This window comes from Methylococcus capsulatus str. Texas = ATCC 19069 (genome assembly GCF_000424685.1).
Taxonomy (GTDB): Bacteria; Pseudomonadota; Gammaproteobacteria; order Methylococcales; family Methylococcaceae; genus Methylococcus; species Methylococcus capsulatus.
In genome coordinates this window covers 119,398-177,068 of sequence record NZ_AUKJ01000017.1, presented here as the reverse complement: position 1 = coordinate 177,068, position 57,671 = coordinate 119,398, and the positions used below count along the sequence as shown (strand labels likewise).

47 protein-coding genes and 2 pseudogenes (2 of these 49 only partly in view) are annotated in these 57,671 nt (G+C 61.9%); 20 read left to right on the top strand and 29 right to left on the bottom strand.

Features of this window, described 5'->3' with window-relative positions; translation table 11 throughout:
- The 3 genes in view from hda to H156_RS0105325 are tightly spaced (each overlapping or abutting the next) and all read left to right on the top strand, a layout consistent with a single transcriptional unit that may run on beyond the window.
- Positions 1-666, top strand: the 3' portion of a protein-coding gene (hda, locus tag H156_RS0105335; protein WP_017366188.1) for a DnaA regulatory inactivator Hda. The gene continues 33 nt to the left of window position 1, outside the view; only the last 666 of its 699 coding nucleotides appear in the window; its start codon lies off the left edge, out of view; the stop codon is at positions 664-666.
- Positions 663-1,601, top strand: coding sequence for a ketopantoate reductase family protein (locus tag H156_RS0105330; protein ID WP_017366189.1), 939 nt, complete (start codon positions 663-665; stop codon positions 1,599-1,601). Before hda ends, H156_RS0105330 begins: the two co-directional genes overlap by 4 nt.
- Positions 1,598-1,825, top strand: coding sequence for a hypothetical protein (locus H156_RS0105325; RefSeq protein ID WP_017366190.1), 228 nt, complete (start codon positions 1,598-1,600; stop codon positions 1,823-1,825). Before H156_RS0105330 ends, H156_RS0105325 begins: the two co-directional genes overlap by 4 nt.
- 305 nt (positions 1,826-2,130) lie before the next feature.
- Here H156_RS0105325 and H156_RS0105320 read toward each other — a convergent pair whose 3' ends face one another.
- A complete protein-coding gene (locus H156_RS0105320) occupies positions 2,131-2,919 on the bottom strand; it encodes an RMD1 family protein (RefSeq protein ID WP_010961746.1) in 789 nt (262 codons plus the stop codon).
- A gap of 11 nt (positions 2,920-2,930) precedes the next feature.
- On the bottom strand, positions 2,931-3,947 hold the full coding sequence (locus H156_RS0105315) for a tryptophan--tRNA ligase (RefSeq protein WP_017366191.1): 1,017 nt from the start codon (positions 3,945-3,947) through the stop codon (positions 2,931-2,933).
- A gap of 154 nt (positions 3,948-4,101) precedes the next feature.
- On the opposite strand from H156_RS0105315, the gene H156_RS17155 reads away from it, so the two are divergent.
- The 3 genes from H156_RS17155 to H156_RS0105300 are packed head-to-tail and all read left to right on the top strand — an operon-like array spanning position 4,102 to position 5,294.
- Entirely contained in the window at positions 4,102-4,404 is a 303-nt protein-coding gene (locus H156_RS17155; RefSeq protein ID WP_017366192.1) for a PilZ domain-containing protein, read from the top strand.
- A gap of 6 nt (positions 4,405-4,410) precedes the next feature.
- On the top strand, positions 4,411-4,824 hold the full coding sequence (locus tag H156_RS0105305; RefSeq protein WP_010961748.1) for a 6-pyruvoyl trahydropterin synthase family protein: 414 nt from the start codon (positions 4,411-4,413) through the stop codon (positions 4,822-4,824).
- Complete coding sequence (locus H156_RS0105300) at positions 4,821-5,294, top strand: DUF1249 domain-containing protein (RefSeq protein ID WP_010961749.1); 474 nt, start codon at positions 4,821-4,823, stop codon at positions 5,292-5,294. The genes H156_RS0105305 and H156_RS0105300 overlap by 4 nt, the downstream gene beginning before the upstream one ends.
- A gap of 2 nt (positions 5,295-5,296) precedes the next feature.
- On the opposite strand, the gene H156_RS0105295 is transcribed toward H156_RS0105300, so the two are convergent.
- Both H156_RS0105295 and purE read right to left on the bottom strand, forming a co-directional pair.
- Positions 5,297-6,427 carry a 5-(carboxyamino)imidazole ribonucleotide synthase gene (locus H156_RS0105295; protein ID WP_017366193.1) on the bottom strand — a complete coding sequence of 377 codons (1,131 nt, stop codon included), beginning with the start codon at positions 6,425-6,427 and terminating at the stop codon, positions 5,297-5,299.
- On the bottom strand, positions 6,427-6,915 hold the full coding sequence (gene purE / locus H156_RS0105290) for a 5-(carboxyamino)imidazole ribonucleotide mutase (RefSeq protein ID WP_017366194.1): 489 nt from the start codon (positions 6,913-6,915) through the stop codon (positions 6,427-6,429). The genes H156_RS0105295 and purE overlap by 1 nt, the downstream gene beginning before the upstream one ends.
- Before the next feature lie 183 nt (positions 6,916-7,098).
- Here purE and rapA point away from each other — a divergent pair, with 183 nt between their 5' ends.
- Positions 7,099-9,948, top strand: a complete 2,850-nt coding sequence (rapA, locus tag H156_RS0105285) for an RNA polymerase-associated protein RapA (protein ID WP_026046056.1) — start codon at positions 7,099-7,101, stop codon at positions 9,946-9,948.
- Between the two features lie 52 nt (positions 9,949-10,000).
- On the opposite strand, the gene H156_RS0105280 is transcribed toward rapA, so the two are convergent.
- From H156_RS0105280 to H156_RS0105270, 3 genes are all read right to left on the bottom strand, one after another.
- The gene (locus tag H156_RS0105280; protein ID WP_010961753.1) at positions 10,001-10,435 is read right to left on the bottom strand and encodes an Hsp20/alpha crystallin family protein; all 435 of its coding nucleotides are present in this window, start codon (positions 10,433-10,435) and stop codon (positions 10,001-10,003) included.
- 100 nt (positions 10,436-10,535) lie between these two features.
- Complete coding sequence (locus H156_RS0105275; protein WP_036246146.1) at positions 10,536-11,861, bottom strand: S41 family peptidase; 1,326 nt, start codon at positions 11,859-11,861, stop codon at positions 10,536-10,538.
- A gap of 51 nt (positions 11,862-11,912) precedes the next feature.
- Entirely contained in the window at positions 11,913-13,058 is a 1,146-nt protein-coding gene (locus H156_RS0105270; RefSeq protein WP_036246115.1) for a murein hydrolase activator EnvC family protein, read from the bottom strand.
- Positions 13,059-13,373: 315 nt separating this feature from the next.
- Here H156_RS0105270 and H156_RS0105265 point away from each other — a divergent pair, with 315 nt between their 5' ends.
- The 4 genes from H156_RS0105265 to H156_RS0105250 all read left to right on the top strand — a co-directional run bounded on the left by H156_RS0105265 (position 13,374) and on the right by H156_RS0105250 (position 15,716).
- Positions 13,374-13,676: an ArsR/SmtB family transcription factor gene (locus H156_RS0105265; RefSeq protein ID WP_010961756.1), complete on the top strand. Its 303-nt coding sequence runs from the start codon at positions 13,374-13,376 to the stop codon at positions 13,674-13,676.
- A 72-nt stretch (positions 13,677-13,748) separates the two neighbouring features.
- Positions 13,749-14,186, top strand: coding sequence for a rhodanese-like domain-containing protein (locus H156_RS0105260; protein WP_010961757.1), 438 nt, complete (start codon positions 13,749-13,751; stop codon positions 14,184-14,186).
- 37 nt (positions 14,187-14,223) lie between these two features.
- Positions 14,224-14,691: a protein-export chaperone SecB gene (gene secB, locus H156_RS0105255; RefSeq protein WP_010961758.1), complete on the top strand. Its 468-nt coding sequence runs from the start codon at positions 14,224-14,226 to the stop codon at positions 14,689-14,691.
- A gap of 17 nt (positions 14,692-14,708) precedes the next feature.
- On the top strand, positions 14,709-15,716 hold the full coding sequence (locus H156_RS0105250) for an NAD(P)H-dependent glycerol-3-phosphate dehydrogenase (protein WP_081504069.1): 1,008 nt from the start codon (positions 14,709-14,711) through the stop codon (positions 15,714-15,716).
- Here the strand turns inward: H156_RS0105250 and trmL are convergent.
- The 4 genes from trmL to glnL form a co-directional block, all read right to left on the bottom strand.
- Positions 15,713-16,192 carry a tRNA (uridine(34)/cytosine(34)/5-carboxymethylaminomethyluridine(34)-2'-O)-methyltransferase TrmL gene (gene trmL / locus H156_RS0105245; RefSeq protein ID WP_017366199.1) on the bottom strand — a complete coding sequence of 160 codons (480 nt, stop codon included), beginning with the start codon at positions 16,190-16,192 and terminating at the stop codon, positions 15,713-15,715. The two genes, H156_RS0105250 and trmL, sit on opposite strands and share 4 nt — an antisense overlap.
- A 7-nt stretch (positions 16,193-16,199) precedes the next feature.
- Positions 16,200-18,710, bottom strand: a complete 2,511-nt coding sequence (locus tag H156_RS0105240; RefSeq protein ID WP_010961761.1) for a glycogen/starch/alpha-glucan phosphorylase — start codon at positions 18,708-18,710, stop codon at positions 16,200-16,202.
- A gap of 111 nt (positions 18,711-18,821) precedes the next feature.
- A complete protein-coding gene (gene ntrC, locus H156_RS0105235; RefSeq protein ID WP_017366200.1) occupies positions 18,822-20,234 on the bottom strand; it encodes a nitrogen regulation protein NR(I) in 1,413 nt (470 codons plus the stop codon).
- Complete coding sequence (glnL, locus tag H156_RS0105230) at positions 20,200-21,294, bottom strand: nitrogen regulation protein NR(II) (RefSeq protein WP_010961763.1); 1,095 nt, start codon at positions 21,292-21,294, stop codon at positions 20,200-20,202. Before glnL ends, ntrC begins: the two co-directional genes overlap by 35 nt.
- 255 nt (positions 21,295-21,549) lie before the next feature.
- Here glnL and H156_RS15840 point away from each other — a divergent pair, with 255 nt between their 5' ends.
- Together H156_RS15840 and H156_RS0105215 are read left to right on the top strand one after the other, a co-directional pair.
- Positions 21,550-25,503, top strand: coding sequence for an intein-containing adenosylcobalamin-dependent ribonucleoside-diphosphate reductase (locus H156_RS15840; protein ID WP_017366201.1), 3,954 nt, complete (start codon positions 21,550-21,552; stop codon positions 25,501-25,503).
- A gap of 114 nt (positions 25,504-25,617) precedes the next feature.
- A complete protein-coding gene (locus H156_RS0105215; RefSeq protein WP_017366202.1) occupies positions 25,618-27,087 on the top strand; it encodes a glycosyltransferase family 39 protein in 1,470 nt (489 codons plus the stop codon).
- Between the two features lie 48 nt (positions 27,088-27,135).
- Here the strand turns inward: H156_RS0105215 and H156_RS0105210 are convergent, their stop codons facing one another.
- The 11 genes and pseudogenes from H156_RS0105210 to H156_RS0105165 form a co-directional block, all read right to left on the bottom strand.
- Entirely contained in the window at positions 27,136-28,011 is an 876-nt protein-coding gene (locus tag H156_RS0105210; RefSeq protein ID WP_154656667.1) for a hypothetical protein, read from the bottom strand.
- 5 nt (positions 28,012-28,016) lie between these two features.
- On the bottom strand, positions 28,017-28,835 hold the full coding sequence (locus H156_RS0105205) for a class I SAM-dependent methyltransferase (RefSeq protein ID WP_017366204.1): 819 nt from the start codon (positions 28,833-28,835) through the stop codon (positions 28,017-28,019).
- The gene (locus H156_RS0105200; protein WP_010961768.1) at positions 28,828-30,018 is read right to left on the bottom strand and encodes a glycosyltransferase; all 1,191 of its coding nucleotides are present in this window, start codon (positions 30,016-30,018) and stop codon (positions 28,828-28,830) included. Before H156_RS0105200 ends, H156_RS0105205 begins: the two co-directional genes overlap by 8 nt.
- Positions 30,015-31,124, bottom strand: coding sequence for a GNAT family N-acetyltransferase (locus H156_RS0105195; RefSeq protein ID WP_017366205.1), 1,110 nt, complete (start codon positions 31,122-31,124; stop codon positions 30,015-30,017). Before H156_RS0105195 ends, H156_RS0105200 begins: the two co-directional genes overlap by 4 nt.
- A 306-nt stretch (positions 31,125-31,430) precedes the next feature.
- Positions 31,431-31,898, bottom strand: a pseudogene (locus H156_RS17775) (Wzt carbohydrate-binding domain-containing protein); the annotation flags it as partial.
- 279 nt (positions 31,899-32,177) lie between these two features.
- Positions 32,178-32,678: pseudogene (locus H156_RS17770) on the bottom strand (ABC transporter ATP-binding protein); the annotation flags it as partial.
- Positions 32,675-33,502 carry an ABC transporter permease gene (locus tag H156_RS0105185; protein ID WP_238536904.1) on the bottom strand — a complete coding sequence of 276 codons (828 nt, stop codon included), beginning with the start codon at positions 33,500-33,502 and terminating at the stop codon, positions 32,675-32,677. The pseudogene H156_RS17770 and the gene H156_RS0105185, both read right to left, overlap by 4 nt.
- Before the next feature lie 47 nt (positions 33,503-33,549).
- The gene (locus tag H156_RS0105180) at positions 33,550-33,990 is read right to left on the bottom strand and encodes a hypothetical protein (RefSeq protein ID WP_154656666.1); all 441 of its coding nucleotides are present in this window, start codon (positions 33,988-33,990) and stop codon (positions 33,550-33,552) included.
- A gap of 374 nt (positions 33,991-34,364) precedes the next feature.
- Positions 34,365-35,303, bottom strand: a complete 939-nt coding sequence (locus tag H156_RS0105175; protein WP_036246109.1) for a peptidylprolyl isomerase — start codon at positions 35,301-35,303, stop codon at positions 34,365-34,367.
- An 18-nt stretch (positions 35,304-35,321) separates the two neighbouring features.
- The gene (locus tag H156_RS0105170) at positions 35,322-36,524 is read right to left on the bottom strand and encodes an FG-GAP repeat domain-containing protein (RefSeq protein WP_017366209.1); all 1,203 of its coding nucleotides are present in this window, start codon (positions 36,522-36,524) and stop codon (positions 35,322-35,324) included.
- A gap of 320 nt (positions 36,525-36,844) precedes the next feature.
- Positions 36,845-38,224: a hypothetical protein gene (locus H156_RS0105165; RefSeq protein ID WP_017366210.1), complete on the bottom strand. Its 1,380-nt coding sequence runs from the start codon at positions 38,222-38,224 to the stop codon at positions 36,845-36,847.
- Between the two features lie 627 nt (positions 38,225-38,851).
- Here H156_RS0105165 and H156_RS0105160 point away from each other — a divergent pair.
- From H156_RS0105160 to H156_RS0105150, 3 genes are all read left to right on the top strand, one after another.
- Complete coding sequence (locus tag H156_RS0105160) at positions 38,852-40,450, top strand: PIG-L family deacetylase (RefSeq protein ID WP_017366211.1); 1,599 nt, start codon at positions 38,852-38,854, stop codon at positions 40,448-40,450.
- 619 nt (positions 40,451-41,069) lie between these two features.
- Positions 41,070-45,902 (top strand): glycoside hydrolase family 99-like domain-containing protein, encoded by a 4,833-nt coding sequence (locus tag H156_RS16405; RefSeq protein WP_081504064.1) that lies wholly within the window; start codon positions 41,070-41,072, stop codon positions 45,900-45,902.
- A gap of 169 nt (positions 45,903-46,071) precedes the next feature.
- A complete protein-coding gene (locus tag H156_RS0105150; protein WP_238536905.1) occupies positions 46,072-46,866 on the top strand; it encodes a class I SAM-dependent methyltransferase in 795 nt (264 codons plus the stop codon).
- Positions 46,867-47,180: 314 nt separating this feature from the next.
- On the opposite strand, the gene H156_RS15830 is transcribed toward H156_RS0105150, so the two are convergent.
- On the bottom strand, positions 47,181-47,357 hold the full coding sequence (locus tag H156_RS15830) for a divergent PAP2 family protein (protein WP_017366215.1): 177 nt from the start codon (positions 47,355-47,357) through the stop codon (positions 47,181-47,183).
- 4 nt (positions 47,358-47,361) lie between these two features.
- Positions 47,362-48,252, bottom strand: a complete 891-nt coding sequence (locus H156_RS0105140) for a decaprenyl-phosphate phosphoribosyltransferase (protein WP_017366216.1) — start codon at positions 48,250-48,252, stop codon at positions 47,362-47,364.
- A gap of 278 nt (positions 48,253-48,530) precedes the next feature.
- Here H156_RS0105140 and H156_RS0105135 point away from each other — a divergent pair, with 278 nt between their 5' ends.
- The 3 genes from H156_RS0105135 to H156_RS0105125 are packed head-to-tail and all read left to right on the top strand — an operon-like array spanning position 48,531 to position 50,974.
- A complete protein-coding gene (locus H156_RS0105135; RefSeq protein WP_017366217.1) occupies positions 48,531-48,932 on the top strand; it encodes a GtrA family protein in 402 nt (133 codons plus the stop codon).
- Complete coding sequence (locus H156_RS0105130; RefSeq protein WP_017366218.1) at positions 48,933-50,234, top strand: FAD-binding oxidoreductase; 1,302 nt, start codon at positions 48,933-48,935, stop codon at positions 50,232-50,234.
- Between the two features lie 2 nt (positions 50,235-50,236).
- Positions 50,237-50,974 carry an SDR family oxidoreductase gene (locus tag H156_RS0105125; protein WP_017366219.1) on the top strand — a complete coding sequence of 246 codons (738 nt, stop codon included), beginning with the start codon at positions 50,237-50,239 and terminating at the stop codon, positions 50,972-50,974.
- A gap of 499 nt (positions 50,975-51,473) precedes the next feature.
- Here H156_RS0105125 and H156_RS0105115 read toward each other — a convergent pair whose 3' ends face one another.
- The 5 genes from H156_RS0105115 to polA all read right to left on the bottom strand — a co-directional run bounded on the left by H156_RS0105115 (position 51,474) and on the right by polA (position 57,407).
- Positions 51,474-51,806, bottom strand: a complete 333-nt coding sequence (locus H156_RS0105115) for an MliC family protein (protein WP_017366221.1) — start codon at positions 51,804-51,806, stop codon at positions 51,474-51,476.
- Positions 51,807-51,871: 65 nt separating this feature from the next.
- Complete coding sequence (locus H156_RS0105110; RefSeq protein ID WP_017366222.1) at positions 51,872-53,173, bottom strand: DUF3422 family protein; 1,302 nt, start codon at positions 53,171-53,173, stop codon at positions 51,872-51,874.
- Between the two features lie 48 nt (positions 53,174-53,221).
- On the bottom strand, positions 53,222-54,082 hold the full coding sequence (locus tag H156_RS0105105) for a radical SAM protein (protein WP_050998226.1): 861 nt from the start codon (positions 54,080-54,082) through the stop codon (positions 53,222-53,224).
- A gap of 237 nt (positions 54,083-54,319) precedes the next feature.
- Entirely contained in the window at positions 54,320-54,700 is a 381-nt protein-coding gene (locus H156_RS0105095; RefSeq protein WP_010961788.1) for a GIY-YIG nuclease family protein, read from the bottom strand.
- Positions 54,687-57,407, bottom strand: coding sequence for a DNA polymerase I (polA, locus tag H156_RS0105090; RefSeq protein WP_017366223.1), 2,721 nt, complete (start codon positions 57,405-57,407; stop codon positions 54,687-54,689). Before polA ends, H156_RS0105095 begins: the two co-directional genes overlap by 14 nt.
- Positions 57,408-57,578: 171 nt before the next feature.
- Here polA and H156_RS0105085 point away from each other — a divergent pair, with 171 nt between their 5' ends.
- Positions 57,579-57,671, top strand: the 5' portion of a protein-coding gene (locus tag H156_RS0105085; protein WP_010961790.1) for a hypothetical protein. The gene runs 348 nt beyond the window's last position; the window shows 93 of its 441 coding nt (coding positions 1-93); the start codon lies at positions 57,579-57,581; its stop codon lies off the right edge, out of view.

The window sequence follows — 57,671 nt, the reverse complement described above, 5'->3', positions numbered from 1 at the left end:
GACCCGCTGCAGACCTTCGAAACGTACTGGGCGGGACCCAACGCCGAAGCGGCGGAGGCTGCGCGGCGCAGCGCCCGGGGCGAAGGCGATACGCTGCTCTATCTGTGGGGAGACACCGGCCTGGGCAAGACCCATCTCGTCAACGCCGCCTGCCGCGAGGCTTTCCACAACGGTCGCAGCGCCGCCTGCCTGCCGCTGGCGCTGATCGGCGAGTGTGGTCCGGCCGTGCTCGAGGGCATGGAAAACCAGAACCTGGTCTGTCTGGACGACATCGACACGATCGCCGGTCGCGACGACTGGGAACGGCAGTTGTTCGGCCTGTTCAACGCCATGCGCGATGCCGGAAACACCCTGCTGATCACCGCCACGGCGCCGCCTGCGGAATTACCCGTCGCCCTGCCCGATCTCAAGACCCGCCTGGCCTGGGGGCTCGTCCTTCGGCTCCATCCGCTGACGGACGAACACAAGCTGGCCGCACTGGAACGGCGGGCCGGCATGCTGGGGCTCGACCTGAGCCCCCGGGTCGGACGGTTCCTGCTGTCCCACTGCCGCCGCGACATGGCTTCGCTGCAGGCACTGCTGGAAGAGCTGGACCATGCCTCCCTGGCCGCCAAGCGCCGGCTCACCGTCCCTTTCATCAAAGGCTACCTGGAAGACATCGCATGAATATACTCGTGATCGGCACCGGCGCCATCGGCAGCTTCTACGGTGCCCTGCTCGCCAAGACCGGCCACTGCGTGTCGGTGGTCGCCCGCTCCGACTACGAGACCGTGAAGGCCAAGGGCATCCGCATCCGCAGCGCGACACTGGGGGACTACACCTTCCGGCCGGCGGCGGTCGTCCGCTCCGCCGCCGAACTCGAAACCAAGCCCGATTGCACGCTGCTGTGCATCAAGGTGGTGGAAGGTGCCGACCGGGTCGGATTACTGCGCGATGCCGTGGCCCCCGACACCGGCATCGTCCTGATTTCCAACGGCATCGACATCGAGCCGGAAGTCGCCGCCGCCTTCCCCGACAACGAAGTCATCAGCGGCCTGGCTTTCATCGGCGTCACCCGTACCGCGCCCGGCGAAATCTGGCACCAGGCCTACGGACGGCTGATGCTGGGCAACTATCCCGGCGGAGTCTCGGAACGCGTCAAGACCCTGGCCGCCGCTTTCGAAGAAGCCGGCATCGACGGCATCGCCACTGAAAACATCACCACCGCACGCTGGCAGAAATGCGTCTGGAACGCCGCCTTCAATCCACTGTCGGTGCTCTCCGGCGGCCTCGATACCCTGGACATCCTGTCGACCCAGGAAGGTTTCGTCCGGGCGATCATGCAGGAGATCCGCGCAGTAGCCGCGGCCAACGGCCATCCCCTGCCGGAAGACATCGTCGAGAAGAACGTCGCCAGCACCTACAAGATGCCGCCGTACAAGACCAGCATGCTGGTCGACTTCGAAGCCGGCCAGCCGATGGAAACGGAGGTCATCCTCGGCAACGCGGTACGCGCCGGTCGGCGGACCCGTGTGGCGATTCCGCATCTGGAGTCGGTCTATGCCCTAATGAAGCTCCTGGAGCTACGAACCTCGAAAAGCCTTTGGGGAAACCCGCCGTGACCTCGACCGCACACCGCGAAGCCGCCGAAATCTTCATCGACACCTGGTCACTCCATGGCCGTGTCGTCTCCCATAACTACATGTATCACCGTGAAATCTTCGCCGACGTGGGCAAACATCTCGCGGCACGTTTCGGCGGTACGGGCATCTCGGTCTGCGACCTCGGCTGCGGCGATGCATGCCATTTCTCGAACGCCTTGCGGGATTCGCCCTGCATCACCTGACCACAGAAGAAAAGGGCGAAGTCTTCCGCCAGGTTTCCCGGAGCCTGCGGCCCGGCGGCGTGTTCCTGCTGGTGGATGTGGTCCGCCATGAGGACGAATCGCACGACGCCCATCTGCAGGCGGCCTGCGACTGGATGCGGAAGGAGTGGCACGATTTCTCGCCGGAAGAGATGGCAACGATCTGCCGGAAACCGTCATCACCCTGGCGCGGCGGGCCACGGCCGCCGGGCTGTCCGCACCCGAACCGGTCAACCGGACCGTTGGCTCCACATTCTGGCGTTCGGGAAAACGCCCGGCCGAGACGCTCAGCTCAGCTTGTCGTACAGACTCAGCACGATCTCCACGACGATCAGGAGGACGATGTACCACTCGACCCGCAGCGCTTGGCGGTGGTTCACCAGATCGAGATAGGTCTCGGCGGTGCGCGAGATAAGTTCGAGCTTGCGTGACAGCGCCCGGTCCCGGTCGCGCAGCTCGTACTCGGTCGCCAGGCGTTCGTAAAGCTGGTCGAGCTGAGGATCGTCCCAGACGATCTCCGGCTTCTCCGCGACCTCGACCCGTCCCACCATGCGCCCCATGATGGACAGCGCCTTGCCGATCTCGTTGAGGATTTCCCGCTTGCCCCGCGGCGGGCCGGCGGCGCGGGTCAGACGCTGGGCGATCTGTTCGATGCGGTCGAACTCCTCTGCCACGTTGCGTTCGTAGTAGGACAGGACACAGCTCTTGGCCAGCACATGGGCGACGACCTGCAGGCGGGCGACCGATGCCTCCCGCAATACCAGCCGGCCTGCGCTGTCCAGCCGCTCCGGCAGCTCCGGGTGGATCAGGAGGTCGACCTCCTCCAGTTCCGGTTCCGCCAACGGGTTGTGGACGACCGGACGCAGCCCCTGAAGGACTTCCGCTTCCTGCTCGGCACTGAGGCCGACCAGGACGACGACGCCGAACCGGAATGTGATCCGGTAGCCTTCGCGACCGACCGCCAGGGTCAGGGGCCCCAGTGCGACCGCGCCGCCCCGTTCGATCTCGCGGTAGTCGATGCGGCTGCCGAGAAACCAGGCACGGGCGCAGATCACCCGTTCGGTGGCGGCGGCCATGACGGGAGGAGTCAGGGAGCCAGCGGCCGGATGCCCACTGCCTCCCGGATCCGTTGCATGAACGGGACGGCGTGAGCCCGCGCCCGGGCGGCGCCCGCCCGCAGCTCCTGTTCGATCCTCTCCGGGTCCAGGATCAACGCTTCGTAGCGTTCGCGGGCCGTTGCGAGGTGATCGTTCAAGTACTCGTACAGCCTGTTCTTCATCTCGCCCCAGCCAATGCCTTCGGCATACCAGCGCCGGGCCTCCTCGACCTCGTGTTTGCTGGCGAAGGCCTGGTAGATCGAGAACAGCGTGCAACCGGCAGGATCCTTGGGTTCGCCCGGAAGCTGGGAATTGGTCTTGATCTTCATGATGAGCTTGCGCAACTGCCTATCCGGCGCGAACAGAGGAATGGTGTTGTCATAGCTCTTGCTCATCTTGCGGCCGTCCAGTCCCTGGAGCACGGCGGTTTCCTCGTTGACCACGGCCTCCGGCAGCACGAAATGCTCGCCGAAGATATGATTGAACCGCTGGCCGATGTCTCGGGCCATCTCGATGTGCTGCACCTGGTCGCGTCCGACCGGCACCTTGTGGGCGTTGAACAAAAGGATGTCCGCTGCCATGAGCACCGGATAGTTGAAAAGCCCCATGGTGATGCCCTTGTCGGGATCGGCCTCGTCCGCCTCTTGGTTGGCCTGCACCGCCGCCTTGTAGGCATGGGCACGATTCATCAGCCCCTTGGCGGTCACACAGGTCAGCATCCAGGTCAGTTCGACGATCTCCGGCACGTCCGACTGGCGGTAGAATATGGCATTCTGGGTATCCAGCCCCAGAGCCAGCCAGCTCGCGGCGATCTCCAGCGTCGACTGCCGCACCCGCTCCGGATCATGGCATTTGATCAGGGCATGATAATCGGCAAGGAAATAGTACGGCTGTACAGTATGGTCATGGCTCGCCTCGATCGCCGGGCGGATGGCGCCCACGTAATTGCCGAGATGGGGGGTTCCGGTGGTGGTGATGCCGGTCAGGACGACTGATTTGGTGCTCATGCAGATGAAGGAGTGCAAAAACGGCAAGAAACGGCGCGGGCGGCACTATGACACAAAACCCCCGGTGCCGCCACCCGCAGCCGAGGCTCAAAACCACCATACCACGCACCATTCGTTTAGAATACGCCCCGAGGACAATCATGGGGGCGAGCCTATGCCGCATTTCATCGAGAGACGCCGCTCTCGACGCATACCAGTCAGCTATCCGATCAAGTACCGGATCGCAGGAGAGAACGAGGAACGCGCCGGCGTCTGCGTCAACATCAGCGGCTCCGGCATCCTGTTCAGGACCGATGAAATCATCGAGCCGGGCCGCGCCCTGGAAATCCGCATCGAGCCGGACAACCGACTCACCCCCCCCCTGACGGCCAGCATCGAAGTGGTACGCTGCATTCCGGCGCCGGAGCCCGGTTTCCACCATGTGGCCGGCGCCATCAAGGGGATCAAGAGCAAATAAGACCCCATGTACAGCGTCACCAAAGAGATTTTTTTCTGTTACGGCCACCGCTTGATGCACCATTCCGGCAAGTGCCGGCATCTGCATGGCCACAGCGTTCGGGCGGCCATCACCGTATCCGCCAGTGACCTGAACTTCCAGGGCATGGTTTGCGACTTCGCCGACATCTCGGCCGCCGCCCGTGATTTCATCGACACTCACCTCGACCACAACCTGTTGCTGCACCGGGACGATCCTTTGCTGCCCCTGCTGCAGCAGGCCGGCGAGCGGGTCCTCGCGCTCGAACAGCATCCGACGGCGGAAGCCCTGGCAGAAATGATTTATCGGGACCTGCGGCGGAAGGGATTCGCGGTCCAGAACGTCACCCTGTGGGAAACCTCGAGCGCCTGCGCCAGCTATCGCGAGGGAAGCCCGCCGTGAGCCGGTTTCTGCCCCGCAACCGCTCCTACTGGCTGGCCAAGCTGTGCGAGGCGAATTACCAGCGGCTGTTGGCGTTGGTACCGGATCTGGAGCGGATCCAGCCGGCACTGAAAGCATCGGTGCACGGCAAACCCGCTCTGCATATCCGCGTGCTGGAACGATCCCCCTACACTTTGACGCTGGAACTGACGCACGCCTTCAGCCGCGCCATGGAAGAACTGCGCGAGCCCGCCGTCCGGATTCGGGTCTATCTCGACGCCCATTCCGTCGAAGTGCTCAGCGACCACTGCCGCCCCGAGGTGCGTGACGCCCTGGGGGACCAAGCGACGCCGCAGCGGGTGCTGGACTACAAGTGGTCACTGAACTATTTCCTGGCGCGCTGGCTGGATTACTGCGTCGACAGCCGCTACCGGCTGTCATCCGGCCCGGCCGACCTGTCCCCCTGGAGGGACCGCTCGGCGCCGGCCTGACTTCAGCGCCGCAGGGCACGCTTGAGGGCTTCCGCCTTCTCCAGGGCCGCATCGACGGTTTCGGCCAGCACGTTGAAATGGCCCATCTTCCTCCCCGCCCTGGCGCTGGCCTTACCATAAAGATGCAGGACCGCGGCGGGCTCGCTCAGGACCAGATCCCAGGCCGGCTCGTCGTCCCGCCAGATGTCCCCGAGGAGGTTCACCATGACCACGGGACTGAGCAGGCGCGTGTCCGCGGGAGGGAGCCCGCACAGCGTGCGGACCTGCTGCCCGAACTGGCTCACGCCGCAGGCATCGAGGGTGTAATGACCGCTGTTGTGGGGGCGTGGCGCGATTTCGTTGATGACCAGTCCGCCCTCCTCCAGCACGAAAAACTCCACCGCCAGCACACCGATATAGTCCATGGCCTCCGCCAGGGCACAGGCCATCTCGCAGGCCCGCGCGGCGATGTCCGGCGTCACCCGCGCTGGCACGATGCTGACATCAAGGATGCCCGCCTCGTGCCTGTTTTCGGCGACCGGGAAGGTTCTGACGAGTTCCGCCGAAGTCCGCGCCACGATCACCGAGATTTCGGTCTCGAGGTCCAGCCGCTTCTCCAGCACACAGGGACGGCAGCCCAAAGCTTCGAAGGCGCCATGGACGTCCTCGGGGGTGGCGACCCGCACCTGCCCTTTACCGTCGTAGCCGAAACGCGCCGTCTTGAGAATCCCCGGCAGCAGGGGCGCGAGGTCGCCGGCCAGATCCTGCGGGGCATCCACCGCCAGGAACGGCGCCACGGCCAGACCGGCACCGGCGATATAGCGTTTTTCGAGGATACGGTCCTGGGCAATGGCCACACAAGCCGAGGAAGGCGACACCCGCGTCCGAGATTCCAGGAAGCGCAGGCTGTCGGCGGGGACGTTCTCGAATTCGGTGGTCACCGCGGCACAGCCCGACGCCAGATCTTCGAGCGCCCCCTCGTCATCATAGGCGGCGCGGATGTGGCGGTCCGCCACGCTCCCGGCCGGGCTCTGGATATCGGGATCCAGCACGGTCACCCGATAGCCCATGGACCGGGCCGCCATCGCAAACATGCGGCCCAACTGGCCGCCGCCGAGAATGCCGAGCATCGCGGGAGGCAGAATGTGCGCCATCAGGGCACCTCCGGCAATCGTGCCGCCAATACGGAGTCGGCCTGATGCCGGCGGAACTCGTCGAGACGAAGCTGCAGGGCCGGATCGCCGTTCGCCAGCAGGGCCACCGCGAACAGCGCGGCGTTGACCGCCCCCGCCTCGCCGATGGCAAACGTCGCCACGGGCACGCCCTTGGGCATCTGCACGATCGAATACAGTGAATCCTGCCCGCCGAGATGTCTGCCGGGCACCGGTACGCCCAAAACCGGCACAGTGGTCTTGGCCGCCATCATTCCGGGCAGATGGGCCGCGCCGCCTGCACCGGCGATGATGCACTTGAGGCCGCGGGACCGGGCCCGTTCCGCATAGTCGAACAACAGGTCCGGCGTACGATGGGCGGACACCACCTTGGCCTCGCAGGGGATACCGAACTCCTCGAGCTTGCGGACAGCGTGCTGCATGACCTCCCAGTCGCTGGTACTCCCCATCACGATACCGACCTGAACCATTAGGGTACTCGTTGCCGTTGAAAAAAGTTCTTATGATACCCCACTGCCTCATGCATCCCAACTCCATCGGATCGCCCGGCGGGCGATCCCCCCTCGGGCGGTGCCGTCCGGTCAAGACGCGGACGATCTGGTAGAATTCCAAGATTTTTTCCAACCCTTCTGCACAACAATCCCCTTGATCATATGGCTGGCCCCCTTCCCACATTGCGTTCCGGACAACGCTGGATCAGCGACACAGAGCCGGAATTGGGGCTCGGCACCGTGGTCGGCGTCGAGCACGACAGGGTCACCGTATCGTTCATCGCCAGCGGTGAACGGCGCATCTACGCGGTCGGCAATGCTCCGCTGAGCCGGGTCCGGTTTGCCGCCGGCGACCGGGTGGAAAGCGTGGACGGCTGGTCGATGCAGGTCGAGGAGGTCGAAGAGCAAGACGGTCTGCTGGTCTATCTCGGCAAGGACGCGGATGGAAAGCCACGCACCCTGGAAGAAATCGAGCTCAATCCGTTTCTGCAGTTCAACAGACCGCAGGACCGGCTGCTCTCCGGCCAGATCGACCCCGGCGACGTGTTCCGCCTGCGCATCGAAACCGGCGAAAAACTCGCTCGTCTCGAACAATCCCCCGTGCTGGGTCTCGTCGGCCCACGTACCGCACTCATTCCCCATCAGCTGTATATCGCCCACGAAGTCGCGTCCCGACATGCGCCCCGGGTACTGCTGGCGGACGAAGTCGGCCTGGGCAAGACCATCGAAGCCGGCCTGATCATCCACCACCGGGTCCTCACCGGACGGACCGAAAAAGTGCTGATCCTGGTGCCGAACATGCTGCTCCATCAATGGCTGGTGGAAATGCTGCGGCGGTTCAACCTGCGTTTCAGCCTGATCGGCGAGGACGCCTACGAGGACGCCGCCGAAGAAGGCAGCCCGTTCAAAAACGTGAACCTGGCCCTGAGCAGCCTCGATTTCATCCTCAAGGATCCCGAGCGCCGCCGCTACGTGCTGGACGTCGCCTGGGATATGGTGGTCATCGACGAGGCCCATCACCTGGAATGGACGCCGGAAAAGCCGAGCCCGGCCTATGCCTTCGTCGAAATGCTGGCCCGGCGCACGCCTGGCCTGCTGCTTCTGACCGCGACCCCCGAGCAGCTCGGCAAGCTCGGCCACTTCGCGCGTCTGCGGCTGCTCGATCCGGACCGATTCTTCGATTTCGAGCAATTCCGGCAGGAGGAGCAGGAATACACGGCGCTGGCCGGAGTCATCGACAAGCTGCTCGACAGCCCCCGGCTCGATGCCGATACCCTCGGCCAGCTACAACGTTTCCTGCGCCACGACCGCGCCGATGCGCTGGTGGGTGACCTGAACGACCCGGAGCACGCGGCAGCGGCCCGCAATGCGCTGATCCAGCTCCTGCTGGACCGCCACGGGACCGGCCGCGTACTGTTCCGCAACACCCGTAACACCGTCCATGGCTTCCCCTCCCGCCTGCTGCACGGACGCCCCCTTCCGCTACCGGAGCATTACCGGACCCAAGAGGCTTCGCTCGAAGCCCGGTTGTGGCCGGAATCGTCCAGACCCGACCCGGACTGGTGGCGTCACGATCCGCGCGTGCACTGGCTGCTCGACATCGCCCAGCGCCTCAAACCGTCACGCTCGAAGCTGCTGGTCATCTGCCACCGGCAGCAGACGGCCGTGGACCTGGAAAACGCGCTGAGAACGCTGGGCGGCGTCCGCGCCGCGGTGTTCCACGAAGGAATGTCGATCATCGCCCGCGACCGCGCCGCAGCCTGGTTCGCCGAGGAAGAGGAAGGCGCCCAGGTGCTCGTCTGCTCGGAGATAGGCAGCGAAGGGCGCAATTTCCAGTTCGCCCACCATCTCGTGCTGTTCGATCTACCCCTGGATCCGAACCTGCTGGAGCAGCGCATCGGCCGCCTGGACCGTATCGGCCAACACCACAGCATCGACATCCATGTACCCTACTTCGAGGATTCGGCCCAGGAGATCCTGTTCCGCTGGTATCACGAAGGACTGGACGCGTTCCACCGTCCCGCCGCGGCAGGGGCCGCGGTGTTCGCCCGGCTCGGCGACGAGCTTCGGCGTGTCCTGCTGGCACCTGATACCCATGCCGGCATCACCCTGATTCAGGACACCCGAACCCTCGCCGAAACCATCGAAGCCGAACTCCATGCCGGCCGTGACCGGCTGCTGGAACTCAACTCCTGCCGGCCGGAGCCGGCCAACCGCCTGGTTGAGGCCGTCGCCGCCTGGGACCGGGACACCGCCTTGTGGCCCTGGCTGGAAGCGGTGTGCGATGCCTACGGCGTCGTCGTCGAGGAGCATTCCACCGACTGTTACATCCTCCGTCCCGGGGAACACCTGCGGGTCCCGAAGTTCCCGGAGCTGCCGGAAGACGGCGTGACCGTCACCCTCAACCGGGACGTTGCCTTGGCGCGCGAAGACATGGTGTTCCTGAGCTGGGAACACCCACTGGTGCGAGGCGCCATCGACCTGGTGCTGAACGGCGAGCACGGCAACGCTTCACTCGGCTTCGTATCGCACCCGGCCCTCGCCTCCGGCCAGATGCTGCTGGAAACCTTCCACCGCATCGAATGTCCGGCGCCGCGCCGACTGCAACTCTTCCGGTTCCTTCCGACCACGCAGCTGCGTACGCTGCTCGACCACCGCGGACAGGACCTCGGCCGGATCGCGATGGCGGAGTTCGACGAGCGTCCCCAGACTTTCGAACCCGCGAACGTCCGGGCGTTCGTGCGGAGCCAGAAACCGAATCTGGAAAAGCTGCTGGCCTTGGCGGAAACCCGGGCCGGAACCCGATTGGCCGAAATCGTGGCCGACAGCAGTCGGCGCATGCTCGATGAAATGACGAACGAACTCAAACGGCTGGCCGCACTCCGGAGCGTCAACCCCAGCGTCCGCCAGGAAGAACTGGACAGACTCAAGGACGATGCCGTCGAGATGCACGGATACCTTCAAGCCGCCCGGCTGCGGCTCGATGCCGTGCGACTCCTCATCACCGTGTAGCGCCCATGAAAAAAGGGAGCCTCCGCTCCCTTTTTTTACCCGCCACCTGGCGTCAGTCGGCGCTGACGACGATTCGCCGCGGCTGAATCGCGGCTTTCTTGGGAATCACGATTTCCAACACGCCGTTGTTATAGCGCGCGGATATGCCGTCGGCGTCGGCGGTATCCGGCAGCGAAAACCGACGGTAGAAGCTGCCGTAGACGCGCTCGATGCGCTTGTAGCCGGAACGCTCCGTACGGGCTTCGGTGTTCCGCTCGCCACGCAGCGTCAAAACGCCCTGCTCCATCGAGACGTCGATGTTGTCCGTACTGACGCCCGGGAGATCGGCGAGGAGGACGTACCGGTCGGCTTCCTCCTTGATGTCGACGGCCGGCGTCCATTCGGCCGTCGCTGCGGAGTCCGAACCCTGACGTCCCTCGAAGGAACGCTCCAGTTCACGCTGCAGTTGATTCAATAAACTCCACGGCTCATTGCGGCCGATTGTCATGACGCATCTCCTGTCTTGATGGGGTCTGTCTGCGTTATGGCGCACCCACTGCCCGATTTCAATGGAAGTCTCGCCCGCATTTTCCGGCAACGCCGTCTGATCAGTTCTTGACGCCGTTTTTGTGCACGATGTTGATGCCCTTGAGCAGGTTGAGCGCTTCATTCAGCGGATAGTCCTGCAGGGCGAGCGTGTCGTCGACCTTGTCCGACTCCTTGTCCTTCGCATCCTTCGCCTCGCCGCCTTTCTTGGCCTTGTCGTTGCTCAGATGGCCGGTGAGATCAGCCTCCTTGATGGGGGCGAACTCCGACTTCGCCGCCATTTCCAGCTTGACCCGGGAGATCGGCACATCCGGCGTGATGCCCTCGGCCTGGATCGAACGCCCCGACGGCGTGTAGTAGCGCGCCGTGGTGAGCTTGACCGCGCCGCCGTTGCTGGTCGGGAGGATAGTCTGCACCGAGCCTTTGCCGAAGGTCTTCTCGCCCATGATGACCGCCCGTTTGTGGTCCTGCAGCGCACCCGCCACGATCTCCGAGGCCGAAGCCGAACCACCGTTGATCAGCACCACCATGGGGGCACCGCCGATGACGTCGTTGGGCGTCGCCGAGAAGCGCATCTTGGCATCCTCCACCCGGCCATCGGTGTAAACGATCAGACCGCTTTCGAGGAAAGCGTCGCTGACCGCCACCGCGGCATTGAGCACTCCGCCGGGATTGTTGCGCAGGTCGAGAACGAGTCCTTTCAGTGCCCCCTTCTTCTTCATCTCGTCGATGGCCTCGATCACATTGTCCCCGGTCTTGGACTGGAAACTGGTGATGCGCAGATAGCCGTAGCCATCCTCGAGAATCCGGCTCTTGACGCTCTTGATCTTGATGATGTCGCGGGTGATGGTGATCTTGAGCGGCTGCTCGACGCCTTCACGGACCACGGTCAGCACGATCGGGCTGCCCGGTTCGCCCCGCATCATCTTGACCGCATCGTTGAGGGACATGCCTTTCACCGGCTTGTCGTCGAGGCGGATGATCAGGTCGCCCGCCTTGATGCCTGCATGGAATGCCGGCGTGTCGTCGATGGGTGCGATCACTTTGACGAAGCCGTTCTCCATTCCGACCTCGATGCCCAGCCCGCCGAACTGGCCGGTGGTCCCGACCTTCAATTCGTTGTACTGCTCCTGGTCCAGATAGGTGGAGTGCGGATCGAGGCCCGACAACATCCCGCGGATGGCGTCCTCCAGCAGCTTGTCGTCCGGTACCGGCTCGACATAGTCCTGCTGGATGCGGCCGTAGACCTCGGAAAAGGTCTTCAACCCCTCGAACGGGATATTGACCGCCCCCGCGGGCGTGGGCTTGTCTTCCGCCCAACTCGCCGCCGACACCACACCGACCAACAAACCGATCTTGAGTGCACGCATGCCCGTCACTTTCACCATGTTCAAATATTCCGCAACAAATTCCGCCACAAACTCTATCTCCGGCGCCACTCAATCCTTGCACCACTGTGATGGATCGAGGGCCTGGCCCTTTTCCCGGATACCGAAATACAGGCCCGGCTCCACCTGTCCGCCACTGGAACCGACGCTGGCGATGACCTCTCCGGCCTCCACCCAGTCGCCGACGTTCTTGTAAACGCTTTGATTGAACGCGTATAGGCTCATATAGCCATCGCCGTGATCGACGATGGTAAGCAAACCGTAACCGCGAAGCCAATCGGAAAAGACCACCCGCCCTTCCGATACCGCCTTGACCGGTGCGCCCTCCGGCGCCCGGATCACCACACCGTCCCAGCGACCCGACATCCGCTGGCCGCCGAACTGCGCCACCCGCTCCCCCGCCGCCGGCCAGCTCAACTGGCCCTTGCGCCGCGCGAAGGACCTTGGCGCGGCGAGCGAAGCCGTGAAATCCATGACGATTTCGCGCAGGGAGGATACCAGAGCCTCCAGCCGGTGCTCGCTTTCCTTGAGCCGGACCAGTTCGGCGTCCTTTCCCCGGCGCTCCTCGCGGAGCCTGGCCAGCACCTCCAGCCGCTCCCGCCGGGTTTCATCCAGTTCGACCTTTTCGTGCTCGATGCGTTCCCGCAGCGCCTCGAGACGCCCGGCATCGGCCGCCGCCTCGTCCTGCAGCGCCCGGACCTGGGCGACGTCCTTTTGCAGCGCCTCCAGGCGGGCGTAATGGTCGCGGTTCAGGTAACCGTGGTAGGCCATCATGCGGGCCAACCGCCCCGGCTCATCGATGTTCAGCGCCAGCTTGAGCCATTGCCGGCCGCCCAACGCGTAGGCGGACCGGGCCAGCGAGGCCAAGGCCTTATGCTGTCTGAGCACTGCCTGCTGCAGTTCGGTGAGCCGCCGGTTCGACTCCGCCGCACGCCTGGCCTGAACGGCCGTTTTGTCTTCCAGCAGCCGGAGCGTGTGCACCAGGTCGCCATAGCGCTCCTCCACCCGCCGCAACTCGGCGGACACGCTGCCCTGACGGGTTTCGATCGTCTCCAACTCTTTCTCCGCGGATGCGATCCGGTCGCGAACCGCCTTCAGCCGCGCGGCGGCATCGCCCTCATCCGCGGAAATCGCCTGCCCGGCCACCCAGGACATCAGGAAACCGGCGAACACCGCCAGTTTCATGGGCTGCGGCATCCCGGACGATCCTGCCCGGCCCCTCCCCGAGTCCACGGCAAAGGCACCCGACTGGGAGAGAAAACGGGAACATCGCGAGGCGGCTTTCACGTCGAAAGATCACTGGCAGGCACACGGGGGCGCCGGTTCAACGTATAATCATCCGATTCACCGACCACCGCGAACAAAGTCGGGCATGATAGCCTGATAAAATGCAGGATGCGCGCGAAACCAGGAATCATTAGTCTAACCAATTTTCGGGGTGGCGTCGTGCCTGTCCCTCCACGGCTGGCTGAGGATACCCGCCGCGATACATGCCACTCGGGTGCGAATATCATGCAAACTGACCTCATCACCGACGAATCGGAGATCCGCCGCGCCGCCCACAGCCTGAAGGCCATGGCGCATCCCTTGCGGCTCAAGATCCTCTGCACCTTGAGCAAGGGGCGCATCAATGTCCAGGACCTGGTGGAGCAGGTCGGTACGACCCAGAGCAACGTCTCTCAGCACCTCGCCATACTGCGAGACAAGGGCATCCTAAGTTGCCATCGGGATGCCAACAAAGTCTATTACTTCGTGGAAGACGACAGGATGCTGCAGCTCGTCCGCATGATCAAAGAAGTATTCTGCAAGCACTGAAAGACGCCAGAACGACCGGCGGGTGCCGGCCCCAGACCCCAAAATCCCAATTTTCGAAAAAGTGAGGAAGAAATGACCCGGTTGCTCGAATTTCTCGGCAATCACTGGATGATGGCCGGCGCCCTGCTCGTCGTCACCGTCCTGCTGATACAGGATCTCCTGGAATCGCTGTTCCGCAAGCACAAGGTGCTGACACCGGCCGGTGCCGTCCAGCTCATGAATACGGAAGACACGCTGGTGGTCGACGTCCGCGAGCCGGCGGAATTCGCCGAAGGCCACATCGAAGGCGCCTACCACATCCCCTTGGGAAAGCTCGAAGAACGCGCCTCGGAGATCGCCCAGTACAAGGAGAAGCCGGTCATCGTCACCTGCCAGCAGGGCACCCGTTCGCCCTCCGCATGCAAGACCCTGACAAAGCAGGGCTTCAGCCGGATCTACGAGATGCGCGGCGGCATGCTGGCCTGGAGAGACGCCCATTACCCCGTGACCAGGAAACGCAAGAAATCCTGACACCCGTTTCATTCACCACTCGGCCATTGGCAAAATCATGAGCGAAGAAAACCAGCAGCCCGAAAGACAGTTCGCCATCCAGAAGCTCTACGTCAAGGACGTATCGTTCGAGACCCCCAACTCGCCCGCCGTCTTTACTCTGAAGTGGGAACCGAAAGTCGAGTTCAATCTCGGCTCCAAGGTCCAGCAGCTCCAGGAAGGCCTGTTCGAAGTCAGCCTCTCAGTCACGATCACCGTGAAGCTGGAGGAGAAGACGGCCTACCTGGTCGAAATCTGCCAGGCCGGCATTTTCACGATCAGTGGTTTCCCGGAACAGGAAATGGGACCCTTGCTCGGCAGCTATTGCCCCAACATCCTGTTCCCCTATGCCCGCGAGGCGGTCTCGGATCTCGTGAACAAAGGCGGCTTCCCGCCGATGCTGCTGGCACCGATCAATTTCGACGCGCTCTACATGCAGCAGGTTCAGATGGCCCAGCAGCAGGCCCAGCCGGCCACGCCGCACTGAAGCCTGCCGTTATGCCCATGAGGCACTGCATCAGCGTTCTCGGCGCCGGCTCCTGGGGCACGGCGCTGGCCCTGCTCATCGCCAGGAACGGCGTGCCCACCCTGTTGTGGAGCCACCGCCGGGAACACGCCGAGGCCATGGCGGCAGAGCGCCGGAACGCACATTATCTGCCCCATGCCACATTCCCCGACACCCTGAGCGTGACCCCGGACTTGGCCGAGGCAGCCGCCACGGCCAGCGGTGCCGTGCTGGTCGCGGTCCCCAGCCACGCCTTCCGCGCCACGCTCGAGCTCTGCGCCCCACACCTGCAACCGGAAGCCGGTCTCATGTGGGCCACCAAGGGGCTGGACCGCACCCGCGGCTGTCTGCTGCACGAAACCGCCCGCGAGATCCTCGGCCCGGACCGTGCGCTCGCCGTGCTGTCGGGACCGACCTTCGCCGCCGAAGTGGTCGCGGAACTGCCCAGCGCCATCACTGTCGGCGCCAGCAGCGAAGCCTTCGGCGCCAAGATCGTTTCCTGGCTGCACAACGCCTATTTCCGCGCCTACACCACCGACGACCTCATCGGCGCCCAGCTGGGAGGCGCCTGCAAGAACGTGCTGGCGATCGCCGCCGGCATCTCCGACGGCTTGGGGTTCGGCGCCAACGCCAGGGCGGCCCTCATCACCCGGGGACTGGCCGAGATGATGCGGCTGAGTCTCGCCCTGGGCGCCAGGACCGAAACGCTCATGGGCCTGGCCGGCGTCGGCGATCTGGTACTCACCGCCACCGACAACCAGAGCCGCAACCGCCGCTTCGGCCTGGGGGTGGGCAAAGGCAGGCCCCGTGAGGAAATCCACGCCGAGATCGGCCAGGAGATCGAAGGCATCCTGGCGGCCCGGCTGATCCACGAACTCGCCGGCAGGAAGGGCGTAGACATGCCGATCACCGCCCAGACCTACCGCGTGCTCTACGAAGGCTTGCCGCCAGAGGAAGCCGTGCGCAATCTGCTGCTGCGGGACCCCAAGCCGGAATGGGACCGCTAACGCTCCGAGGCGGATGCCGCGCCCGCGAAGCCGCATTGACGCCAGGCCTCGAAACACACCACCGCGACGGCATTGGACAGGTTCAGGCTGCGCGAGCCCGGTCGCATCGGCAGCCGGATCCGTCGGCCCGCCTCGAACCGGGCGAGCAGCGCCGCGGGCAATCCGCGTGACTCCGGACCGAACAGGAAGGCATCGCCGGGCCGGTAAGTCACGTCGGCATGGCTGACCTCGCCCCGGGTGGTCAGCGCGAATATCCGTTCCGGCGCGACCGCCCCCACGAAACCTTCCCAGTCACGGTGCCGGGCCACCTCGGCCCATTCCCGGTAGTCCAGCCCCGCCCGCCGCAGACGCGCATCGTCCATTTCGAACCCCAGCGGCTCGATGAGGTGCAGACGGGCGCCGGTGTTGGCACAGAGCCGGATGACGTTGCCGGTGTTCGGCGGAATCTCCGGCTCGTACAGCACGACGTGGAACATCGTCCGCTTACTTCACCGGCAAAGCCGGTATCGGCGTCAGCTTCCAGATCTCGCGATTGTATTCGGCGATGGTGCGGTCGGTGGAGAACTTGCCGCTGGCGGCGGTGTTCAGGATGCTCATCCGGGCCCAGCGATCCTTGTCGCGGAAAGCGGCCGCGGCCGCTCTCTGCGCCTCGACATAGCCGGGGAAATCGGCAGCCGTCATCCAGGGGTCGTGAGGACTGCGGATCGATTCGATGATGGGATCGAATATGCCCGGCTCGAATCGGTTGAAAAAACCACTCTCGAGGAGTCCCATGACCCGTTTCAAGTCCTCGTTCGCCTCGATGACCGCGCCGGGATCGTAGCCACCGCGGCGGCGTTCGACCTCCTCGGCAGTCAGGCCGAACAAGAAGAAGTTTTCCGCTCCCACTTCCTCCCGAATCTCGATGTTGGCGCCGTCCAGCGTGCCGATGGTCAAGGCTCCGTTCATCATGAACTTCATGTTGCCGGTACCCGAGGCCTCCTTGCCGGCCGTGGAAATCTGCTCCGACAGATCGGTGCCCGGACAGATCACCTCCATGGCGGTGACCCGGTAATTCGGCAGGAACAGCACACTCAGGCGATCGTTCATTTCGGGATCGCCATTGATCGTTCCTGCCACGTTGTTGATGAGCTTGATGATGCGCTTCGCCATCACGTAGCCCGGCGCAGCCTTGCCGCCGAACAGGACGCAGCGGGGCGTCCAGTCCTGGACATCGCCCCGCTTGATCCGGTCGAACAGATGGATCACGTGCAGCACGTTGAGCAACTGGCGCTTGTATTCATGGATACGCTTGACCTGGACGTCGAACATCAGGTCGGGGTTCACCAGAGTCAACCCCAGCTCGCGGTTCTTGAAGTCCAGCAGCTTCTCCTTGTTGCGCCGCTTGATCGCCATCCACCGTTCCCGGAACGCCGCATCCTCGGCGAACGGCCTGAGTTCGGCCAGACGGGTCAGATCGGCGGTCCACTTGTCGCCGATGGCCTCGCTGATGAGGCCGGCCAGCTCCGGATTGCAGGCGGCCAGCCAGCGCCGGGGGGTGATGCCGTTGGTCTTGTTGTTGAAACGCTCCGGCCACAGTTCGTGGAAGTCCTTGAACAGGCCATGCTTGAGCAGGTCGGAGTGCAGGGCCGCGACGCCATTGACCGAGAAGCTGCCGACGATGGCGAGGTAAGCCATCCGCACCTGTTGTTCATGTCCCTCTTCGATCAGCGACATCCGTGCCAGCCGGTCGATGTCGCCGGGCCAGCGCGCCGCGACCTCGCCCAGGAAGCGCGCGTTGATCTCGAAGATGATCTCCAGCAGGCGCGGCAGCATCTGCCGGAACAGCCGCACCGGCCATTTTTCCAGCGCCTCGGGCAACAGGGTGTGGTTGGTGTAGGCCATGGTGCGGTTGGTGATGGCCCAGGCCTCGTTCCAGGCCAGGCCGTGCACGTCGATCAAGAGGCGCATCAGCTCGGCCACCGCAATGGTCGGATGGGTGTCGTTGAGCTGGAAGCAGTTCTTCTCGGCAAACTCCGAGAAATCCTCGCCGTGGTCCGCCAGCCACCGCCGCAGCACGTCCTGCAGGCTGGCCGACGCCAGGAAATACTGCTGGCGCAGCCGAAGTTCCTTGCCGTTCTCGCTGGCATCGTTCGGATACAGCACCATCGAGATGTTTTCCGCCAGATTCTTGGCGCGGACGGATTCGGCATAGTCGCCGGCATTGAACTCGCCCAGCTTGAATTCGTCAGTGGCAGCGGATTTCCATAGCCTCAGGGTGTTGACCGTGCCGTTCCGGTATCCCGGCACCGGGATGTCGAAGGGTACGGCCAGCACGTCATCGGTGTCGAGCCAGACCACCTGACCCGGCCGCGACACATCGTTGGAGAACTCGGTCCGGCCGCCGAACTTGACCCGCACCGTCAGCTCCGGGCGCTCCTGCTCCCATACGTGACCATTCCGCAACCAGTGGTCGGGCTCCTCGACCTGGTAACCATTGACGATCATCTGGCGGAACATGCCGTATTCGTAACGGATGCCGTACCCCATCACCGGAAGCTGCAGCGTGGCGCAACTGTCGATGAAGCAGGCCGCGAGCCGCCCCAGCCCGCCATTGCCGAGGCCGGCATCGAACTCCGAATCCGCCAACTCTTCCAGTTCCAGACCCAGTTCATTGAGCGCCTGCTGGATGGGCTCCTCGATCCCGAGGTTCAGCATCGCGTTGCTCAGGGCGCGGCCGAGCAGGAACTCCAGCGAGAGGTAATAAGTCCGGCGGCAATCCGCCTGATCGTAGGCATATTCGGTGTTCCGCCAGCGCTCCATGAGGCGGTCACGCACCGTCAACGCCAGCGCCGAGTAGGCATAGTGTACCGAGCGGCAGTCACGGTCCCGTCCCAGAGTGCAGTTGAAATGCCGGCGGATGTCGGCGCTGAGGTTTTTGGCCCCCATTCCCAGACCCGGCATTTCTGTCAGGAGCGCGGTCGGGTTGCTGGTCTTGAACTTGCGCGTGAGCATGGGCGATCACCTCCCGTGTGAGAATCGGATGCGGACCCTTCCTTCGGCAAAACCCGGCGGAAAGGTCCGATGGATGGTACCGACAGTCTGAAGCAGGACGGTTACAACCGTTCAGACGTCAATGTTCAGCTCGCTTATTTTACGGGTCAGGGTGTTCCTGCCGTAACCCAGCAGCTTGGCTGCCTCCTGCCGGCGACCCCGGGTGAATTGCAAGGCGGTGCTGATGAGGATGCCTTCGGCCGAATCGATGGCTTCCTTGGCCACATTGCGGTCGCCACGCCGCAGACGGGCGTCGATCCACTGAGTGAAACTGTCCTGCCATTCGCTGGAGACGGCGACCGGCTCCGGCCGGGCCTTCAGCAGCTCCGGCGGCAGATCGTCGAGGTGTACGTCCTTGCCGGCCGCCATGACCGTGATCCAGCGGCAGGTGTTCTCCAACTGCCGGACATTGCCCGGCCAATCCAGCCGGCACAGGTAAGCCTCGACTTCGGGCAGCAGGGTCTTGGTCTCGACGTTGAGTTCCTGGCTGGCCTCCTTCAGGAAATGCTTGAGCAGCAGGACGATGTCCTGGCGCCGCTCCCTGAGCGGTGGGATGTGGATACGGATGACGTTCAGGCGGTGAAACAGATCCTCACGGAAGCGGCCTTCCGCCACCAGTTGTTCCAGGTTCTGGTGGGTCGCGGCGATGATCCTCACGTCCACCTTGACCGGGGCATGGGCGCCGACCGGAAAAAACTCGCCCTCGGCCAGCACGCGCAGCAGACGGGTCTGCAGTTCCGCCGGCATGTCGCCGATCTCGTCCAGGAACAGCGTGCCACCGTCGGCCTGCTCGAACCGCCCCGCCCGGCGGGCCTGCGCACCGGTGAAAGCGCCGCGCTCGTGGCCGAACAACTCGGACTCCAACAAATCGCGCGGTATGGCGGCCATGTTGAGCGCGATGAACGGCTTGTCGGCGCGGGGACTGTGGCGGTGCAGGGCGCGGGCGACCAATTCCTTACCGGTCCCCGACTCACCGTTGATCAGCACCGTTATGTTCGAACGCGCCAGCCGGGCGATGGCGCGGAACACCTCCTGCATCGCCGGCGCCTCGCCGATGATTTCCGGGGTCTTCTCCGGCAGGCCCTTGTCGGCCGCTTCCCCGGTCGCAGCCCGCTGGCTGTGGGCACAGGCCTTTGCGACCAGATCCACCGCCTCGTCCACGTCGAACGGCTTCGGCAGATACTCGAACGCCCCGCCGCTGAATGCGGACACCGCACTTTCCAGATCGGAATGCGCGGTCATGATCACGACCGGCAGATCGGGATATTTGGCCTGCAACTGCTTCAGCAACTCGATGCCATCCAGACCGGGCATACGGATGTCGGTCAGCACCGCATCCGGCCGGTCCCGATTCAGGGCTTCCATCATGCTGTTGGCGGTGGAGAAGGCACGGGTCTGGATCGACGCTTTTTGCAGCGCTTTTTCCAAGACCCAGCGGATCGATCGGTCGTCATCGACCACCCAAACCTGGAACGCTCGCTTCATGATCCTCCTCCAAAGGCAAAAACAGGGAAAAAACGGTGTTTCCGGGCACGCTGCTGCACTCGATCAAGCCGCCGTGCTGGCTGATCAGCCCCTGTGCGATCGACAATCCCAGGCCCGTGCCCTCGGCCCGCCCGGTGACCATCGGATAGAAAATATGGTTCAGGAGTTCCGGCTTGATACCGGGGCCGTCATCGATGATGTCGATTTTCACCGCCATGCGATGGCGCCGCTCACCGATCGTCACCTGCCGGTCGATGCGGCTGCGGATGACGATCCGGCCGTGCATACCGAGGGCCTGGGCGGCATTGCGCACGATGTTGAGGATGGCCTGGATCAACTGATCGGCGTCGCCGAAGATTTCCGGGATGCTCGGATCGTAGTCACGGACGATCCGGACACCGGCGGGCACTTCCGCCTGCACCAGCTGGGTCACCCGGTCCAGCACCCGGTGGATGTTCAGCCAGGCCTTCTGTGGCAGCTTGTTCGGCCCGAGCATACGGTCCAGCAGGGACTGGAGACGGTCGGACTCCTCGATGATGATCTGGGTATACTCACGCAGCTCGTCCTGCAGCTCCCGCTCCAGGAGCTGCGCCGCGCCGCGCAGCCCCCCGAGCGGATTCTTGATCTCGTGCGCCAATCCCCTGAGCAGTGACCTGGCCGCGTTTTGCTGCGCCAGCAACTGCTCCTCCATGGAAATCCGCAAATGGCGATCCACCTGCTGCACCTGGACCAGTACCCCGGTGGCCTCGTCCTCGGTGATCGGCGAGATGTGCAGATTCACCGTGATCACATGGAGCGGATGAACCAGCGTGACATTGCGCTTGGTCAGGGAAATGCCGGTCTCCATGGCGTGCCGCAAATCCGGCTCGACCGGCTGTTCGCCGCACGGCAATACCAGACGTGCGCGGGCGCCCAGCACCTGACGGGCGCTGACGGCGAGCAACATTTCGCCGGGCATGTTGATGTAGGTCAGGGTCAGCGTTTTATCGAACAGCAGCACACCGTCCCCCAGGTTGTCGAGGATGCGCCGGTAGAAGGAAGGTGTGTCCGATGCCGTCATGCCAGGACCCGCAGCAAGTAATGCGCCATGCCTAGGCGTTCGCCGGGGCCGGCCTTTTCGCGCCCCGCATGGCGTTGAGTCTCGCAACGTGCACGCGATGCGCAACCATGTGCACCGATATGGTGCACCATTCCTCGAGACTTGTCGCGTTCCTTGGGAGATTCGTTGTGTTTCCTGATCGCGGCCCGCCCGCATTGCCGCGCCGAACCGCCACGCTTACCATGCCGGGATTCCGCCGTAATCCGGAGTTTTTTCGTGGAACCCCAAGCCATTTCCCTGGAAGTCTTGCGAGAGAAATATGCCAGACACGGCGAGACCTGCGCCGAGGAAATCTTTGCGCGGGTGGCGGACGCCCTCGCCGCCGCCGAAAAATCGCCGGACGAATGGCGCCCGCTGTTCTTCTCGGCGCTCGAATCGGGGTTCATCCCCGCCGGTCGGATCATGTCCGCCGCCGGCACCGGCATGCAGGCCACCCTCATCAACTGCTTCGTCCAGCCGGTGGGTGATTCGGTATCGGAAGAAGCCGACGGCAAACCAGGCATCTACACCGCCCTGGCGGAAGCCGCCGAAACCATGCGGCGAGGCGGCGGCGTAGGCTACGATTTCTCGGCCATCCGTCCCAAAGGAGCGCGTGTCCACACCACCGAATCGCGGGCTTCCGGACCGGTGTCCTACATGCGTGTTTTTGACCGCTCCTGCGAGACGGTGGAATCCGCCGGTTCCCGCCGCGGTGCGCAGATGGGGATCCTGCGCTGCGAGCACCCGGACATCTTCGAGTTCGTCCGGGCCAAGGACCGGCCGGGGGAACTGACCAACTTCAACCTCTCGGTTGCGCTGAATGAAGACTTCATGCGAGCCGTGGAAACCGACGGGCCATGGGAACTGACGCACCGCGCCGAGCCCTCCCCCGAACAGCAGTGCGAGGGTGCCTACCTGCGCGAAGATGGGCTGTGGGTCTACCGCAGCGTTCCGGCGCGGGAACTGTGGGAACTCATCATGCGCTCGACCTACGACCATGCCGAACCCGGTGTGCTGTTCATCGACCGGATGAACCGGGAAAACAACCTGAGCTATTGCGAACGCATCGAAGCCACCAATCCCTGCGTCACGGCCGACACCTGGGTGATGACAGCCAGCGGTGCACGGCAGGTGCGCGACCTCATCGATCGGCCTTTCGAGGCCGTCGTCGACGGCGAATGCCATCCGACCGAATCGCGGGGCTTCTTCTTCACGGGCGAAAAACCGGTGCTGCGCTTGAGTACCGCTGAAGGGCATACCCTCCGCCTGACCGCCAACCACCCCGTGCTGCGGGTTTCCAGGATGACTCGCCAGCTGCGCGAAACGGAATGGGTGAAGGCCGGAGAGCTCCGCCCCCATGACAAAATCGTGCTGCACGACCACCGCGCCCTGTCCTCTTGGGATGGCGCGCACACCGAAGCGGAAGGCTACCTGATCGGATTGCTGATCGGCGGCGGCACGCTCACACGGGACAAAGCCATTTTGAGCGTCTGGGATGCGGCCGCATCGAAGGTCGCCAACGGCGGCGGGAGCGTCCCCTCCGCCGGCGTCGCCGGTGTCATGCGCGCAGCGGAACTGGCCGCACGCACATTGCCGCACCGTACCGATTTCAACGGTTGGCAAACGACCATGGAGGGACGCGGTGAATACCGCATGGCGACCGGCGCCCTGCATACGCTGGCGCTGGAACTGGGACTGACGCCCGGCGACAAGCGACTCACAGCCCCGCTGGAAACCACATCGTCCGCCTTCCATCGCGGCTTGCTGCGCGGCATGTTCGATGCCGACGGCTCGGTGCAGGGTTCGCATCAAAACGGCGTCAGCATCCGCCTGCCGCAGACCGACCTCGGCAACCTGCAAACCGTGCAACGCATGCTTCTACGCCTCGGCGTGGCCTCCACGATCCATCAGAATCGCCGTCCCGGCGGAACGAAGGTGCTGCCGGACGGCGAAGGCGGTGCGAAGGGACATTCCTGCCAGGCGGCACACGAACTCATCATCAGTGGCGAGAACGTCGTACGTTATGCCGAACGGATCGGATTTGCGGACAGTGACAAGATGGACCGGCTGACCGCCTTGCTGCAGCGATACCGACACACGCGGCATGCGGAACGTTTCATCGCCACCGTGCAGTCACTGGAAGACGATGGCATGGAAGCGGTCTACGACGTCACCGTGGCTGACGTGCATGCCTTCGACGCCAACGGTCTGTACGTGCACAACTGCGCCGAGCAACCCCTGCCCGCCTACGGCTGCTGCTGCCTGGGCAGTCTGGACCTGACCCGCTTCGTCAGCCGACCCTTCACACCGGAGGCGGCGTTCGAGGCCGAGCGCCTCGCCGAAGTCGCCACCATCGCCGTGCGCATGCTGGACAACGTCCTGGATACGACCTACTGGCCGCTGGCGCAACAACGGCAAGAGGCGCAAGCCAAACGCCGCATAGGTCTGGGCTTCACCGGCCTGGGGGATGCGCTCGCCATGCTGGGCCTGCGCTACGACAGCGCCGCAGCCCGCGACATGGCGGCCGGCATCGCCCGGCGGCTGCGCGATGCCGCCTACCTCGCCTCGACCGCACTGGCGCGGGAGAAAGGCGCGTTCCCGCTGTTCGAGGCCGAACCCTACCTCGCATCGCCCTTCGTCGCCGGTCTGCCCGAACCGCTGCGGGCCCGCATCCGGGAATCGGGCATTCGCAACAGCCACTTGCTCAGCATCGCTCCGACCGGCACCATCTCACTGGCATTCGCCGACAACACCAGTAACGGCATCGAGCCCCCTTACGCCTGGACCTACCTCCGCAAAAAACGCGAACCCGACGGCTCCACCCGCGAATTCCCGGTCGAAGACCACGCCTACCGGCTGTACCGGGCAACGGCGGGTGACCGCCCGCTGCCACCGGCTTTCGTCACCGCGCTGGACATCTCCGCGCTCGATCACATGCGCATGCTCGCGGCGGTCCAGCCTTTCGTGGATGCTTCCATCTCCAAAACCGTCAACGTCCCTGCCGAATACCCTTACGCCGACTTCCAGCACCTCTATCTCGAAGCATGGAAAGCCGGACTCAAGGGACTCGCCACTTACCGCCCGAACCCGGTCACCGGGGCCGTCCTGGAAGCCACACCGACCACCGGAATCTCGCGCCCGGAATTCGACGAATCCGACCCCGACCGCAGGCTCCGCCTGGACGAAGTCCCCACGCCCGCCTTGGCCTCCTTGCGCTGGCGCCGCCGACCCCGGCCCGCTGCCGGCAATCCCGCCTGGAGCTATCTGATCGACCACCCGCTGGGATCGTTCGCCGTGTTCATCGGCCATATCGAGGACCACGGCAACCATCCATTCGAAGTCTGGGTCACCGGCGCGGAGCAGCCGCGCGGCCTCGGCGCCCTCGCCAAATCCCTGTCGATGGACATGCGCTCGAACGACCGCGGCTGGCTCAAAACCAAACTCGAAAGCCTGATGAAGGCGCACGGCGACGACGGATTCGACCTGCCCTTTCCCCCCAGCGGACGGCCCGTCCGCGTCCCCAGCCTGGTGGCTGGCTTCGCCCGGCTGATCTACTACCGCTGCGCGGAACTCGGAGCCTTCGACACGCTCGCCGACACCCCCGTGGTGGACGCCCTGATGTCACCCAAAGAACCCAAGACCGGTCCCGACGGTACGCTGTCCTGGACCGTCGACATCCTCAACGTCGCCACCGGTGACGACTTCGTCATGGGCCTCAAGGAACTGGTGCTTCCCAACGGCCAGCGGCGGCCTTACTCGATGTGGCTGTCCGGCGAATACCCCAGAGTCCTCGACGGCCTGTGCAAGAGCCTGTCCTTCGACATGCGCGTCATCGACCCCGCCTGGATCGGCGCCAAACTACGCCAGCTCCTGGACTTCCCGGAGCCGCGCGGCGATTTCCTGGCCCGGATGCCCGGGACCGGTCGCCAGCGGAACTATCCTTCGACCGTCGCCTACATGGCTCAACTGGCGATCCACCGCTACGCCATGCTCGGGCTCCTGGACGAACAAGGACGGCCGCTGCAGGACATGGGGCTGATGGACTATGAAAGCGCCGGCCCGGAGACGGGGGAGGCCAGACCGCCCGTCCTGAAAGGCGCCCGCTGCCCAGAATGCGGCAACGACGCGGTGATACGCCGGGACGGCTGCGATTTCTGCACGGCCTGCGGGGCGCTGGGAGGGTGCGGCTGACGGGACGGTTGCCGGACGACATTTGATGCCGCGCGCTTTCACCACTTCCCGTGTATTTCAGCAATGAATCAGCCATCGGCAACATCAGGTCGAATCACCCATTTCGTGACGCGCATGTTCGCCCGCTGGCCTCTCCTCTTCGCGATGGGCACGGGCGCCCTCTATGCCGGACTGGCATACCTGATCGGATCAAGCTATTTCTTCATCTACGACGATACGGCTCTCATCGACGTCGCCGATGGCAACTCCGTCACGCATATTCTCCACACCTCTTTCACCGGATTCTTCCGCCCGCTGACCCTCTTGGTGGTAAAACTCGAGGCGACCGGCTTCGGCTGGAGCCGCCCTTATGGGTACATCCTCGTTTCGCTACTGATGCATGGCCTGAACGCAACACTTCTGTATGCCATATTACGCAGGCTCGATTTCCACATTGGCGCATTTTTCGCGGCGACGTTCTTCCTGTTGTCGCCGTTCGCGACTGAAACTTTTTTCTGGTTCAGCAGCCAGTTCGACCTGCTCTCGGCATTGTCGACGCTGTTGAGTATCTGGATGCTGCTGCGATATCTGGATTCCGGGAAAACGAGGCACGCGATGGGCGCGGTCCTGTCCTACACGGGCGCCCTGTTCTCGAAAGAGAACGCCATCGCTTTTGTTTCGGTGCTTCTGTCATTGATCCTATGGCAACGGAAAAAAGCGCCGGTGGCCCGGACGGCGGGTCTGATCTCCGCCTTTCTCATCCCGTCCGCCGGCTATCTTGCCATTCGCTCCGCGCTGGTGGGAGCGTTCCATAGCCCTTACGGCAACGTGCTGACCCTGGTGCGGAACTCGGACATCGCCTCGCATCTCGCCTCCTATGCGACGACCTTCTCGGACCTGTCACTGAAAATGCCGGCCCCTCTCTCCCGGCTCGGTGTCGTATACGCCGGAACATTGATCACGTTCCTGGCTGTCGCGCTTTACCGTCGCCCCCGATTCACGGTCAACACCCTGCTCCTGTTTTGTCTGACCTTGTCTCCCGTCATCTGGACAGCCCTCACTCCCGCGGCGACCGCCGACACCCGTTTTCTATATGCGCCGGCGATTTTCCTCATCATTGCGATCTCGGTTGGAATGGAAGCCAGTCTTCGACAGCCGGTCTTCAGCGTAGGCCGGCTCCGGATCGCCGCCCACCTCGGTACCATCGGCACTTTCATTCTGCTGTCCACCGCCGCGCTCAGCACATCGGAACAGGCGGCGATGTGGCGTTTTGCCTACGAAACCGCTCACGGCGCGGTACTCGGCGTCCTGGACGCTGCATGGAAGAATCCTGACGCCACCCTGCGTATCCGGAACCTTCCGCTCCGCCTCACGGAAGGACCTTATCTCGTCAAGCCTTATAATCTGGTTCATTATGCCAAGGCGATCAACCGACCCCTATCCAACCGCCTCGTCTGTGATTCCGTAATACTCTCCTACCATGACCCGGAATTGGTCATATCCGCTGGGCAGTCCGAACTGGGGCCACGCGGAAACCCAAACGGTGCAATCCAGGACATCGTCATCCCCGGCCTTCCGGGGGCCCGATTCTCGCCCAGGGAATGACCGTGCCTTCCTGGTCGAAGCGGAAAGCTCTCATGCCCCGAACTGGTATTACGGGACGGCCCACTGCCTGCGGCCGGAACGGAACCATCGGGTGATCCATGCGGGATGCGCATCGGAAAGGACGAACGACAAGGTAATGTGCGCGTAAGACCAGAAAATGAACTGCTGATAGTAGAAACTCTCGGAAACGGCGCCACCAGCGATGCCAGCCGGCGAAAACAGCATGAACACGACGACCATCACTAGCGAGATGGCGGCGTAGCGCCACAAAGCCCCGTCTCCCAGCCTCTTGAACTTTTCTATCGGATATAGTGACCAGAAGATGAAGTGGTACAGGACTATATGATTAAGATCAAACCTGACGAAGAAGGAAGACAGAACCAGCAACAGACCGAACACCTCAAAAATACTACCATCGATCATGCCCCTTACGCCCAACACAGGACGCAGTTGGCCGAGCCGATAGAAAAACAGAGCGTAGAAAAACAGTAGAACGACGAACAAAAATTCCGGCCCGATCCAAGCCAACTCGGAATAATGACGCAAAAGGACAGCGTAAATCGCAGCGTTGAGAAAGATGGCTGCGACTCGTAAACCGCGACGTCTCTCGGCTTCCTTCGCCGGCAATTTCCGATCCAGAAGATAAACTTCATTGAATACGTGATGCACCCCGAAATACAACAAAAGGGAAAATTGACTCACATACAATGCCGCACCGCCGGACAGGACGATCAGCGCGGGAACGAGAGAACTGGAATCCTTTGCGACGGCAAGAATTCGATGCCTCGAGTAATAAAGCGCGAGCCCATAATGGACGAACGCGATGCTCCAGAAGAGGGAAGACCAAAGGATACCGCTCGTCCGGCTGGCGATCAGTACGGTGATGAAAACAGCGACGATTCTTGTCAACGCATGAATGGGCATCGGAGTCATTCCATTTCGGCGACAACTGGAGCGACGTTTTTCTCCAGAACCGCGGTGTAGCCAAGAGTGATAGGACTGAATTTTCCCACGGAAACCTCATCACAAACCACGGCGTCACCTTGCCCGTCGCGCCTTTTCCATAGCCCGAGGTAGAGTCTTTGTGGCAGGACGATGGTCAGACGGCTCAGTAGTGAGCCCAGAAAAGGTGACGCATTTCCAAGCCGTTCCGACAGTTTCAGCCAGAGCCTCAGCCACAGATAGGTCACGTACATCAAGGCAAAAGCACCCTCGCCACCCTTCTGGCCGATGGCTACGACACGCAACCCTGAGCAAGCCGCGATGTGCCTTATCGCGAATGGCGTAAAACGATAATAATCATGAGGAATCTCGTGCAGGGGGTTGAAGAATGGCGTGCTCATGAACATTCTGCCACCATGCTTCAAAACCCGACTGCATTCCTTCATCGCAAGAAAAGGATCATGGAGATGCTCGAATACCTCCGTGCAGAGAATGCAGTCGAACGCTCCGTCGCCGAAAGGGAGTCGGTGCAGAGTCCCCGCGACATCCAGACCTGCGATGCCGTGAGGAGATCCGGGTATGTCTATGCTCACGACGGACGCGAAAAACTCCTTGTAAACCGGCAGATAAGGCCGGGATCCCGCCCCCGCGTCCAAAAGCCTGCCGCTGCCGCCCCTTTCGAAGTATCGTTCGAGAAAAGCCACCAGTTCCTGGAGAATGATCTCGTCGATGAGCAGGCTGTCCGGCCGCTGCCGCTCGTCGACATGAAAGCGGCCATTCGCCGCTTTGATCACCAGCTCATCCATCGGGGTTGGATCCTCGCGATTCATCAAAAACGGCGCCAGTCAGCATTTCGTTCAGACAACCGTCAAACGCCGTCAGCATGGCACCGACACTGAAGTAGTCCGCCCTGTCGAGCCCGGAACGCACCATGGCGGAACGGCGCTCATCGTCGGACAGCAGGGTGACACAGCGATCCGCAAGTGCGCGGGCATCCCCTACCGGCACAAGGAACCCATTTTCCCCGTCGCTGATGATCTCCGCTGGCCCCGACGGACAATCGCTCGCCACTACCGGGACTCCCAAGGCCATGGCTTCGACGATCACATTGCCGAAGCCTTCGAAGAACGAGGAAAGAACGAAAATATCAGCTTGTGCCATGTAGGGAAAGGGATTCTCCCGGAATCCCACCATAACGACATGCTCCCTGATTCCAAGGTCGGAGGCGATTCTCTCGATGTCCTGGCGAAGTTCGCCGTCTCCCACCAGAACGAGCCTGGCGGGACGACGGGCCAGAACATCCTTGAATGCCGCGAGGAGCGTGGGAAAGTCCTTTTGGCTGCTGAACCGGCTGGCGGAAACGATCCAGCTTCGGTCCTTGGTCAACTCGATCGGCTGTTCGGCTTTGCGCCGGACGCCGCAGACGTCGATACCGTTGTAGATGACCTTGAGCCTGCCAGGCTGCGCTCCAAACGTGTCTACCAGGTCTTCGAACACACCGTACGAGGGGACGATCACGCGGTCTGGCAGAGTCAGGCAACAGTGAATGACCCAACGTTCCAGCAGTGTCGGCTTCCTGCCGACACGGGTGAAATAGCCGGTGAGGCTGCCCAGAATGGTGCCCGCCAAGGGAATACGAGAAAAAAACAGCCTTTTCGCCAATGAGGCGAAAAACGTGCCGTTATGCATGATCGAAAGCACCAGGTTGGGCCTTTCGCGCCGCACGACCGATCGGATCGCCCAGGCATAGCGCAGGCCGTTGCCGACCGACAACCGGTAAGGCTGGCCGCACCGCCAGTCGTCGAACAGGTAGAGCCGGATGTCGCATCCGCGATAAAAGTCCGCGATGGCGGATTGGGTCAGCAAAACGCAGTCGAATCCCCGCAACCCCGCCAGTAGATTGAAAACGACGGTCTCGGCCCCGCCGATCACATCGGCCGGCAATATCACCAGCAACCGGGGCTTCCCCGCCGGCACGCGGGAGCTCATAAGAAATCCGTGTCGCCCATCATCAGCCACCAGCGATCCTGCAGGCGTTCGACGCTGCGGCCGTCGGTCCAGACGTTGGTCGGAATTCGGATATCAGTATCGGTGGCCACGCCTCCGCCGTGAACCAGGCACCGGGCATAGGAGGAGGATATCCAGGCGGTGACCACGGACAACGAGCGACGGGCGGCGGCGGTCCTGGCGGCATCAACCAGCAGGGGAATGCTGTTCAGCGGTGCCAGCATATCCATGAGCTTGCATTCATTGTTGTCGCACCGAAGTATCGCCACCCCCTGGGGACGCCCGGTCAAGCGGTCACGCACCACGAGAGCCTCGTAGCGATGCACGGGGTGGTGCTGGTAGCGGTATCGGACATAGGCGGGATCCCGGAGCACGAGCACCGCGTCCGGAAGATCCGCGGCCATCTGGCCCCATAGCCTCGCAAGCAGACCGTCATCGAGTTCGGCAACGTCGCTCAGGGTGGCCGCGTATCTGACCCGGAAGCTCGGGTACGGCGTCCAGCGCACTTCCGAAATCCGGCCGACTTCGCCATAGAGCCCCAGCCGCTCGGCAACCCGCATGGCGCGGTGATTCGGAAAACCGAAGGCCAGCTCGTGCTCGTCGTAATAGCCGAAATGGGTCTCCAGGAACGCGCTGGCGACCTCGAAAAATACTCCCTTTTTCGTCATCAGCCCCCGCTCCCCCGGGACCACCATCACATCGCATACCTGCAATCCCTCGACGATTCGACCGTTGATGGCAATGCGACGGGACGTCGCCCCATAATGTGCGACGATGTGCCCGTTCCTGCGGGCGACGACGGCCCGGCCCCGGCCTTCGCCGTACTTCCATTGCCATAACTCGGGACTCATCTCGGCTGCGAAAGCCTCTTTGAACAGCGACAGGCATCCCGGCAGGTCTTCGGGCGTGGATTCACTCAGCCGCCAACGTGCCGCCGTCGTCTTCGCCAGGACGGTTTGCGCCGGCCCGTCACCGCGCGGGAGGGCGACATGACCGGAGAACCCGGAATGCGCAGCCAGCGCCTGCAGGTAACGGGCCTTTTCACGACATCGCGCAGGACTGCCGTCCTTTTCGGCACCGAGTTCCAAGATCAGTGAGCCGCCCTTCCGTAACAGCGAGTGCGCGTGCGAGAGGACCTTCAGGGGCGGAGCACTCCACCCCTGCAGGTCGATCCAAAGACACGAAGGGCGATCATCCCTTTCCGGTTCCGATGAGGTGGGCGCACATTCAAAAAATTCCGCGGGAGAGAAATGCCGGACGCCAGCCCTACGCGCACGTTGCCGCCGCGGCGCCTGCCCGACCCACCAAACGGAACCGGCCTGGGACGAAGACTCTTCCCGGAACATACACATGGCCGCTGGTGAACCCAACCGGGAACGCGCGGAGTCTGGGTACTACCGGGCAGCGACGGTCGGTACCGTCGGCGAGACTGCGGAGGCGGGAGCGCCATTCACCGACCATCGCCGGGGAAGGCTGACCACCCCCTGTTCCAAGCCGTCCTGCACCACCTCCAATTCCGCGGCGTGTTCGATGCGATCGTAAAGGTGGATGCCCTGTTCGCACAGCAGGAAAACGTTCACCCAATAGGCACCTTTCAGCAGGGGAAAACGGGGAAACGAGAGCTCGACCTCTCCGCTCCCATCCGGGCGACGACTGATCGTCAGACCATCATTGGACGTCGAAGCACTGGTCACGGCCCAGCCGTTGGATCCCGTGATGGTCAACCCAACGCTGGGGGGTGGCAGGGCCGGGTCCGACGCGAACCCGACAGCAACCGTCAAATCCGTCTGGCCACTCCGCACCGTGAGTTTCCGGCCCTCGACGCCATCCGCCTCCACTTCGACTTTGGTGAGCCGACCCACACCACTTCCCGCCACCGCAGCCGGCGCCGGCTGATCCGGCGTTCCGCATCCCTCGCCCCCCCCGCCCAGAAACTCGGCGTAAGCACTGACCACCCGCGCAGGTTCTCCGTCCATGACGAGCCGGCCATGATCCAGCCACAACACCCGGCTGCAGATGGCCTCCACCTGATACAGGGAATGGGAGCAGAACAGGATCGTCTTGCCGGCATCCTTGTAGCCGATGATCCGTTCGAACGACTTCCGCGCAAACGCCCCGTCACCCACCGAAAGCGCCTCATCGAGAATCAGAACGTCCGGATCGGCGGCCGTTGCCACCGCGAACGCCAGACGCATATACATGCCGGAAGAGTAAGTCTTCACGGGCTGATCCATGAATTCGCCCAGTCCGGCAAACTCGACGATCCCGTCGTACAGTCGATCGACCCGTTCACTGGACAACCCCATGACGGAGGCGCCCAGATAGACGTTCTCGCGGCCGGTCATGTCCGGGTGGAATCCCGCCCCCAGTTCCAGCAGCGCCGCCACATGCCCGTTCACGCGGATATCTCCCGCGGACGGCGTCAAGGTCCCGGCGATCAGTTTGAGCAGAGTACTCTTGCCGGCACCGTTCGTCCCTACGATACCGACGACTTCGCCATGGGCGATCTCCAGACTCAGGGGATGCAGCGCCGTCCATTCGCGATGGCATCGAGTCTTCGTGAAAACCTCCCACAACGTCTCCCACGGATGGTCGTAGGAGCGATAGCTCTTGGCCACGTTGTGGAGGAGAATGGCCGTCATACCGCCTCGCGTATGTGGGGCTCGCCGCGATGGAACAACACCCAGGCAGGCCCGAGCGACAGCAGCCAAAGCAGCAAGGGCCGGATGAAGTTTCCGGCGGTCACCGGCAGACCGTGTATCCAGGACTCGAACACCGCCATCACGTCCGCCAGCGGATTGACCACCAGCAGTTCCCGGAATTCCTGCGGCAGCATTTCCGGAAGATACAGGATGGGTGTCAGATACAGCAACATATTGAGCGTAAAGGGGAATGCTTGGCGCAAGTCCTTCACGAAACAGCCGAGCACGGCGAGAAGATAGCAGGCTGGCATCAGCAAGACGAGCAGTCCCGTCATCAGCAAAACGGCCTGGACCGCCGCACCAGGCCCTGCCAGCAGTCCCATCGTTGCCGCGTAGATCGGGGTGTAGACCAGACAACCCGACAATCCGGGCAGCAACGGAAGCACCTTCAGCGGAAAAACCGTGCGCTTGTAAAGGCTGCTGAATTCCGTGAGAACGGACAGACAGCGATTCAACGTGTCGCTGATGAACAGCCAGGGCAACATGGCGGTAAGAAAATAGTCGATGAACGCGACTTTACCCGGCACCCTGAGCCGGAGGACGAAATCCAGCAGAAACCAAAACGCCACGACCTGCAACGCCGGCTGGGCGAGCATCCATACCCAGCCCAATACCGTCCCCCGGGTACGGCCAATGATGTCCCGCCGCACCAGCAGACCCAATAACTGCCGCTCCCGTGCAAGCACGCGAAAAGGGCCGAGCAGACCCGCCCAGGTCATGGCCCCGAAGCGGGAAAACCTCTGAATCGGCGCTACGCCCGACATGGTGTCCGCAAGGCACCTCAAGCCGAAAGCCGTGACCTGGAACCACCTCAAGGACGGGGGGACGGCGAAGCCCCACCCTTGGCGGATTTGGACCGTTCGCCGTGATACCAATTGCCGTCCACATATGTCCAATAATCGACGATCGAAGGCCCCACCAGCGCTTTGCCCTGCATGGCCGGATGCATCACTTCCGTATCCAGCTTGATTTCCGCCTTGTCTCCGGTGATCCTCACATCCGTGATGCTGTAACCGACGATTCGTAGCGTCGAAAACTGGGTCCGCGACATCTGGTCGGGTCTCAGCCTCCCTTCCACGGTTGCCGTCTCCATCGAATACAATGTCTGCAAGTCATTGATCTTACGCGCATCCCAATACGCTTTCACCCTTTCGCGAAGCGCAGCCTCTCCTTCCGCCCCGGCTGCGACACCCACCGACGTCACGACCGCCAGCCATACGCCAGCCGTCCATACGACCCATCTACGCACCATCACCATGCCTCTCAACGAAGATTACCGACTACCGGGAAAGTAATGCCCCATACGGACCGCCGCACGCCGGTCGGTTCATACCGGGCCATCCTGCGCGACCGCTCCCGGACGAATACACGAACCCGCTTTGCCGCCGATTCGACACGAACCGGCGAAACGCGCCCGCCTGCGCGTCTCCCGCAAGCGCGAGAGACGGTTAGAGTGACGCACGATTGGCGAGCAACCGCGCTCCACACGACATCTCCCCCGAGCCACACCCTGCAGGCACCGAGCATGCGCAACCGCCGGGAGCGAACCGAACATGCGGAACAAGAGCCCGCCGGCCACCGGCTCCGTCCTCCAACCCCAGAAATGGGCCCGTTTTCCGGACCCGATCAGGGGAACACACCCTTCGGGAACAAAGGCTTCAGCTCCTCTTGAACGATTTCGATCTTGGCGTGCTTGGCAAGATCCCTAATGTAGGCATCCCGCAACCTGGCCTGCTCGGCGCCCCGCATGCGTTGAATCACCTTGTCCCGGACATTGACATACGGCGTGATCAGAGCCTTACGCACATCCGTCAGCATCAGGATTTCGTAACCGGCCGGCGACTCGATCACTTTGGTGTGTTCGCCAACCTTCAAATTACGCACGGCCTCGGTCAGCCAGGGATCACCCTCGCGCGGCAGAAAACCGATATCGCCCTGCGGCGGTTTGGCCGAAGGATTTTCAGTCAGCTCTCCCGCCACCTTCGGGAAAGGCTCGCCCGCCTCCAGCCTCCGCAAGGCGGCCTCGGCCCGCTGGCGTGCGGCGGCCTTCTGCTCGGCGGTCGCATTGTCCGGAACCCGGAACTGGATCTGGCTGATCCGGACCATCTCCGGAATCCCGTAGTCGTTCTGGTGATCGAGATAATATTTGTAAACCGCGTCTTCTTCCGGCACCGGCGGCAGCGGGAAATGCTCCTTGGCGAGCTTCTGGAACGCCTCCCCCAGCTCGGCGGCCGTGGCATCCTTCTTCGCCAGCCCTTTCTTGATGATGTCATCCTTGAGCAGCTGATTGCCGATGATCTCGCGGATCACTTCCGCCTTGCCTTCGTCCGTCATCGACTTCTGGACGTAGGCCTGGTTCCGCTGAAGGAAGTTCACATAGTCCTGAACGGTCACCTCCACCCCATTGGTCTTGAACATCACGACCCGCTGGGGTTTGACGGGAGCGCCCTGTTCCGCGGCGGCCTTGTCCTCCTTCGCCGCCGGCGCCGGTTTTGCGGCTGCGCCGGCGTACGACGCCGCACCCAGTCCCAACCCGGCCACCAATACACCCAATGCAATTTTCACCTTGTTTGCTCCTTCGACTCAGTTCAACACAAACCGCGCGGCGGAAAGTTCTTCGAAATGCTCCCACAAGGGTCCGTAGACGATCCACGCGCCCGGGGGACCCTTGCCCCGCCCGACGACGCCGTCCAGCCAGCCGTCGCCGTCCAAATCCTCGAGGACGATATCCTGGCTCCCTTCACTGGAACCGACGGGCACGCTGCGCATCGGCACGGGCGCCTTTCCATCCCAGCGATCGGGAAAACGATAAAGCGTGACGGCGCCGTACCCGACACCGAACAGATAACCGAACCCGTCCTTGTCCTTGCTCCAGGCGAACCGTCTCAGCCCCATATCGGTCGGAAACGGCAACGCCGCCGTCTCCTGAAAGTTCCCGTGACCGTCGTTCAGCAGCACGTGAATCACGAAAGGCTTCGATTGGTTGGGCACCAAGAGGTCGATCGCTCCGTCGCCGTTGAGATCCGCCGACAGGACGTCCCAAGGCGCGCCCGAACGGAATTTCGCGACCAGCTTCGGCTTGATCGCCCCTTCGGGGCCGGGATATTCCAGCATCAATACTTCCTGCGTCGTGTTGCTGGCGAACAGCAACTCGTCGACACCATCGCCATCGACGTCCACTGGACGCACCCACTCCGCCCGACGTATCGAGTGCTGCTTTTCGCTGAGCGCGACCTGGACCTGCTCGGCCTCCTGTATCCGGGCGGCATTGAAGTTTTTCAACAATACCAGGAAATCCTGCCCGAAGGGGGTGAGTGCCACGCCGTCCCCCCACCCCGGCCAGCGGAACGATGCGACGTGACGGGGTACGGGCACCTTCAGCTCTCCGGTCTGACGGAGACTGCCACCGGGGCCCGGCTCCAGGACGAGGACCTTGTTCTGTCCTTCCGCCGCGACCAGGTAACGCGGACGGGCGCCGGATAGGCGCAGGAGGTCGCCCGGATGAAATCCGACCAATGACTGGCGCTCGCCGGCCTGGAACACCCGCCCCTCCCGTTGCAGAAAGATCTGGACGTAATTGTCGCCATGGGAGACGAGCGCGATGTCGGGACGTCCATCGCCATCCACGTCGTCAACCAGAATGTCGAAAGGCGAATCCGCGAACGGCAGCGACTGGTGAAACGAACTCGTATCCTCGCTGCCGACCGACGCCGCCTTTCTCGAGGCGCAGCCACCCGACAAGAATACGCTCAGAGCGACCACCAAGGCCAAGATGATACGGGACATAGCAACCACAATACCCTAGGTTCGTGAATGAGAAACAACCGTCACTGGCGCGCAGTGCCGACCATCGGAAAACCTTCGGCACGAAGCCCGGCCTGCCCGAAGGGCTGCGACGGATCCCATTGCGAGGAACTCGAGCAACCGAACTCCGAGCAACTGGCAGCGAAGATCGACCGATGGATTCAATCGAACTGGAAAGCCCGGACACGGGCGGATGACATTCTTCCGGGAAGAATAAAGAACGGCGTGCGGCAAGCCGCACGCCGTATGCTTTCTCGGCCGCTGAGGCCGGCTCCACCGGCCGGCCCCACAACCCCGCTAGATTACGGAGCCTGGCTGAAGAGGCCGCGATCGTGGCCCAGCGCGGTCTCGAACGGAATCAGGCTGATGTCCGTCGGGACCCAGTCGCCGGTCGCAGGATCGGTCTCCAGAGTCACGAAGTACTGCAGAGGAACCGACCAGGCCACTGCCGCCGATTCCGGCGCGCCGATGCCGGTATCGACCAGCTCGGGCAGATACAGCTTCATGAAACCACCCTGAAGCAGCTGTTCCAGAGCGATGGCGCCATCCGGATCGGTGACGGGGGTCGCCTGGTACGGCGGTACGCAGAAGATCTTGTCCAGACCGAACGGCTTGCCGGTGTACGGATTCTTTCCGTAGATGAATTTCGGCACCGGCCAGGCAACCGGAAACTGCGCGTTCTTGCCGGCAGTCACGTCGGTCTGCGCCCATACCAGGTTCAGCTGATAGGGAAGGTCGATGCTGTCCGAGCACTTCTCTTCCTTGTCGTTGTAGATGTCGACGCCCAGCCCGCTCCATTTACCGCCTGCGTTACGGTCGTTCCACACGACGAGCAAGGTCGGAACCTGCAACGCATTGATCAGGTTGAAGTTGCCGATCGGCACGTTGCGGTTGCCCAGGGTCAGATCGACCACGGTCACGTCACTGCCGTTGCCGTCCGACCAGTTGGTACGGATGCCGGCGACCAGCGGCGATGCGATGACGCTCTGGTTCACACCGGCCTCGATCACGCTGTTTTCGACGGTGGGTTTCTTGCTGCCGTTGTCGGCACCGTCACTCATCGGCATGACCGGGATCTTGGCATCCACGATGCCGATGACACCACCGGTATCCGGGTTGGCGCCTGCGCGGACGCCGGCGAACATCCAGGCTTCCGCGAAGAAGCTGAAGTCGGCGTCGTCACCGCCGGCACCGGCTTCGGTCACCAGCACCATGTAGCCGGGGAAGCCGTCGAATTCACCCTGCTTGCCGTTCTTGCGAACGAACGCACCCCAGTCCAGCACCGCCACGTCTTCCGGCGTGACGTCGATGGTGCCGTTCAGGCGGTGGACGCTCGTCTGGTCCATGAAATACCAGTGAACGGTGTTGGAGGGCACCAGATCCGGATCCGCGGGCTTCTGCTTGCCCGGCTTGTTGATGGTGCCATTGGTCGGCGAAGTGTGGATCGCGGTATAGAAGTTCGGGATCACGTCGTTACCGACCGACATCGGCACGGTGAGCTTGATCACGGTGTTGATGCCGAAGATGGTCGGATTGTTGTCGAATACGCTGCTCGACCACAGAACGAACGGTACGAGGTTCGCTTCACCGGCTTCGGTTTCGCGCACCGCATGAGCCGACATGCTCGTCGCGGCCAGAGCCGTGAACATGCCCGCTGCGATAGCGGTCTTTTTGAAGTTCATACTCATTAGAAGATCTCCCTTTGAAGTCGACAGTTAACCCAGGAAATGGAGCACCCCAATCCTTTGCCCTAAAACTGCTTGAGACCAGGGCCAAGCCAGACGTCCAGGACGCCCTCCGGGAATTATGAACGTTTCGCCGCTATTTGCCAAACACGACAGGGGCCCACGCATTCCCGCAGCTCCATGCGAGGGATAAGCTAAGCCGCGTGGCGCACAGTGTCAAGCTTTTTTGTCGCTAAACTATGACTGTTTTGTTGTAAAAACGAGATAAGCGAGACGGCGCTTCCGCACCCGGCAGCCTCACCCCTTGCAGAACGCGGCCAGACACCCGCCGGCACATCCATAAGCCCGGTGGAACGCCGCAGGGCGCACTGCTCGTCACGCGCCCCCTCGACCTCGAAACCATGCCCCACCCGCCCGAGTCAGCACCAAGGACCTCCTTCCAGCGCGGCACGCAACACCATGAAATACAAACATGTTCACAGTCTCTCTTCCCCCCGATTTCAACGCTCCGCCCTAAGGTGCTAGCATTTCGGGCAAGTTGCCACGGGAATGTGCCATACCACAGACGAAGGACGAAAGGCGCAGATCCGCGCCCGCCGCCCCTCCCAATCACCCAGTTCGTTCATGCAGTCCTACGAACCAGACTTCATCCCCTACACGGCGCTTGCTTCCATCGGACCCGGCCCGGCGATCGTGTTCGCTCCCCACCCGGACGACGAAGTGTTCGGCTGCGGGGGCGCCATCATGCGCCATGTCTCGAACGGCGATCCGGTTCGCGTCGTCATCGTCACCGACGGCGCCTATGGCGCTCCCGCCGAATCCGGTGACTATGCCCAGACACGCCGACGGGAGAGCACCCAGGCCGCAGCCATCCTTGGCTACGGCGCGCCGGAGTTCTGGAACCTGCCCGACCGGGGTCTGGAATACGGGGAGCGGCTGATCCAACGCATACTCACCGCAATGGAAGACCATGCCGCGGAACTCGTCTACGCGCCGTCCTGGTGGGAGGTCCATCCCGACCACCGCGTGCTGGCGTTGGCGGCGACGGAGGCGGTACGCCGCTGCACCCGGCCGCTCCGGCTGGCGATGTACGAGGTCGGCGTGCCGTTGCAGCCCAATGCCCTCCTCGACATCACCGATCTGGCGGAACGCAAGGCCTCGGCCGTCGCCTGTTTCTCCAGTCAGTTGGCGCAGCAGGACTACGATGAGCAGATCGCCTCGCTCAACCGCTTCCGCACCTATACGCTGCCTCGAACCGTCCGGGCGGCCGAGGGCTATCTCGTCCTCGCCGCGGAGGAACTGAGAAACCGTATCCCCCGCATGATGACACAAAAGGACCGCCTGGCGGTGCGCGGTGAAACCGGCGACACGGCCGCGACACCCCTGGTCTCCGTCATCATACCCAGCATGGACGGGCCGCGACTGAAAGAAGCCCTCGACTCGGTCGCGCTGCAGACTTACCCTCGCATCGAAGCCGTCGTGATCGATGCCAAAGGCGAAGGACATACACCGCTGCCCCGCTGGTGCGGCCGCTTCCCGCTCCGCTTCATTCCTTCGGACGTTTCCCTGTCACGCGGCCGGGCCGCCGATGTCGGACTCGAGCATGCCGGGGGCGATTATTTGGTCTTCCTCGGGGAGGAGGATGTTTTTCAGCCCGGCGACGTCGCTTCACTGGTAGCGGAAGCCGCGCGCAAGCAGGGAACCGGTTTCTGCTCCCATGCCGACAGGCGAATGACGGTTTTTTCGGGAGGCGTCGTCGATGGGTCGCCCCGGACCGGCAAACCAGGGAAGCCAGCCTTCCTCCCACTTCACGCGGTCCTGTTTGATCGGTCTCTGGCCGAACTGCGATGCCGCTTCGACGGCGACGCGAATGTTCCGGAAGACGGCGACTTCTGGGACCAGGCGATGCAGCACGTGGCAAGCATTCATCCGCGTGCATGCCGTCACGGTCACGGACTCCCGGGTGGCGAGGCGGGCCGTCATACCATCGTCAGACTCCCGCCATGGACCAGCCCGACGCCGTTGCCCCCTGGCGCCTCTCTGGCTCGGACGCCCCATCCGAACGAGCGGGACTCATTGCGCCGACGGATTCAGCGGGCAGGACGTAGAATATACGAAACCCTGCCACGCGGGTTGACCGATGCCTTGGTCCGTACAGCCTATCGCATTTGGGCCCGACTCTCGTCGGATTCGATGATTACCAACGACGGGAAAGGGACTTAGGCTCCGGCCAATCCGATCACTGACCACGTCACACCGCTCGTACGCGTTTTTTCATGTGGATCCAAGAAGGCGTTGGCGGAAGGGAGGAGCCACGATCACGCCCGCAGCGATGCGCCGAAGCAACCACCTCGACCTGGACTGATCGCCACTTCCAATCCGTCTATTGTCATCAGGACCGTTCCATGCCGAAAGAATCCGGATAGGGGAAAGAACAGCCAGACCAGGGCACTTCCGAATCAATAGATAACTGGGCGACCGAGCGAATACAGTACAACCCTATCATCCCTCGGTGCGAAAAATTTCTCACTGCAATGATTCCGCCACACTCAGCCCGGAAGATCTCATCCACGACATGGCGCCAAAATTTGTATCGAAGACAACGTAAACATGACCCACACCCGTATACATTCAGATCGCCGCCGACCGATAGTCGTCCGGCTCCATGCCCGAACCATTGACTCAACAGAGTCATCGGCACGGTGACCCCAGACCGATATGGCACAAACCGATCACTAAAATGCACCAGTGAACCAGCAGCCATCCACGAGCTTTTTTATAGCATGGAAAATAGGCTGTTTTTTCATAGAAAACTTGTTTACGTCCGATCATCGGAAGCAGAATGAATAATACTCCTGTTGAACCAGTTCGCCTGACCCCTGACAACCCACTGGTTTCAGTGGTAATACGAACGAAGGACCGCCCCAAACGTCTCGCAGAGGCCGTACGAAGCGTACGCGAACAGACTCACCGCCCATTGGAAGTGATCGTCGTCAACGACGGCGGATGGCCCTTGCCCGAGGAGGCTCTCAAGGAGCAGGCCGGTGACGTAGAACTCATACTGATTCAACTGGAACAGAACCAAGGCCGCTCCATCGCCGCCAATACGGGACTGCAAGCCGCCACGGGACGCTATCTGTGTTTTCTCGATGACGACGACAGGTTCCTGCCGGACCATATCGAACTTCTATCCTCTTGCCTGGAACACATAGAACACCGGGTGTGTTATTCCGACGCCGAGCTTTGCTGGCAGGTTTACAATGTCGAAACAGGTGAATTCGATATCGTCAATCGCCAGGTATTTGGCTCGCGAGACTTCAACCTCGCCGAACTGCTCTGTGGCAACTACATTCCGCTAAACACCCTTCTTTTCGATCGACAGGTCTTACTGCAGGTTGGGGGGTTCGATCCGCAGTTCGACATTTACGAAGATTGGGACCTCCTGCTGCGTGTCGGCAGCCTCTACCCTTTCTATCACCTGCCTCGTGTGACCGCACAGTACAACCAATGGAGCAAGGATCATCAAAACTTTTACAACCATTTTTCCCAAACCGGCCAGGCTCCCCTCTTACACATTACCGGCTACGACAGGCTCATCGAAAAAAACCGCCATCTTTTCAGCGCTGATGCGGCTAGGCATCTGCTGTCCGTCATCAACCGCCTGCGGACCATCGAGGCAGAACTTGCTCAACGCGATGCCGTCCCGGCCGAATCCCCTCTAACCCGACTGACGGCACAACTCGAGCAAACGCTCGCGACCATCGGTCCATCCTTTGCCACGCTCGAAGGACGTCTCGCCGATCTCGACGCCTGCCAACGTGACGCCCTGGTTTCGGCCACATCCAAACTAAATGAGGGTGTCAGCGACCTCGACGGGCTGCGCTCCCAGGTCGCTCACCTCTGCATGGAATTCGAAAACGCCTCGGGGAAGATCGATACCAGCCAAGCCGAACTGCAAAAAACCGCGACCCTGCTCGTCCAGACTCAAAACCTGCTAGAGGATTATCGAAAAGAAATTGCCCGAACAACCGAGCTCAATCGACTCATCTCCGAGCGCGACAGCGAACTCCAAACGCTCAGGCAGACCATCGCACGGAACGAGGCGGAAATCACCGCACTTCATAAAGAAAGGAACGAGGCTAACGCGACGATCTCCGCCCTCGATGAAAAGGTCGCTCACGCGGAGGCAGAGAAGGCTTCCTTGCATCAAATCATCGCCCAAACCGAGGCCCGGCTCGCTTCAGTCTACGGCTCGACCAGTTGGCGTATAGCCGCGCCACTACGCGCCGTCTCCGTGGCCGTGAGATGGCTCTTACGAAACACCCGCCGAGCGTTCCTGCTGATGTGGTGGCTGTGTACCGGCCAATACGCCAGGGCAACAAACCACGTTTTCCCCCTTCTTTGGCGTCACGTGCCGCCCCGGCTAAAAATGATCATTCCGCCCCGTCTCGCCGGATCGGTGAAACGCCGCCTTCACCTGGCTGATGTCACATGTCCCCGGCCCCTGGAAAATCAGCCAGACAACTCTCCCCCCGATACCGCCGCGGAAGCACATGTGCCATTGGATGTCCCGGAACGACATTACGTCGACCTATCGTCCGAACCGGTCGCGCATACACCGATCAAGGCGATAGCTTTCTATCTTCCCCAATTTCACACCATCCCGGAAAACGATAAATGGTGGGGAGAAGGTTTCACCGAATGGACCAATACCCGCAAAGGCAAACCCCTGTTTGACGGGCACCATCAGCCACGCGTGCCGTTGCATCTCGGCTACTACAACCTCGAAAACATCGAGGTGTATGCCCAGCAAGTACAACTCGCCAGGAAAGCCGGACTTTATGGGTTCTGCTTCTATTTCTATTGGTTTGGCGGCAAAACGCTGCTAGAAAAGCCGCTATTGAATATGCTTGCCAACCCGCAAATCGACCAGCCGTTTTGCCTTTGCTGGGCCAATGAAAATTGGACACGCCGATGGGATGGGCTCGATGATGACATTCTAATAGCGCAACATCACAGCGAAGAAGACGCCATTGCTTTCTTGCGCTACATAAACACCTATTTTTGCGACGACAGATATATAAAAATCGACGGAAAACCGTTACTCCTCGTCTATCGACCGAGCATCATACCCGACATCACCCACATCCAAGAAGTGTGGAGAAAGCATGCGACCGAACTCGGGTGGCCCGGCATTTACCTCGTCTCCGCGCAGACCTTCGGCCAAAAGGATCCGCGCGACTTCCACTTCGACGCCGCGGTCCAGTTTCCGCCCCAACATGCTGCACCTTGCGCAGCATTCCATTCCGAAACACCCAACCTAGCCGATGATTTCGAAGGCTGTGTGTTCGATTATCACAACGTCGCAACTCAATTCTGCGACAGTCCTGAGGTCGACTACAAGCTGTTCCGAAGCGTCACACTCGCCTGGGACAACTCCGCCAGGCGCGGGAAACGGGCGACGATCCTGAGAAATTTCAGTCTGACCAGCTACGCGCAATGGCTTTTGACAGCCTGCAAGGCAACACTCGCCGACCACAATCTTACTGAAAACGAAAGGCTCGTTTTTATCAATGCATGGAACGAATGGGGCGAGGGCACTTATCTGGAGCCGGACACCAAATATGGTTTTGGATACCTGGAAGCCACAAAAAAGGCGTTGAATGCATCCTCGGATGGAAAACCCAGGCTATCCGTAATCGTTCCAAACTATAACCACGCCAATTTCCTCGAGCGCCGCCTGCTCTCGATAATCAATCAAACCCAGAAACCCGATGAAATAATTTTCCTCGATGACGCCTCATCCGACGACAGCGTCACCATAGCCCGAGACATCCTTTCAAAGTCGAACATAAGATATTCGATCATCGAGAACGACATCAACTCCGGTAACGTATTCAAACAGTGGATCAAGGGGTTAGAACATGCCACAGGCGATTTGGTATGGATAGCCGAAAGCGATGACGAGTGCGCACCTGATTTCCTCGCCAACATGGTTCCCCATTTCAAACGCGAAGAAATTCTTCTTGCTTACGGCAATATCAGCTACATCAACGCCGACGGAACCCCCAACAGCGACCTTTCCAACTATTATGACGGTTTGACAGACCTCGATTGGAGCCATTCTCACATCGTTTCTGCCTGGCGGGCCTTTACAGGACCTTTTGCCGTCAAGAATATCATTCCAAATGTCTCCGGCGCGGTGTTCAGAAAACCAATTCTCACCGACACCGAAAAAAGCCGCTTGACTTCATACACGTTCGCTGGTGACTGGTACTTTTATGCACTGATTGCGCGTGGCGGCTCGATCGCTTTCTGTAATGAAGCCAGATCTTATTTTCGCCTCAACCGTACGAGCACTTCACAGAAAGCATTTTTCTCCGAAAAGCATCTCTCAGAACATCGCATGATCGTTCAGGATATCCGCAAGCTATACGGAATCAAGGAAAATGCCATTCAGCTCCATGCGGAAGAGCTCGCACGAGTACTAAAACATCGAATACCTGATATTTCTGTCGCCGACGTCGCCAGACTGATAGATACCAAAGAACAAGGACCGAGAGACCTGCGGATCTGTATTGCCAGCTACGGCTTTACGGTTGGCGGAGGGGAGATCATACCCATCGAGATTGCGAATGCGCTGAGAACACGGGGACACCATGTAACGTTCCTGGCTTTGATGCAAAATTTCCATGATGACATTCCTGTTCTTCGCCACCGTCTTCGCAACGACATACCCGTTGTCTATTGGGATGAAGTTAGGAATAATTTTCAAGGGTTCCTGAATGAGTATGGTATCGAGCTGATCAACTCCCACAACTTCGGGGTGGAATATTTCCTGTATTGCTCCGGCGTCCAAATCAACATTCCCTATGTTTCCTCGCTGCATGGCGGCTATGAATCGGTCGAGAAAGAGTTCTTGACAGCGGATTTCATTGCCTACGTCAGGCGCAATGTCAATGAATGGTTATACCTCTCGGAGAAGAACATCATCCCCCTGACGGAACGGGGCCTGAATGGTATTCACTTTACGAAATCTTTTAACGCGCTTACCTTGCGCCCCGCGAATGCAGGACTCGGACTTCGTATCCGACAAAGCCTCAATGCAGGCAACGACTCCATACTCCTGGTTCTCGCTTCGCGTGCGCTCCATGAAAAAGGATGGCAGACAGCGATCGAGGTTACGCAAAGATTGCGGGCTCAAACCAACCGTGACTGCAGATTATTGCTGATCGGAGATGGCCGGGATTTTGACGCGATCAGGGCAGCCAATCTCGACAAACACTTCGTGCATTTTCTCGGACGGCTCGACAATCCTTGTCCGGTCATAGACGAGTGCGACTTTGGGATTTTCCCTAGCACCTTTTCTGGCGAATCCTTTCCTCTTTTCGTTCTAGAATGCCTTCAAAGTGGTCTGCCGGTCGTCGCGACGGACATTGGCGAGATTCCATCCATCATGACCACGACGACCGGTGAAATGCCTGGACAGGTGGTCTCGAGAAACCAGGGTGAACAACTTCTGATCAACGAAATGGTACAAGCCCTGGCCGGCATGATTGATGATGATGCAAGGTTGCGCTCTGCAAAGCGAGCCGCTCGTATCGCTGGCGAGCGATTCTGTATAGAGAGACTCACGGATTTCTATCTCGATACCTTCTTCAGATACTTCCATTAGATTTTGCTTCGATTCATTTTTACTTATCGGGCCCGGCATTTCCAGCATCAACCATGAAATGACCAAACAGTTCTTTTTTTGAACCCTTACTCCAATAATGCGCAAACACATTCAGAAGATAGCTTCAAAGATTCCACCGTTTGGAAGGTTCATCTCCGAACGGGACCAGATGCGCGAAGCGATAGACCAGCTGTCCCGAGAAAGATGCCGTCTTCTCGAAGAAGTGTCATCGATCACTTCGGAGAACCTGTGTCTTCAGCAGTTATTGGACGAAAAGAACATAGGATATTGTCACTGCTGCAGACAACAAACGACATTCGTTATCACGGGAAACTGGCTCAGGGATCAATATCTATGTACAAACTGCCTTTCCATTCCCAGACAGCGCCATATCCAGTATATCCTCGATACACACTTTCGAGGCTGGGATAGCCTGCAGATTCATGAATCATCCCCATCCAACGACCTAATCGCCAGGCATTGCAGCCACTATTCGTTTTCCCAATATTTCGAGTCCGAAGAAGAAGGCGCTATGATTGATGGAATTCGCAATGAAAATCTCGAGTCCCTCACGTTTCCGGACGACAGCTTTGATCTATTCATTACCCAAGACGTATTCGAGCATATTTTCTCTCCGCATCTTGCGGCCAAGGAGATCATGCGGGTATTGAAACCTGGGGGAGCCCATGTGTTCACCGTTCCAAAGGAGAAACATCTACCCGGCAGCCGACCGAGGGCGAGAATTGTTGATTCAGAAATCGAGTATCTCGATGATCCGGTCTATCACGGAAATCCCGTAGGGGATGGTAAGGCACTCGTAACCTGGGAGTACGGAGATGACTTCGAAGCCTTGATTGGCAAATGGTCGGGCGGCATTACCACCACCTACGTAACCAGAGACAGGTCGTTAGGTATAGATGGAGAGTACATCGAGGTCTTTGTAACAAAAAAGCCACGCCATTGATTCACATCTGAACGACCTCGCCAATACTTTTGAATGGTTATTTCTATAGGAAACATGGGGAAACTTGCCCAACATCGCTAGGCGTTATGTCCCGAGGTTTCTGAAAGGAATTATGCTCTGTTCGAAGCCCGGAGCGTTCTCCGGGAAGTGTTGGGTCACCCCTTGAAAAGGGTATCCATAGGATGATCCGTCTCCATCCCCGTGTCCGCACGAACACCGCCGTACGGAAGGAACTCCAAGAGTCAAACCTGGGCTCACGCGCCGACGAAAGCGATAGTGACCGGGCCCCTGAAAGCTGGATGGCTCATACCCTCTCAAAACGCTATGAGCGCGGCTGTACTGCTGACTATGGCGCTGTGATTGCTTGGCAGACCGCCATAACCGATCTGGCCGAATGCCAGACGCCGGGCGCGGCAACTGTTGACGATGAATTTCAAGGTTCCGGCGGTGAGCCAGGCCAGAAAAGGAGTAATGGCGCAGGCGATATCCATAAGATCACACTGTCATCGGCCAAAGGGCCCAGATACACGTACCGATCCACAGCAGCACAGTCAGAGCGAGTTGCCAATCGCCGAGGAGGGCGTCGGTGGGGGATTCGCCGCCGTCCAGCGCTTCGATCACGTACCAGTAGCGGAATAGCCCGAACAGCACGAGGGGTATGGTGACCACCATTCCGGGCTTGGCCGATATCACGAACAAACTGTAGAACACGAGCGCGCCGGTCGCCGCCATTTCGGCGTAGCGGTCCACCAGCGCCACGCTATAGCGCTCGAGCACCCTGCTTCCACCGGTGCCACTGAAGGCGAGTTCCTGGCGGCGTTTGGCGGCGGCGAGATAGAGGGCGAGACACAGGGTGGTGACGAACATCCAGGGGGAAACCGGAACCGCGAGGGCCTGGGCGCCGGCATAAACGCGCAGGACGAAACCAATGGCAATCGTGAAGATGTCTATCACCGGCTGATGCTTGAGCACGAGCGTGTACAGGAGATTCAGCACCAAGTACGCCGCGATGACCTGAACCACGCCGGGCATGACGAAATATGCCCCGATCAGCGCACCGTAGAGACCGGCGAGCAGCAGACCGGCCTGAGACGGTGAGACGATACCCGCGGCGAGGGGACGGGTCCTGGATTTGGTGGGATGGCGACGGTCACGCTCGATGTCGTGGAGGTCGTTGACCACATAGGTGGCCGAGGCCGCGAGGCTGAACAACAGGGCGGCGAGCAGCGACTGGCCGATGGCAGGCAGGTTGAGAAACTCGCCGGAAAATATCAGGGGGGCCAGGACGAAGGCATTCTTCACCCACTGGCGGAGCCGCAGCAGCATGAGCAGCCCGACAAGAGTGGATTTACCCGTGTTGCGCGCCGTGGCAGGATTGGGAGCCATCAAAGCCCTCCCCCTTGACGGAAACCTGTAAAACTTTCCCCCACCCTGGCCCAGTCATGCCGGGCCGTCCGGGCCATGCTCCGCATGTCCAAACCTGCTCCCTGCGAATTTGTGCACGCGGAGCGCCCGAAGGGTGCGGCATGGGGGATGTGCCGCATAAAATCCGCTCCTGGCGGATTTGTCCCAGAGGGAGAGTGGGTCAAAAGCTTTGTGGTTTCGAACGCATACATTGCCGTGAATATGTTGCATGAATTGGAATCTGGAATTTTGCACAGGGTATGAAGACGGCGCTATGGTATTCATTTTTTGCGCTTATCGCCACCGTAGCCAATATCGGCAGCCAGGATGTCGCTATCCGGCTTTATCAGGGGATTCATAGCGTGACGGCCTCCGTATTGGTCGGCACGGCGGTGGGGTTGGTGGTCAAGTACGTGCTCGACAAGAAATACATCTTCCGTTTCAAGGTGAAGGGACTGGGGCACGACACCCGCACCTTTGCCTTGTATACGCTGATGGGGTTGGTGACGACCGGGGTTTTCTGGGGATTCGAGTTCGGGTTCGACTATCTGTTCCAGACCAAGACGCTGCGGTACGCGGGGGGAATCATCGGCCTCACCCTGGGATATTTGATTAAATATCACATGGACAAGCGTTTCGTGTTCCGGCAGCGGGGAGTCTGAATGAGGCTGACAGGATGGGGGCGGAAACCCGCCGTCGACGCCGAAGTGTTCGCGCCGTACTCGATCCCGGACCTTCGGTCGCGGTTTCCGCGGGCTCGATTCCGCGGCATCCCGCGCGGAAACGGCCGCAGCTACGGGGACAGCGCCCTGGCGCCGCAGGTGTTGAGCAGCCGCCGGCTGGACCGGTTCCTGGCGTTCGATGCAGAAACCGGGGTACTGCGGTGCGAAGCGGGCGTGCTGCTGGCCGACATCCTCGACGTGTTCGTGCCGCGCGGCTGGTTTCTGCACGCGACGCCCGGCACCAAGCTGATCAGCGTCGGCGGCGCCATCGCGAGCGACGTGCACGGCAAGAGCCATCACCTCGAAGGCTGTTTCAGCCGGCATGTGGAGCGCTTTTCGCTCATGCTGGCCGATGGCGGGATGGTCGACTGCTCGAAGACGCAGCATGCGGATCTGTTCCGCGCCACCTGCGGCGGCATGGGCTTGACCGGTTTCATCCTGGAAGCCACGCTCCGGCTCAAGCCCATCCGCAGCGCTTATCTGCGGGAAACCACCTTCAAGGCCGACGATCTGGATCACGCCCTGAGCCTTTTCGCCGAGCAGTCCGGCGCCCCCTACTCGGTCGCCTGGATCGATTGCCTCGCCACCGGCCCGAGGCTGGGCCGGTCGCTCCTCATGACCGGCGACTTCATCGACGACGGCCGCCTGCACGGGACCGCAAAGACGCCGCTCTCGGTTCCCGTCGATACGCCGGGTTTCGCCCTGAACCGGTACAGCGTGACCGCTTTCAACGCACTCTATTACCACAGGGTCAGGGGGCGGCAACGCGAACGTGTCGTGCATTTCGACCCGTTCTTCTATCCGCTGGATGGCATAGGCCACTGGAACCGGATTTACGGCAAGTCGGGCTTCACCCAGTACCAGTTCGTCATCCCCAAGGCGTCGGGAGCGGCCGGCATCGAGGAGGTCCTGCAACGGATCGCGGCTTCCAAGAGAGGTTCGTTCCTGGCCGTGCTCAAGACCTTCGGCCCAGCCAACGGCAACCCTCTGTCCTTTCCCATGGAAGGCTACACCCTGGCGCTGGATTTCAGGCTGGAGCCGGGACTGCTTCCGTTTCTGGAAGAACTGGACCGCATCGTGCTGGATCACGGCGGGCGTTTGTACCTGACCAAAGACGTGCGCATGAGTGCAGAAACCTTCCGCGCCGGTTATCCGCGCTGGAAGGAATTCCAGGATTTGCGCCGAAAATATGGAGCGGACACCACCTTCCGTTCGTTGCAATCGGAACGTTTGGGACTTTGAGCATGCAGAAGATACTGATCATCGGCGCCACTTCCGCCATCGCCCAAGCCACCGCCCGACGCTTCGCCGGGCGCGGCGACCGGCTCTACCTGCTGGGCCGTGACTTCGACAGACTGGAAGCGCTGGCTCAGGACCTCCGCATCCGCGGCGCCGAGTCGGTGGACTGCGCGAATTTCGAGGCGGAGAACTTCGCCGGCCATCCCGCTCTGCTCGACCAGGCGTACGAGACCCTCGGCGGCATCGACGTGGCCTTGATCGCCCACGGCACCCTGCCCGACCAGCGGGCTTGCGAGCAGAGTTTCGATGAGGCGCTGCGGGAACTCAACGTCAACGCCATCGGTACGCTGTCGCTGCTGACCCACCTCGCCAACCGGATGGAGCAGCAAGGGAACGGAACCCTGGCCGTCGTCAGTTCGCCCGCGGGCGATCGCGGCAGGCAAAGCAATTACGTCTACGGGGCGGCCAAGGCCATGGTCACGGTGTTCTGCCAGGGGCTGCGCAACCGGCTGTTCGGGAGCGGCGTGCGCGTGCTCATCATCAAACCCGGCTTTGTCGATACGCCGATGACCGCGGCCTTCGAAAAGGGCATGCTGTGGGCGCAGCCGGAGCGGATCGCAGCAGGTATCGAAAAGGCCATCGGCAAAGGCGCGGACTCGGTCTACCTGCCGGGGTTCTGGGCACTCATCATGTTAATGATCAGATCAATACCGGAGACGGTTTTCAAGCGGCTGAAGCTCTGACAGAACTCCGCAGGGCCGAATTCCAGACACCATCGACGCAATCATGGCACGCCCAAATCGGATAGTGTCACGTCCATCGATGGCATAGGCTGTTTCATCCCCTTGATACCCGCTACCGTCCTCTTTGTAACGGCAACTCGCCATACGCCCAACATACCTCATGGCGATGACTACGACGCCTTTCTTGTAACTTCGCTTCCAATGGGCTGGCGGGAAATCATCCCGCTCATCACCGCACGACACGATGGGCATCGTATCGCCCATTGCAGAATCACGGCAATCCTGGATTGCTTGGTATTTGGAAGAGTCGGTTTCGTACGTCCCGCGCTCCGTGGCGACTCGTTTCTCCTCGGGATGGCCCTGGTGATGATCCGGGCCGCAGGCGTGTAGCGCCAGGCGATGGCCAGGCCGCCCGCGTTCCTGACCCTATTCGGATTGCGCCATGACGGGTCCAGGTCCCGGGCCATGGCAGCGCGGTCGAATAACGCACTCGAACACATCATCCCGACATACAGGCGCTGTAGGTCACGACCTCGTTCTCCTCCACCACGGCGACATCGTCCTTGACCGACAAACCGGTGACGCCGTCCGAGTAATAATCTCCGCTTTCGGACGCGGTAAGCCTGGGCAGCGAGACCGACCTATCGCCCAGGTCCACGACCGCCGTCGCGCGGTCCCGTTGAAACCAGACCCGGAGTTTCCGGCCGCCGTCGCAGTAATAAAGAACATAACGATCCGACTGTATTCCGTCCTGCCCCATGCCGACGCAGCCGGAAGCCAGAACGCCGATCGCCGCACTAAGCGCCCGCCGAATAACGGAGACCGGATTCACGGAGCGCTTCCTCCTTCCGTCGTCTTTCGAACAACAGGGCCGTGATATGGCCCCTCTAAAGAAGCTCATTTTGGCTCCGAGAGTTCGTCCTGCTCGATCGTCTCCCTGAAGCGGCACAGTCCGCGGTAGACCATGTAGCCGACCCAGGGCACGCTGAGGCCGGTCATGAATTCCACGTTGACGAAATGCAGGCCGGCGGCTTTCAAGCCCTTGAACAGTTCGTTGGCCAGCGACACGCCGTAATAGGTGATGGCGACCGCCGACAGCCCTTCCACGGTCTGCTGCAGGCGCAGCTGCAGCTTGGCGCGGCGGTTCATGGACTGCAGCAGGGACTGGTTCTGCTGGGCCAGCTTGACGTCGATGCGGGTGGTCAGCAACTGATTGGCATTGGCGATCCGGCGGGACAGCTGCTCCAGTCCGTGCGCCACCGCCACGATGGTCTGCATGGCCGGCGCCAGCCGCCGGGTCAGATATTCGGTAAAGGTCGGGAATCCGGGAATGCGCTGCTCGCGCAACTGCTCGAGCCGGGTGTTGACGATGGCGTGGTAGGCACGGGAGGCATCGAAGCGGGAATAACTCGCCGACAGCAGATTCTCGACGTGGGCCGCCAGCTGGGACAGCTCCGCCTGAATGACTTCGTCGGTCTCGCCGCCATCCCTCGCCAGACAGGCCGTGAGGCGCAACAGCTCGTGGTCCGCTGCCCGCAGGCGCGGAATCAGCTTGCGCGCCTCGGGGAACGCCATGAGCGCGAGCATGCGATAAGTCTCGATTTCCAGAAGGCGCTGCACGGTCCGGCCCGCCTGCCCCGGGGAAAGCGATTCGTCCACTACCAGGAAGCGGCTGTAGCCGTCCGCATGGATGCGGAAATCGGTGTAGGCCCGGCCGGCACCGCCGGCGATCTTCGCGCCGATCACCCGGTTGCCTTCGAACACCCGGCTCAAGTCTTCCTCGCTGCGGAACCGGCTTTCGTCCTGGTGCGGCACGAGTTCGACGTGGGCCGCGACCAACAAGGCCCCCGGCAGCTTGCCGAGCCAGTCGTTCGGCAAGGCATTGCACAGCGAATTTTCGAACGACCCGACGCCGTCGACCCGCCGGCTGAACCGGTAGCGGGTGAACTCCTGGTGGCGCTCGATCTGCACCCGCACCTCGCCGTTGTCGAAGTATATCTGCCCGCCCGCCTCCGGCGCGGACACCCGCCAGGCACGGCACAGCTTCGCGATGTGCGCGGCCTCGTTGGCGCGGTCTTCGGGCGTCACCAGCATGATCAGTTGCGACACCTGCTCCGGAGCGAACAGGTTCTCATAGGCGCGCGCATGGACTTCGTCGTTCAGCTCCCTGCGGTCCGCGTGGCTGTGGGTCGGTAGCATAACCTCGATTCTCGTGGTTGTTGTTCGAATTCGGCCGTCGAGCCGACGTCAGGGAGTGATCCTGACCGCCAGCCCGCGTTCCCGGATCGCGGCGCCGAACGCCTCCAGGGCCTCCGCCGGCAATCGTTCCAGCCGGGACGACTCCGGCTGCAGGGAAGGCCGCGCCAGACCGTACAGCAATACGCCGCGCACAGGGATTCCATCGCAAACCAGACCGGACAGGAAGGCCAGATAGGCCTCCTGTTCGGGAGCGGAAGACGGCGCACCGTCCAATGCGAACAGACAGGTCTGGAGCCAGGTCGGGCAAAGCTTCGCGCAGGCCGCGATGCGGCGCCTGACGGTTCGCGGCGCGAGATGCACGTTGTTGATCCGGCGGATGCCCGCCTCGGTGGCGCTGTCCAGCTTGAACCAGACTTCTCCGCCGAGGGCGGCCCAGTGCCTCAGACCCTGCTGGACGGGCAAGCGCTCGATGCCGCTGCCATTGGTGATCAGCACCAACCCGATCCGTCCGGACAGGCCGAATCGCTCCGTCACCTTATCGATGGCTGCGATGACCTGCTCGAACTCGGCCGCACCGGTCGGCTCGCCGTTGCCGGAAATGGCGATGTCACGAATCCGCCGTTGGTCGTCCGGTACGCCGTAACGCTCGAAAAAATCACCTTCGAGCACATCGGCCAGCAAACCCTCCAGCTCTCGAGAGAGCAGAACGACGTCGACGGCCGGAGCGCCGCCACGACGCAGGTCGGGCACCTGGCAGTAGATGCAGCGCCAGTTGCAGGCATTGTTCGGGTTGAGATTGATGCCGAGCGACAGGCCGCCCGCGCGCCGGGACAGGACCGGATAGACGTAGCGCAGGCCGGCGCTGTCGCGGCTGTGGTCGGAGACGGAAAGTCGATGGGATGCGGACACGCTCGAAGATACCACGCGGGTTCCGGTCAGAACCCTCGAAACAGGAATTCCACCGCCCGGGTGATCCCCGGGCGGCAGGCGGATAACGAAGTCACCGGCACTTTCAGGATTCGCACCGGGACGGCGGCGAGATTGGGAATTCCCAGCCTGCTCGACACCTCGGTTTGCACATCGGGCAGAAAAGGCAGATCGACGGACATCCTCTTGGTGGCATCGGTTGCGCATGATAGGCCAACATCAAAACTGGTGCCAATGCCCGGAGAATTTCAGGTGGCTGCCGCAGCCCCTGCGGCAATCACTGGCGCCGAAACCTGGCGCGACGACGATGCCTTCGGTCGCTTGGTTCACCGCGCATTCACCGTCCTCGAACAAACGGACGCCCACCACTTCGGCCGCTCCCACCATCAACAGGTAATCGATATGCCAGCGCAGTTTCTTGTTCCGGCTCAGATGGCGACGTATGCGGGCATCCAGCTTGCGGCGGGCACTGCCGGTGTAGACGTAACGGCCGGCCGGAAACAGGAATTCGCCCAGCCGGCCGACGGTGATCCGCGCCTCGGCTGTCAGCAGGATGTCGAGCTGGTAGACCGTCGCCGTTTGCGTGTCAGTGAGCCTCATCCCAGTTGTCGCCGGTGCCGATGTCGACCATCAGCGGCACCGCGAGTTCGGCGGCACGGCTCATGTGCTCACGCACGGTGGCGGTGGCTTCGGACACGAAATCCTCGGCCACCTCGAACACCAGCTCGTCATGCACCTGCATGATCATCCGCAACGGCGCCCCGCTGGATTCGATCCAGGCGTCCAGGGCGATCATCGCGCGCTTGATGATGTCGGCGGCCGTTCCCTGCATGGGCGCGTTGATCGCCGTGCGCTCGGCGTACTGGCGGCGCTGGCCGTTACGGGACTGGATGTCCGGCACGTGCAGGCGGCGGCCGAACAGGGTTTCGACATACCCCAACTCGCGCGCCGATTCGCGGGTACGGTCCATGTAGGCGCGCACGCCGGGATAGCGGGCGAAGTAGAGGTCGATGTAACCTTGCGCCAGCTTCTGCTGGATACCGAGCTGCTTGGCCAGTCCGAAGGCGGACATGCCGTAGATCAACCCGAAGTTGATGGCCTTGGCGGAACGGCGCTGGCTGCTCGTCACCTCTTCCAGCGCCACACCGAATACCTCGGCGGCGGTGGCGCGGTGGACGTCGGCGTCCTCGGCGAAGGCGGCGAGCAGGTTCGCGTCGCCCGACAAATGCGCCATGATCCGCAGTTCGATCTGCGAGTAGTCCGCCGCCAGCAGCTTGTGGCCGGGTGGCGCGATGAAGGTCTGACGGATGCGGCGGCCTTCCTCGGTCCGCACCGGGATGTTCTGCAGATTGGGGTCGGACGAAGACAGCCGCCCGGTCGCCGCCACCGCCTGGTGATAGGATGTGTGGACCCGGCCGCTGACGGGATTCACCTGGTGCGGCAGCTTGTCGGTGTAAGTGGACTTGAGCTTGGACAGCGAGCGGTATTCCAGGATCAGCCGCGGCAGCTCGAAGGTCTCGGCCAGATCCTGAAGCACGGACTCGTCGGTGGACGGCTGGCCGGTCGGCGTCTTTTTGATGACCGGCAGCCCCAGCTTGTCGTACAGGATGGTCTGGATCTGCTTGGGTGAGCCGAGATTGAAGGTCTCACCCGCCACGGCCCGGGCCTCGGCCTCGACCTCCGCCATGCGCCGTTCCAGCTCGCGGCTCTGTTCCGCCAGCTTGTACACGTCCACCAGCACGCCGGCACGCTCGATGCGGGACAGCACCGGCACCAGCGGGATCTCGATGGTCTCGTACACCGCCCGCAGTGAAGGTATGCTCTCGAGTCGGGGCCACAGCGCCCGATGCAGGCACAGCGTGACGTCGGCGTCCTCGGCGGCATAGCGGCAAGCGTCCTCGACCGAAACCCGGGCAAAGGGGATCTGCTTCGCACCCTTGCCGGCGACATCCTCGTAATGGAGGGTCTTGCGGTCCAGGTAACGCTCGGCCAGCGAGTCCATGTCATGCCGGGTGGCCGTGCTGTTCAGCACGTAGGACTCGAGCATGGTGTCGTGGCGGATGCCGCGCAGCATGATGCCATGGTTGAGCAACACATTGGCATCGTACTTGAGGTGTTGGCCCAGTTTGGCCTTGCCCGGGTCCTCCAACAGCGGCCGCAGGCGCTCCAGCACCATGGCCCGGTCGAGCTGGGGCGGTGCACCGGGGTAGTCGTGCGCCAGCGGCACATAGGCCGCCGCGCCCGGCTCGACCGCGAAGGACAGGCCGATGACCTCGGCGCGCATGTAGTCCAGACTGCTGGTCTCGGTATCGAAGGCGAAGAGCTCGGCCGCTTCGAGTTTCTCCAGCCAGCGGTCGAACGCGGCCGGGTCCATGACCGCCTGGTAGCGTGTTTGGACTGCCGGCGCCGCGGCGACGGGAGGAGCGGCCTTCGGGTCGTCCGCTTCGGCGTCCAGTTGCCGGAGCAAGGTCTTGAATTCCAGCCGAGTATACAGCTCGCGCAAAGCGGCCTTGTCCGGCGGCCGCCGCTCCAGGGATTCCGGCGTCAGCGGCAGCGGGAGGTCGCAACGGATGGTGGCCAGTTCGCGCGAGAGCGGGATCAGCTCCAGACTGGCGCGGAGGTTCTCACCGGTCTTGCCGCCGATTTCTCCGGCGCGGGCGATCAGTGCATCGAGCGAACCGTATTCGGCCAGCCATTTCGCGGCGGTTTTGGGGCCAACCTTTGGCACGCCGGGGATGTTGTCCGAGGTGTCTCCGACCAGGGCGAGATAGTCGACGATGCGCTCGGGCGGGACGCCGAACTTGACGATCACGCCGTTGACGTCGAGCCGGCTGTCGAACATGGTGTTTTCCAGGATCACCCGGTCACACACCAGTTGCGCCATGTCCTTGTCGCCGGTCGAAATCACCACCCGGAAGCCCCGTTCCACCGCCTGCCTCGCCAGGGTGCCGATGACATCGTCCGCCTCCACCCCCGGCTCGATTAGCATCGGCAGCCCCATCGCCCGCACCACCCGGTGCAGCGGCTCGATCTGGCTCCTCAGATCGTCGGGCATGGGCGGGCGGTGCGCTTTGTAATGCTCGAAGAGCTCGTCGCGGAAATTCCGCCCCGGCGCGTCGAACACCACGGCGATGTGGGCGCCGTCGTAGGACTGCAACAATTTGCGCAACATGTTGATGACGCCATAGACGGCCCCGGTCGGCTCGCCGTGGGAGTTGGTCAGAGGCGGCAGGGCAAAGAAGGCGCGGTACAGAAAAGAGGATCCGTCGACGAGGACGAGGAGCGGAGAGGTGTCGGACACGGGCATGCTCAAGGAAATTCGCAGAGGCTCAAGATATACGATCTCACCCGGGAGGCGAAGCCTCGGAACCCCCTTGACACCTCATCCGCGATCGGCCGGTGCTAAACTGGGCCGACGCCAATCGGCGCTCCTGCCGACCCCGCCTGCATCCGCCGACATCCATCTTCAGGAGTACCCATGTCCCGTACCGGCATCATTCTCGCTCTGATCGTATGCGGCATCCTTCCGCCCGCTCATGCCGCCGAGGACGAAGACTACGCCCGGTCGCGG

Excerpts from the sequence above, each read along its gene's own strand:
- H156_RS0105275 (WP_036246146.1), bottom strand. The coding sequence starts at position 11,861 with ATGGTGAAAGTGACGGGCATGCGTGCACTCAAGATCGGTTTGTTGGTC.
- trmL (WP_017366199.1), bottom strand. The coding sequence starts at position 16,192 with ATGTTCCACGTCGTGCTGTACGAGCCGGAGATTCCGCCGAACACCGGC.
- glnL (WP_010961763.1), bottom strand. The coding sequence starts at position 21,294 with ATGACGGCATCGGACACACCTTCCTTCTACCGGCGCATCCTCGACAAC.
- purE (WP_017366194.1), bottom strand. The coding sequence starts at position 6,915 with ATGGTTCAGGTCGGTATCGTGATGGGGAGTACCAGCGACTGGGAGGTC.
- H156_RS0105320 (WP_010961746.1), bottom strand. The coding sequence starts at position 2,919 with ATGGCCGCCGCCACCGAACGGGTGATCTGCGCCCGTGCCTGGTTTCTC.
- H156_RS17155 (WP_017366192.1), top strand. The coding sequence starts at position 4,102 with ATGCCGCATTTCATCGAGAGACGCCGCTCTCGACGCATACCAGTCAGC.
- H156_RS0105280 (WP_010961753.1), bottom strand. The coding sequence starts at position 10,435 with ATGACAATCGGCCGCAATGAGCCGTGGAGTTTATTGAATCAACTGCAG.
- H156_RS0105265 (WP_010961756.1), top strand. The coding sequence starts at position 13,374 with ATGCAAACTGACCTCATCACCGACGAATCGGAGATCCGCCGCGCCGCC.
- H156_RS0105270 (WP_036246115.1), bottom strand. The coding sequence starts at position 13,058 with ATGCCGCAGCCCATGAAACTGGCGGTGTTCGCCGGTTTCCTGATGTCC.
- H156_RS0105205 (WP_017366204.1), bottom strand. The coding sequence starts at position 28,835 with ATGGATGAGCTGGTGATCAAAGCGGCGAATGGCCGCTTTCATGTCGAC.
- H156_RS15830 (WP_017366215.1), bottom strand. The coding sequence starts at position 47,357 with ATGGATATCGCCTGCGCCATTACTCCTTTTCTGGCCTGGCTCACCGCC.
- H156_RS0105295 (WP_017366193.1), bottom strand. The coding sequence starts at position 6,427 with ATGGCGCACATTCTGCCTCCCGCGATGCTCGGCATTCTCGGCGGCGGC.
- H156_RS0105170 (WP_017366209.1), bottom strand. The coding sequence starts at position 36,524 with ATGTCCCGTATCATCTTGGCCTTGGTGGTCGCTCTGAGCGTATTCTTG.
- H156_RS0105215 (WP_017366202.1), top strand. The coding sequence starts at position 25,618 with ATGTTCGCCCGCTGGCCTCTCCTCTTCGCGATGGGCACGGGCGCCCTC.
- H156_RS0105140 (WP_017366216.1), bottom strand. The coding sequence starts at position 48,252 with ATGGCTCCCAATCCTGCCACGGCGCGCAACACGGGTAAATCCACTCTT.
- H156_RS0105330 (WP_017366189.1), top strand. The coding sequence starts at position 663 with ATGAATATACTCGTGATCGGCACCGGCGCCATCGGCAGCTTCTACGGT.
- ntrC (WP_017366200.1), bottom strand. The coding sequence starts at position 20,234 with ATGAAGCGAGCGTTCCAGGTTTGGGTGGTCGATGACGACCGATCGATC.
- H156_RS0105210 (WP_154656667.1), bottom strand. The coding sequence starts at position 28,011 with ATGCCCATTCATGCGTTGACAAGAATCGTCGCTGTTTTCATCACCGTA.
- secB (WP_010961758.1), top strand. The coding sequence starts at position 14,224 with ATGAGCGAAGAAAACCAGCAGCCCGAAAGACAGTTCGCCATCCAGAAG.
- H156_RS0105180 (WP_154656666.1), bottom strand. The coding sequence starts at position 33,990 with ATGGTGCGTAGATGGGTCGTATGGACGGCTGGCGTATGGCTGGCGGTC.
- H156_RS0105125 (WP_017366219.1), top strand. The coding sequence starts at position 50,237 with ATGCAGAAGATACTGATCATCGGCGCCACTTCCGCCATCGCCCAAGCC.
- H156_RS16405 (WP_081504064.1), top strand. The coding sequence starts at position 41,070 with ATGAATAATACTCCTGTTGAACCAGTTCGCCTGACCCCTGACAACCCA.
- H156_RS0105150 (WP_238536905.1), top strand. The coding sequence starts at position 46,072 with ATGCGCGAAGCGATAGACCAGCTGTCCCGAGAAAGATGCCGTCTTCTC.
- H156_RS0105260 (WP_010961757.1), top strand. The coding sequence starts at position 13,749 with ATGACCCGGTTGCTCGAATTTCTCGGCAATCACTGGATGATGGCCGGC.
- H156_RS0105185 (WP_238536904.1), bottom strand. The coding sequence starts at position 33,502 with ATGTCGGGCGTAGCGCCGATTCAGAGGTTTTCCCGCTTCGGGGCCATG.
- H156_RS0105130 (WP_017366218.1), top strand. The coding sequence starts at position 48,933 with ATGAGGCTGACAGGATGGGGGCGGAAACCCGCCGTCGACGCCGAAGTG.
- polA (WP_017366223.1), bottom strand. The coding sequence starts at position 57,407 with ATGCCCGTGTCCGACACCTCTCCGCTCCTCGTCCTCGTCGACGGATCC.
- rapA (WP_026046056.1), top strand. The coding sequence starts at position 7,099 with ATGGCTGGCCCCCTTCCCACATTGCGTTCCGGACAACGCTGGATCAGC.
- H156_RS0105110 (WP_017366222.1), bottom strand. The coding sequence starts at position 53,173 with ATGCTACCGACCCACAGCCACGCGGACCGCAGGGAGCTGAACGACGAA.
- H156_RS0105200 (WP_010961768.1), bottom strand. The coding sequence starts at position 30,018 with ATGAGCTCCCGCGTGCCGGCGGGGAAGCCCCGGTTGCTGGTGATATTG.
- H156_RS0105240 (WP_010961761.1), bottom strand. The coding sequence starts at position 18,710 with ATGCTCACGCGCAAGTTCAAGACCAGCAACCCGACCGCGCTCCTGACA.
- H156_RS0105315 (WP_017366191.1), bottom strand. The coding sequence starts at position 3,947 with ATGAGCACCAAATCAGTCGTCCTGACCGGCATCACCACCACCGGAACC.
- H156_RS0105160 (WP_017366211.1), top strand. The coding sequence starts at position 38,852 with ATGCAGTCCTACGAACCAGACTTCATCCCCTACACGGCGCTTGCTTCC.
- H156_RS0105135 (WP_017366217.1), top strand. The coding sequence starts at position 48,531 with ATGAAGACGGCGCTATGGTATTCATTTTTTGCGCTTATCGCCACCGTA.
- H156_RS0105305 (WP_010961748.1), top strand. The coding sequence starts at position 4,411 with ATGTACAGCGTCACCAAAGAGATTTTTTTCTGTTACGGCCACCGCTTG.
- H156_RS0105095 (WP_010961788.1), bottom strand. The coding sequence starts at position 54,700 with ATGAGGCTCACTGACACGCAAACGGCGACGGTCTACCAGCTCGACATC.
- H156_RS0105250 (WP_081504069.1), top strand. The coding sequence starts at position 14,709 with ATGAGGCACTGCATCAGCGTTCTCGGCGCCGGCTCCTGGGGCACGGCG.
- H156_RS0105165 (WP_017366210.1), bottom strand. The coding sequence starts at position 38,224 with ATGAACTTCAAAAAGACCGCTATCGCAGCGGGCATGTTCACGGCTCTG.